Source organism: Arthrobacter sp. TJ-266 (genome assembly GCF_058269115.1).
The window spans coordinates 721,922-778,888 of sequence record NZ_JBZCNC010000001.1 but is presented as its reverse complement, the minus strand read 5'-3'; the positions used below and the strand labels follow the sequence as shown (position 1 = coordinate 778,888).

Here is a 56,967-nt window from a genome sequence, read left to right as displayed (position 1 = left end):
GCCCGCAGGACGGCGTGGCCGAGGCCCTTGGGGTCGCCCTGCCTCAGGTAGTGGATGTCCCCGAGCTCGGAGGGCCGGCGCACGGCGGCGAGCTTGTCGTGGTCGCCCTTCGCCTCGAGCGTCTGCTCGATGAACGGCACGCGATCGAAGTGGTCCTCGAGCGCTCGCTTGTTCCGTCCGGTGATCATCAGGACGTCGGACAGACCGGCGTCGACGGCCTCCTGCACCACGTACTGGATGGCGGGCTTGTCGACGACCGGGAGCATCTCCTTCGGCATCGCCTTCGTGGCTGGAAGGAAGCGGGTCCCCAGCCCGGCCGCAGGGATGACGGCCTTGGTCACGCGTGATCCTAAAGTCATGGGACCCACACTACATAACGTGCCCGCTCCGGCCCGGTGGTTGCGCACAATGGTGCGATGGAGAGTATCGCGGCGACCGTACGTGCTAAGGACAAGGCGCTGCTGCGCTCGCGGATCCGCGCTGCACGCGCCGAGATGACCGCTCATGACCGCGCACGCCAGGCGGCCGATCTCGCCCGCGAGGTGCTGGCCCTCCTCGCCGGGCTCCCGCCGTCCGACGGTTCACCGAGCGCACCGGGTGCACCGGGTGCACCGGGTGCACCGAACGCGTCCTCCACCGACCCCCGCACAGGGACGCTCGCGGCCTACCTCGGTCTCGGGACCGAACCCGACACCACTCCCCTGCTGACGGCCGCGCACCGCCTCGGGTACGACGTCGTCGTCCCCGTCTGTGAACCGGGGTACGCCCTGTCCTGGGCGGCATGGGCACCCGGCGTCCCGCTCGTGCGGTCGCCGCGGGCTCCGGTCGAGGAGCCCACCGGTCCACGCCGCCGGTTCGAGGACATCGGGGGCGTTGCCCTGATGGTGGTGCCCGCCCTGTGCGTCGATGGTTCGGGCTACCGCCTGGGCCAGGGCGGCGGGTACTACGACCGTTTCCTCGCGCAGCCGGCCGTCCGCGGTTCCGGTGTGCGGGCGATGGGGATGGTGTACCGCTCCGAGCTCCTGCCGGCGGGAGCCCTGCCGGCCGAGACCTTCGACCAGCCGCTCGACGGCGTCATCACCGCGGACGGCGCCCGGCTCCTCCCCTGAGTTCCGCCCGGCGCCTGGAGCCGAGCGGCGCCCGTGGCCCCTCCCGAGCCGGCGACCCCGTGTAGACTGGCACTCGACCCCGGAGAGTGCCAGCTCTTCGCCAGAGCCCTCCGGGAGCCACGCCGTTCGCCCAGGAGGATTCCCATGCCCACGTACGCCTACGCCTGCAAGGACTGCGGCCACGCCTTCGACATCCAGCAGTCGTTCACCGACGAGTCGCTGACGGTGTGCCCGGAGTGCGCCGGCCTGCTGCGGAAGAAGTTCAACAGCGTGGGCGTGGTCTTCAAGGGCTCCGGTTTCTACCGCAACGACTCCCGCGACTCGACGGCCACCGTCGACGCCGGGTCCTCCTCCCCGTCGTCGGACGCATCGTCCACCTCAGGAACGACGTCGGCCTCCCCGGCGTCGACGTCGTCCTCCTCGTCCTCGTCGTCCTCGTCGAAGGAATCGGCTACGGCCGCGCCGGCGTCGTCCGGTGCCTCGGGTGCCTCCAGTGCCTCCGGCAGGTCGTCGACGGGGTCCGCTGCCGCGGCTTCCTGACCTCGAGCGGAACAGGCACGTCGACCACGGTCACGGCGTCCGAAGGGGCCCGTGCCGGAGCGTGCACTCGGGCGTCCACCGGGACGGTGACGTGGGTGTGATCGGCTCGACGCTGTCCACATAGCGACTCCCCCGCGGGACGTGACCGGGCGCCGATCCTAGGGTCGAGCCATGACCCGAACCGGCACCACCCCGTCCCTCCCGCTGCGCACCCGACTCCGCCGTGCCGTGTATCGGCACAAGCGCCTCATGGCCTGCCTCTGCCTCAGCGCTGCGGCAGGCATCGCGGTCGAGGCGGGCGTGGGCGACGACGCCGCGAGCCGACCCGCGCTCGCTGCGGCACGCGACCTCGCGGTCGGCACCGTCCTGAGCGACGCGGACCTCGTGGTCGTCGACCTGCCCGAGCAGGCATCGGTCGGGAATACCCTGCTCGCCGCGGACCAGGCGGTGGGTCAGCAGCTGGCCTCGCCTCTCGCCGAGGGCAGCCTGGTCCCGGAGACCGCACTCGTCGGCGAGGCGCTCCTCACGGGCCTACCCCCGGGCACCGTCGCCGTCCCCCTGCGCCCGGATGATCCGTCGACCGTCCAGCTGCTCGCACCAGGTCAGAGCGTCGACGTCATCCTGAGCACCGGCAACGGCTATGACGTCGCCTCGGACAGCCGGGTGGTCGCACGCTCCGTCCCCGTGCTGTGGACCGCGCCGGACGGCGGCGGCGGAGCCTGGCCGGGCGAGGACGGCGACTCCGGTCTCGTGGTCGTCGCGGCCGGTTCCGAGGACGCCGCGGTCCTCGCGGGAGCGTCGAGCTCGGGCGAGGTCCACCTCGTCCTCACCTCCGGCAGCTGACCGGTGCTGGCGCGCCGCGGGTGGTGGACCAGGCAGCCCTGACAATCACTCGTCAGGGCTGCGCGTCCGGCGGCGGTCAGCCCCAGTGCGGAGGGCGCTGCTCCTCGAGCCAGGCGTCGTGGTTCTCCTCGGCGTCACCCCACGCACGCGGATCGTCCTCGCCCGCCTTCGTGGGCAGGACGGGAGTCGATCCCGGCGTCGTTCCCGTCGCGTTCTCCGCCGTGGTTCCCGACGCACCTCCCGGTGCCTCGTCCGTTTCCGGCGCCCCCCGACCCAGGGCCGAACCACGGCCCGGGTGCTGCTCGTCCTTGCGCATCCTCACCGCTTCCTTCCGTGTGGTCGGCTGGTCCGGTGTCTCCCGGGGCGGAAGTCCGATCAGTGCGGACGCGCGTTCGGCGCACCCCTCGGGATCGGTGAACACCTCGATGGTCCACAGGGGCATGTAGCGCCAGCCCATGCGCTCGAGGACCTGGGGCCGGAGCCTGCTCCGTTCGCGCACGGACATGGACCCGTACCGCTCGGTGCCGTCGGACTCGATGGCGAGCGGTGCCGGGCGCTCGTCGCGCGAGGTGGCCGCGGTGCCGTCGGCCAGGACGTCGACCGGCCGCGCCGCGACGATGTCCAGGACATCCGCGTAGTGGTCCCAGACCTCGGCGCCGCGGTGCCGCAGGCGGTCCACGAGATCGGCGACGAGCGGATCGGCGTTACCACCGGTACTGACGGACGGGTGCGCCCTCTCGCCCAGTTCGTGCTGCAGCAGTGCGAAGAAGTCGAGTGCGCCGGTGGTCATGCGCTCCGGATCGAGATCCGTCGGCTGGAAGCAGGTCAGCACGTGCTGGCGACGGCGCGCCCGCGTCATCGCCATCACGAAGTTGCGCCGACCGTCCGGTGCCGAGAGCGGGCCGAAGGAGTGCAGGGCCCGCCCGTGCGGCGTCCGGCCGTAACCGAGCGAGAAGATGATCTCGTCGCGGACCAGCCCGCCCGCACGCTCCACGGGCACCACCCTGAACGCCTCACGCCCGGGCGTGAAGAACTCGGAGGCCCACGGGAACTCCGCCAGCTGCAGCCGGATCGCCTCACCCACGCGTGCGGCATGCCGTGCGCTCGCGGTCACCACGGCGAGGGAGGAAGCGGGCCTGTGCCGGATGTGCTCGAACACGAGTTCCACCACCCGGTTGACCTCGACCGCGACGCTCTCGACGCCGTCGTGCTCGGAACTCGGCATGCCCGTCCCGTTCGGCAGGTACTCGACCTGGAGGCCACGGTGGCCACCCGTGACCTCGGACGCCTGCGGCAGGCGCGAGAGCTTGCCGTTGTAGAACGTCTCGCTCAGGTAGGTGTCGAGGTCGCGATCGACACCGCGGTACACCTGCGTGAGCCCCCGGACGGGAAGCACGTCGCGGAGGGCATCGAACGCGCTGGGCAGGGGCTCGAGCGTCGAGGCGCGATCAGCCGACTGCAGCTCGATGCTGAAGCGCGTCGGCCCGGCGAGGCGATCGTCGCCGAACACGACCGTCTGCCGCGCACGGGCGACGCAGGGCACTGCGCTCTGCAGGGACATCGACTCGCCGTCGAGCAGCACGGCGGTGTCGAAGCGGTACGCCTCGGGAACGGAGCCCCGCACGGTCAGCGGGCTGGCGGCCCAGACCGGGAGCAACGCCGCGACGAGATCGGGGTGCAGTCCGGCGAACGCCTCGAGGGTGAGGGTGTCCTCCTTGAGCCCCTGACGGAGCTTCGCTGCATCCCCGGGATGATCGGCGATGGCACGTGTCCATCGTTCCGCCAGCGACCAGCGGATGCGGCCCGGGCCCGAGGCGATGTGCGCGTTGTCGGCGAGCCGGAACTCCGCCTCGAGGGCGCGCAGGCTCGCGCCGTCGGACATGGCGAGGTAGTCGTCGCCGCTGATCATCGCTTCGAGAGCCGATTGCCACCAGGCGAGCTCGAGTTCGTGGCCCACGTGATCGGCGGGCACCTCGCGCGCGGCGAGATCGTCCAGCAGGTCACCCAGTCCCTGTTCGCGCATCTCGTCGAGCAGCAGGGTCCGCTCGGGGAGCGTCTCGAGCGTCGCGCGATCGGAGGCGAGGCCACGCAGCAGGCTCTCCAGCGCGTCGAGGTCGAGAGCCGCGAGATCCGGGCGGGCAGGAGTGGACCGCAGCAGGGACGTCAGGTCCGCGAAGCGACCCTCCATGGCCACGTAGGCGGCATGGATCTCCGCGAGGCCCGTCGGCACGGAGGGGTGGCGCTCGGTCAGCGCGTAGCGGCTCCAGGAGGTCCGCTGCTGCTGAACCTCCAGCAACGAGGAGTGGAGGTCCGCGATGTGCACGCCCGGGCGGATGTACTCCTTGGCCACGCGTCGCAGCCTCGACCGCGTCATGGAACTCATCTCGATCTCGCGCTCCTTGCGCCAGGACGCGGGCGCGGTGGCGGAGATGAGATCGGTGACGGGACGGTCGAAGATGTCGGGAGTGAACTTGTCGAGGCTGCCCCGCACGGAGACGAGGAGTTCGAGCTGCTCGCCCCACTCGCCGAACGTGCCGCCGAGGGTGATGTGCGAGTGCTCGGCCACCCGCTGGACCCTTCCGCGGAGGTCGGGGAGGTCGGTGGCGAGCCCTTCCGCGAGCGCGTGCGCGTGCTCCGTCTCCTTGCGGTTCAGGAGCTGGGCCCCGTACCAGGGGCTCTCCGTGGCGGCCCTGCTGAAGCTGCCGAGCTCTGCGGCCCGGTGCAGCCGCTCGGTGAGTTCCCTGCGGTCGGTGATCGAATCGAGCACGCTGCGCTTGAGCCGCACCGTGGTCGAGGGCGCCGGATCGAGGGCGGTCAGCCCGGCGAGGGACTGCATGGCCTGGTAGGGCGAGCACGCCCACCGGCTGCGGACGTTGTGGAGGCTGCGCACGTGCTCCATGAGCTGGTGTCGGTGCCCTGTGAGGGTCTCGTGGAGCGAGCCGAGCTGCGGCTCTACGGCCTTCTCGTTCCGCACGAGAGCGCGGATGACCGCGTCCCGGAGCTGGGCGGGGCCTGTGCTGCTGCCCAGCTGCAGCACGAGGGACCCGAGGCCGAGTCCGTCGAGGTCCTGGACGAACTCGTTCAGCGTGCCACGCCGCTCGGCGGCGACGATGACCGTTCGTCCCCCAGCAGCAGCCTGTGCGGCGAGGTTCAGGGCGGTCTGGGTCTGCCCGGTGCCCGGAGGGGTCGCGACGGCGAGGCTCACGCCGGCGGCCGCGAGGTCGAGGACCTCCTGCTGGGCCACGTCCGCATCGAGCACGAGCATCTCGCCGGCCGGGTCACGCTCGTCGGCGGTCGGGAAGTGACGGCCGTCCGCGGCGTCGGAAAGGAGCCGGGAGCCCTCAGCGTCACCCCGCGCGAAAGACATCAGGGCCGACAGGATCTCGTGGTCCGGCGTGAGCGCGGGGTCCCCCGTCACGCCTGCGAGGTCCGCGAAGGTGGAGACGAGGACGCGGTGCTCCACCGACATGCCCCGCACCCCGTCCGCGAGGATCCTCATGCGCTCGAGGACCGGGTGCGGATCCATCCGGGCCGTCCCGTAGGCGAGCCGGGCGATGCCCTCCGCATCGACGCGCAGCCCCTGCTTGTCCTGAAGGTGGCGGACGAGCGCGGGGTTCATGCGCGCCTGCTCGGTGATCTGCAGTTCGTAGTCGTCCTGCGAGGCGTGCACGGTGAGGGACACCGCGGTCAGCAGGACGGGTGCGTTCATCGTCTCGGACCGCCCGGTCTCGTCGACGGACCGCCAGGACGCGGTCCCCGCGGCGAGGTAGCCGACGTCGATCCCGCGTTCCGTGCTCAGCTCGAAGATCTTCGCCCGGAGCGCCCGGGCGGCGGCCTTCGCGGCACTGTACTGGACCGGGTCGCGGAGGAGGGTGGAGAGCCGGGTGCGTCGTCCCGCCAGGAGCTGCGCGAGGCCGGAGGGGTGTGCGTGGGTCAGGTCGATGCTCGTGCCGGCGGACGGCCGGAAGTGCAGCAGGGTATCGCCACTCGCCTGGGGTCCGAGTGCCTCGAGCCAGGGAAGGAGGAACGACTGCGCCGACGGGGTGTCCTCCGCCGGCAACTGCGGCTCCCCACCTGCCCGGTCCACCGACGATGCGGCCGATGAGGAGGTGTGCTCCTCATCCGAGCGCGGCACGGGACGGGCCCCGCGAGCGGCGGGCTTCTCGCCGGACGTGGCCGCCGACCGGTCCGATGCACTGCGCACGGAGCGGGTCGCGGAGCCTTCGCCCGCGCGCTGCCCGTCGTCGTTCCCACCCGGTCGAGCGTCCACGGACGTCCCTGCCGCATCCCGCTCGTTCTGCTCGGGCGCGGCGGCCTTCTTACCTGCGTTGTCTCGTGCTGATCTCGACCAGATTGGCATGTCTTCCAAGCTATCCGAAAAGCGTCCGGAGCCTGCGGATAGCAACGCAGCACCGGCGGAGCGGGAAGAGGCGGGTGCCGCCTCTTCCCGCTCCGTTTCCTTGTCTCTCTGAACCCGAGGTCCGGGGTGTCCCTCAGCTCCCGTGGGCGGCGGTCACTCCCACTCGATGGTTCCCGGCGGCTTGCTCGTGACGTCGAGGACCACCCGGTTGACGCCGTCCACCTCGTTGGTGATGCGGTTGGAGATGCGCGCGAGGAGATCGTACGGGAGCCGCGACCAGTCGGCGGTCATGGCGTCCTCGCTCGAGACCGGTCGGAGCACGATCGGGTGACCGTACGTCCGGCCGTCGCCCTGCACGCCGACACTGCGGACGTCGGCCAGGAGGACCACCGGCATCTGCCAGACCTCGTTGTCGAGGCCCGCCGCCGTCAGCTCGGCGCGCGCGATCGCGTCCGCCTTGCGCAGCAGGGTCAGGCGTTCCTCGGTGACGTCACCGACGATCCTGATGCCGAGGCCCGGGCCGGGGAACGGCTGGCGCCCGACGATCTCCGCGGGCAGACCCAGTTGGGCCCCGACGGCGCGCACCTCGTCCTTGAAGAGGGTGCGCAGGGGCTCGACCAGTTCGAACTGGAGATCCTCGGGCAGACCGCCGACGTTGTGGTGGCTCTTGATGTTCGCTGCCCCTTCGCCGCCGCCGGATTCGACGACGTCGGGGTACAGGGTGCCCTGCACGAGGAACCGGATGGGCTCACCCTCCGCCTCGGCCTCGCGCATGATGGCGCGCTCGGCCTCCTCGAAGGCACGGATGAACTCGCGTCCGATGATCTTGCGCTTCGTCTCGGGGTCGGAGACGCCCGCGAGCGCCTCGAGGAAGCGCTTCTGCTCGTTGGCGACGTACAGCTTCACGCCGGTGGCGGCCACGAAGTCGCGTTCCACCTGTTCGGCCTCGCCCTCGCGCAGCAGCCCGTGGTCCACGAACACGCAGGTCAGCTGGTCCCCGACGGCCCTCTGCACGAGTGCGGCGGCGACCGCGGAGTCGACGCCGCCGGAGAGGCCGCAGATCACCCGCGCGTCCCCGATCTGCTCGCGGATGCGGTCCACCTGCTCCTCGAGGATGTTCCGCGTGGTCCAGTTGGGGTCGAGGCGCGCGCCGCGGAAGAGGAAGTTCTCGATGACGGCCTGGCCGTGCTGGGAGTGCTTGACCTCGGGGTGCCACTGGACGCCGTAGAGCGCCTTCTCCTCGTTGGCGAAGGCGGCGACGGGCGCACCGGCCGTGCTGGCGAGGACATCGAAACCCTCGGGAGCGGCCTGCACGCTGTCGCCGTGGCTCATCCACGCGTTCTGGTGCTCGGGAGTGCCGGTCAGGATGGAGCGGGACGCGCCGTCGGACGTGATGTCCGTGGAGCCGTACTCCCGGAGGCCCGTCTTCGCGACCGTGCCGCCGAGGGCGTTGGCCATGGCCTGGAAGCCGTAGCAGATGCCCAGCACGGGCACTCCGGCGTCGAACAAATCGGCGTCGACCGTCGGTGCCCCTTCGGCGTACACGCTGGAGGGACCGCCGGAGAGGATGATGGCCGCCGGGTTCTTCGCCAGGATCTCCTGGGTGCTGAGCGTGTGCGGCACGATCTCCGAGTAGACGTCCGCCTCGCGGACGCGGCGTGCGATGAGCTGCGCGTACTGCGCGCCGTAATCCACGACGAGGACAGGGCGGTGGTCGGCGCCGTTCTCAGGGCCGTTCTCGGGATGCGTCACGCGTCCACAATAGTCGTCGGCTACCGGGGGCCGCACACCGCCGGACCAGCAGTGTCCACGGCTCAGAAGCGGCTCGATCGCGGCTCAGTAGCGGGGCGCGGCCTCGGGGTGGGCAGCGAGATCCTGCTCCGCCTGCCGATGGATGCGCTTCTCGACGACGAAGGAGAGCAGCGGCACCACGCCACCCAGCGCGATCAGGATGAAGCGGCTGAACGGCCAGCGCATGAACTGCCACAGCCGGAAGTCGGCGATGAGGTACACGACGTAGAGCCAGCCGTGGACGATCAGCACGGCGGTGGAGAGGTTGAACCCGCCCGCCGTCTCGGCGACGACCTCCGGCAGGAACTGCAGCGGCGCCCCTGCTCCCGCCACGATCTCCGTCCCGAAGCCGTACTTCGCGACCATCTCGACGACCACGAGCAGCAGCATGACGCCGGTGGCGTAGGCGAGCACCTTGTAGAAGCCGAGCGCGGACCTGATCTGCGCGTGCGTGCCTCCGAACCGCCGTTTCCCGGGTGCGGGGCGGCCGCTGGATGCCTTCGGGGTGAGTGCTGGCTCGGTCACGATGGGAGTCGCTTTCTGTCTCGTCCGGCGAGAGCGTCGGCGTGGGGGTCGACCTCCGGGTCGGAGAGGGTATCGGCGTGCGGGTCGGTGTGCGGGTCGGCGCGGGTGTCGGCTGAGGTCTCGGGTGCGGCGTCCGCTGAGGCCTCGGCGGCGTCGGCGGCATCCGCGGCTTCTTCGAGTGACCGCCGGTGGTCATCGGCGACGAGCCGCCACCAGAGGAAGAACGCGAATCCGGCGAAGACCACCCATTCGATGGCGTAGAAGATGTTGAGCCAGTTGATCGGGGTCTCCTGCGGCTGCGGACCGACGACGACGGGCTCCATGCCCGCCGAGAACGCGACCGCGGCTCCCCCCTCGGTGATCTCGGTGGCCACGACGAACGCGGCGTAGGAGGGCCGGTCCCACAGGTTGGACACTTCGGCGGTGGAGAGCGTCGGCACCTCGCCGTCGACCGGACGCTGGACCTCGGGGGCCTCGGGCGGCAGCAGTCGCCCGACGACGGTCGCCGTGCCGGTCCGCTCGGCGATCCCGGCGGCGTCCTCAGCCTCCGGGACCCAGCCGAGGACGACGGGGATGACCGTGCCCTCCGCAGCGGACGCCGCTGCGCCGCCCGCGGCGTCGGCGCCCTGGGCGTCGTCGGCACCCTCGACCTCGAAGGCCTGCATCACCCAGAGGCCTTCCTCGCCGTCGAGGAGCCGGTTCTGCACGAGGGTCCTGGTGCCGGGGACGAAGGAACCCTCGACGGACACCATCTGGTCGGCGGTGGTCGCGAGGAGCGGGTTGAGCGGTTCGAGGACGTCCGTCAGGGGCCTCACGTTCTCGGTGGTGCTCGGCGCGGGCGGCGGGGCTTCGCGGGAGGAGTTCAACTGCCACTGGCTGAGGAGCACGAAGACCGCGGCGATCGCCATCGCGAGGATCAGCATGAGGATCCATCGGGGCTTGAGCGCGGTCTTCAACACCACTCCACGGTACTTCGTAACGCTGTAGAACAACGAATGAAGCTGACGTGGAAGCGGCCGCCGGAACCCCGCGCGGCGGGTGCCTAAGACTGATTGGCATATCCCTACCACTACGGGGTCGCGCGGTCTACGATGGTCTCTCGTGCGCTCTTTTCCCTATGCCCCCACCGGTTCGCCGGACCTGCGCTCCCCCGTGCGCTTCCTGCTGTGGCTCGGCGGTCACCAGAAGGCCACCCTCCTGGCCGGGATCGCACTGGGGACGGTGTGGATGGCGTCGCAGGCCATGATGCCCTTCGTGATCGGTCGCGCGATCGACGACGGCGTGATCGGCAGCGACTCGGCGTCGCTGGTGGGCTGGGCCGCCGCACTCCTCGCACTCATGGTCGTTCAGGCCGTCGCCGACACCGCGACCCACAGGGCCGGCGTCAGCAACTGGATGCAGGCCGCGTTCCGGTCGGTGCAACTCGTAGGGCACAAGATCAGCACCACGGGGGACGCCCTGCCCTCGGCGCTCTCCACCGGCGAGGTGGTCTCCACCGCGGCGTCGGACGCGTTCCGGCTCGGCGAGGTGTACGAGGTGCTGACCCGCCTGGCAGGTGCTGCCGCGGCGTGGCTGGTGGTGACGGTGCTGATCTGGCGGACCTCCCCCGTCCTCGGGCTCGTCGTGCTCGTCGGCGTACCCGTGTGCTGCGCCCTGCTGCTGTTCGTGGTGCGTCCACTCCAGGCGCGGCAGCGCGAGCAGCGTGAGGCGTCGGGGAAGATGACCGCCGTCGGTGCGGACACCGTCGCCGGGCTCCGGGTGCTGCGCGGGATCGGCGGCGAGCACATCTTCGTGGACCGCTACCGGCAGAAGTCGGCGGCCACCCGAGATTCCGGCATCCGCGTGGCGCATTCGCTGGCCGACCTCGAGGCAGCCCAGGTGTTCATCGCGGGCGCCTTCAGCGTGGTGTTCACGTGGGTGGGCGCGTCACTGGTGCTCGACGGCGCCATCACGCCGGGCGAACTCGTGGCCCTGTACGGCTTCTCGATCTTCCTCATGACGCCCATCCGCGCCGCGGCGGACTCCGTGGCCCGCTTCATCCGCGCGCACGTCGGCGCCCGCAAGGTCATCGCGGTGCTGTCGGTGGACGCGAACGTGGCGGACGCCGCGGCGACACAGCCGGCACCGCCGTCGGGCTCGCCACTCGTCGACGAGCGCAGCGGCGTCATGGTGGAGCCGGGGATCCTCACCGCCGTCGTGTTGCGCGAGCCCGACGCATCGGCGGACGCCGTCATGCGCCTCGGGCGGTTCGAGGACGCCGTGCTCGAGGAGGCCACCGTCCGCTGGGGTGCCGCCGATCTCCGGCACGTGCCACTCGCCTCGATCCGCGAGCGCATCGTGGTCAGCGAGGCGGGACCGCAGCTGTTCAGCGGGCCGCTCCGCCGCCAGCTCGATCCGCACGCGCGGCACGACGACGCCGGGATCCTCGCGGCGCTCGAGGCAGCGAGCGCCCTGGACATCCTCGACGGCCTGGAGGACGGGCTCGATCACGAGGTGACGGAACGCGGCCGGAGCTTCTCGGGTGGGCAGCGTCAGCGCCTCGTGCTGGCGCGGGCCTACCTCACCGGGGCCGAGAACCTGGTGCTCGTGGAACCGACCAGCGCCGTGGACGCCCACACGGAACAGCGCATCGCCGCCCGCCTGGCAGGGGTACGACGGCGGGACGGCATGACCACCGTGGTGGTCACGGCCAGCCCCCTGGTTCTCCGCACCATGGACCGCGTGCTGTTCCTCGAGGACGGCCGTGTCACCGCCCAGGGCAGCCACAAGGACCTGATGGCCGCCAATGCCTCCTACCGGAACGTGGTGATCCGCAGTGAGTAGCACCGCGACGCTGCCCGTCGCCGAGCCCCGCGCCGTGCGCCGGGAGGCCTCGCGCCTCATCCGGCACCACCGGCGCGGGCTCGGCGGGGTGATCGGGCTGTACGTGGGGTCGGCCGTCGCCGGACTCGCCGGTCCGCTCCTGCTCGGGTACCTGATCGACGCCCTGTCCGCCGGGACGACGCCGGACGTCGTCGCGCTGGTCTCCCTCGGGATGCTGGGCTTCCTGGCCGTCCAGTCGATTCTCCGCCGCTTCGCGGTGCGCTCCGGCATGGTCTTCGGCGAGCGCGTGTTCGCCGAGCTGCGCGAGGACTTCATGGCGGGCGTCACCGCCCTGCCGCTCTCGACCGTCGAGAAGGCGGGCACCGGCGACCTCGTGGCGCGCACCACGAACGACATCGACGCCGTGTCCCACACCGTCCGCTTCGGGGTTCCCCAGGTGGTCGTCTCGGTGGTGACCATCGCCCTGACGCTTGGTGCGGCGATCATCACCTCACCGGTCCTCTCGCTCGCCCTTCTCGTGGGCCTGCCGCTGCTGTGGCCGGTGACCCGCTGGTACCTGCGCCGGAGCGCCGCTGGCTACATGCGTGAGCGCGAGACCTACGCGGTGGTCAACGGCACGATCACGGAGACCATCGAGGGTGCCCGCACGGTGGACGCCCTCGGGCTCGGCGCACTGCGCCGCGAGGATCTCGACACCGCCCTCGGCACGAGCTACCGCGCCGAGCGGTACACGCTATGGCTCCGATCGGTCCTGTTCCCCGCCGCGGACATCGCGTTCTGGCTACCCGCCGCCGCTGTGCTGCTCTGGGGCGGGTGGCTCGCAGGCCAGGGCGTGGTGACGCCGGGAGCGGTGGCCGCCGTCGCCCTCTTCGCGGTGCGCCTGATCGATCCCGTGGACCTGCTGATCATGTGGACGGACGAGATCCAGGTGGGTGCGGCGTCGCTCGCGCGGATCGTCGGGGTGAAGGACGTGGAGCCGGACCGCCTGGCGACCACCGCGGTGCCCCGCGACGACGACATCGTCCTGAGCAACGCCAGGTACGCCTACCGGCCCGGACACGACGTGCTGCACGGCGTCGACCTGACCCTCCGGCGCGGCGAGCGTCTCGCCGTCGTGGGGCCGTCCGGCGCAGGGAAGTCGACACTCGGACGGCTGATCGCGGGGATCCACCCGCCGTCGTCGGGCTCGGTCACGGTGGGCGGGGTGCCGCTGGTGGACCGTCCGCTCGACGACCTGCGGCGGGAGGTGGCCCTCGTGACGCAGGAGCACCACGTGTTCGTGGGCTCGGTGGCGGAGAACGTGCGGCTCGGCCGTGCCGACGCCGCCGAGCACGAGATCGAGGACGCACTGCACAGTGTCGGCGCGCTGGAGTGGGTGACCCAGCTGCCCGAGGGCGTGCGCACCGAAGTGGGCTCGGGAGCGCACGAGCTCACCCCGGCACAGGCGCAGGAGCTCGCGCTCGCCCGCCTGATCCTCGCCGACCCGCACACCCTGGTGCTCGACGAGGCGACCTCCCTGATCGACCCGCAGGCCGCCCGCGACCTCGAGCGGTCGCTGAACGCGGTGCTCGAGGGCAGGACGGTCGTCGCGATCGCACACCGACTCCACACCGCCCACGACGCCGACCGCGTGGCCGTCGTAGAGGGCGGCCGGATCACGGAGCTCGGCTCGCACGACGAACTGATCGTGCTCGACGGCGCCTACGCCTCGCTCTGGAACTCCTGGCGGAGCGAATAGGTGTCAAGACTCTCTTGACAGTTCATGATCTGTAAATCTAGCGTTGACACATGGAATGCCTGACGCGTCGGAAGACATCCATCGTCGCTCTCGGTGCCGCTGCGCTCCTGGCACTCGGCGTCGCAGCGCCCACGCTCCCACCACCATCGGAGCATTCCTTCGGCGACGCCGGACTCGCCGAACAGGTCGCGGCGCACCGACCGGCGGACTCGCACCGCCTCGTGGTCACCCGCGTGACCGGTGATGCGGTGACCACGGCGGGGTTCGGCGCCGACGACCGCTCCGACCTCGAGATCGGATCCATCACGAAGGCGCTGACCGGGATGCTGCTGGCCGACGCCATGGAGCGCGGCGAGGTGGACCTCGAGACCCGCCTCGGCGAACTGCTCGACCTCGGTGCGGCACCGCTGGCCGGCGTCACGCTCCGGGAACTGGCGACGCACCGCTCCGGTCTACCCGGGCTACCCGGCGGAGCGGGCTTCCTGGTCCGGTCCGCCTGGAGCAACGTCACGGGCAGCAACCCGTACGGCAGCTTCACCACGGCTCAGCTCCTCGACGCCGCCACGAACGCAGAGCTGTCCTCCCCCGGGACGTACTCCTACTCCAACTTCGGGGTGGCGCTCCTCGGGCAGGCGCTGGCCGCCCGCGCAGGGCTCCCCTACCCCGAGCTGCTCCGCAACCGCATCACGGAGCCGCTCGGGATGACGGACACGTACGTTCCCGCGACGGAGGAGAACCTCCGATCGGCGGCGCTACGGGGCCTCCGTGCCTCGGGCGACGAATCCGCTGCATGGACCATGGACGGCTTCGCCCCTGCCGGAGGCGTGCGGTCCACCGCCGCCGATCTCGCGCTCCTCGCCGCGGCGCTCCTCGACGGCTCGGCGCCCGGGAGCGGCTCGCTCGAACCGCTCGACGGCGTCGCGGACCCCGCCATGGGCCTCGCCTGGCACGTCCTCGAGGACGACGGCGGATCGACCGTCCTCTGGCACAACGGCGGGACCGGCGGCTTCTCCTCCATGCTCGCCCTCGATCCCGCGCGGGATGAGGCCGTCATCGCGCTCGGTGACGTGTCCCCCATCCGGACGGCGGCCTCCGTGGACGACCTCGCCATCGCCCTACTCGCAGGACGGGGTTCACGGTGATGGAGTTCGTGGCCACCTGGCTGATCCCCGTCGTCACTCTCCTCACAGCGGCCACCTACCTCCGTTCGGTACTCCGCCCCCCGAAGAAGCTCTCCGGCGTCGCGCTGGTCACGGCGCTCACGGCGGCGGTCGGCTGGATGGTGTTCGGCGCCGTCGTCACGGCGTTCTACGCCACCACCGTGTGGGTCTGGTACGTCCCGGCGGGACTCACCGCCGTCGGCACCGTGGTGCTGGTCGCGCGGTGGGACCGCCTCGTCGGCGCCGAGCCCGCGACCCGCGGGGACTGGTGGTCCTTCCTGATCGCCCTCGTGCCGACGGCCGGCATCCTGGCGGTGCGCCTGGCATGACCTCCGACCGCAGGAAGCAGGACGGCCCCGAGCCCGATGCCCGAAGCTCCGTGACCGCACCCGAGATCACGGGACCCTCCGTGACCGCACCCGAGGACGCCGGCCACGACGACGCACAGCCCGGGCAGGCCCTCGCCGACGTCGAAACCGGCACCGCGCGGGTCCGCGCACTGCTGGCCGTCGAGCCGTTCGGCCTCGTGGCGTCCGACGCATTGCGAGCCGCATCCGATCTCACCCACCTCAGCGACGCGCTGCTGCGCGCGACCGTCGACGCGGCGAGACGCCACGGCGCCAGTTGGGCCGACGTCGGTGCGGCGCTCGGCATCAGCCGACAGGCCGCCTTCCAGCGCTTCGGGTCGGAGGCTCCTGGCCGGACACCGGCTCCCCCTCGGGCCGTCCCGCTCGACCCGGCGGCGGAGGCCGAAGCCGTGTTCGCGGAGTGGGCCGCCCGGGACTGGTCCGCACTGCGTGCGCGGTTCACCCCGACGATGCTCGAGGCCGTGACGGAGGACGTGCTCGCGGCGGTGTGGAGCGAGGTCGACGACGCCGTCGGCGCCTACGAGCGGCCGGGGACCGCCACGGTGCGGAAGAACGGCGCTCTCAGGATCGTGGAACTGGCGCTGCACTTCGAGGACGGCGTGATGTCCGGGCGCGTCTCCTTCGACCGGTCGGGCCGGGTCGGCGGCCTCCTCGTCCTCGAGCCCACCGTCGGCGGCTAGCCGCCGCGCGCCAGGGACCGCCGGGCGCATCGAAACCATCGGCGCGTCGTCGCCGCGCCAGGACCGTGCATCGAGAGCCCTAGTGGTCGTAGAACACGAGCGAGGAGTTGATCAGCTCCGCGATGACCTCGGCGTCATGGGCCCGCCGCAGCGATTCGCGGAAGTTCTCCTTGAAGAGGCTCCGGGCGATCGTCGCGAGGACCTCGAGGTGCTCGGAGAAGGACTGCGCGGGCGTCGCCATCAGGAGCACGAGGGTGGCAGGTCCATCCACGGCACCGAAGTCGAGGCTGTGGCCGAAGCGCGTCACACCGACGGCGATGGACGTCTGATTGACGTACTCGCTGCGCGCGTGGGGAAGCCCCACGCCGCCCGGGAGCCCCGTGGCCATCTGATGTTCGCGGGAGTTGACCTGATGGAGGAAGGCCTCGAGATCCGAGATACGGCCGGCCGCGTGCAGGCGGCCTGCGAGCTGCGCCGCGGCGTCCTCCTTCGAGGTCGCCTCCATCTCGAGGATCACGAGTTCGGGCGCGGTGAGCGCTGCGTCGTGGAGGTCCGGGTGGAGATCGCTCACCGGTGTGCCTTTCGAAGAGCCGACGCCGGGAACGGCGCTGGAGGCGGTTCCCAGTCTAGCCAGCCGTGCCGGTTTCCACCGGGACGATCAGTCGACGGAGACGTACGGCGAGAGGACGACCTCCACGCGCTGGAACTCCTTGAGGTCCGAGTACCCCGTGGTCGCCATCGCACGCCGCAGCGCCCCGATGAGGTTCGACGTGCCGTCGGTGTGGTGCGAGGGGCCCCACAGGACCTCCTTCAGCGGGCCGACCGTGCCGATGTTGACCCTGTCGCCGCGAGGCAGCTCGTGGTGGTGCGCCTCCTGGCCCCAGTGCCAGCCCTGACCCGGGGCCTCCTCGGCCCGGGCGAGCGCGGACCCGAGCATGACGGCATCCGCACCCATGGCGATCGCCTTCACGATGTCACCGCTGGCGCCCATGCCGCCGTCGGCGATCACGTGCACGTACCGTCCGCCGGACTCGTCCATGTAGTCGCGGCGGGCGCCCGCCACGTCGGAGATCGCCGAGGCGAGCGGCGAATGGATGCCGAGGGCGCGGCGCGTCGTCGTCGTCGCTCCCCCACCGAAACCGACCAGCACACCCGCGGCGCCGGTGCGCATCAGGTGCAGCGCCGGGGTGTAGCCGGCGGCGCCGCCGACGATCACGGGGACGTCGAGTTCGTAGATGAACTTCTTGAGGTCGAGGGGTTCCTCGTTCTTCGACACGTGCTCGGCCGACACCGTGGTGCCGCGGATCACGAAGATGTCCACACCGGCGGCGAGCACGGTCTTGGAGAACTGCTGGGTGCGCTGCGGCGTCAGGGAACCGGCCACCGTCACGCCCGCCTCGCGGATCTCGGCGAGTCGGCTCGTGATGAGCTCGGCCTGGATGGGCGCGGCGTAGAGCTCCTGCATGCGGAGCGTCGCGGCGGGGCTGAAGTTCTCCGTGCTGAGCGCCGCGATCTCGTCGAGGACCGGCTGCGGGTCCTCGTACCGCGTCCACAGTCCCTCGAGGTTCAGGACGCCGAGGCCGCCGAGGCGGCCCATCGCGATCGCCGTGGCGGGGGACATCGCCGAGTCCATGGGCGCGGCGACGACGGGCATCTCGAACTGGTACGCGTCGATCTGCCAGGCGACCGAGACGTCGAGCGGATCACGGGTGCGGCGGGAGGGCACCACCGCCACGTCATCCAGCGAATAGGCCCTGCGTCCGCGCTTGCCTCGGCCGATCTCGATCTCGTAAGTCACTGGTCCAGATTAGCCCAGCGGGATCGGACGCCTTCCCGGCGGCCCTTCCCCTGAGCAACCGCCGGATGCATACTCAGCCATGAGCAGAGGGGGAATGGCTCTCGCCGTCGTCGTCGCCGTGGGGTCCATCACGGGGTTCGCCTACTGGTCGGGTCCGGGGCGCGCACCCTCGGGCTGCGCCCAGCCGCCCTGGCACCTGTCGAGCGCCGTCGTGGCGCAGGGCGGGTCGGTGACTGTCACCGGCGATGACGCGACGACCTGCGATCCGCGCTACGGCGGACGCGCGGACATAGTGATCACGGTGATCTCGGACGGCGGCCTGCACACGATCGCGACCGTTCAGGCGCCCATGTCCTCGCGCGGAGCGTTCGCCGCCGACATCGTCATACCCGAGGGCGCCCGACCTAGCTCCTACCAGGTCTCCGCTGTTCCGCGCCGTGTCGACATCTGCCGGGACACCAACGCCGCCTGCGCTGGCCCGCCGACCGAACCGCTCACGGTCCTCGCCGGTGAGTGACAGCCGCGCGCCCATTGCTCCCCGGGCACACCTCCCGGCACCGATCCGGCTCGCCGTCCTGAGCGATCTCCCGCATCTGGCGGGGATCGAGCGGTCAGCGGGCGAGGCGTTCCGGACGCTCGGCATGCACGCGATCGCCGACGACGAGCCGCTTCCCCTCGCGCGCCTGGAGCCGTACCAGCGGGAAGGCCGGGCATGGGTCGTCCAGACGGCCCAGGCGCTTCCCGCCGCCTACCTCCTGCTCGACGTCGTGGACGGGCACGCGCACATCGAGCAGGTGTCGGTGCACGCGCACCACGCTCGCCGCGGGCTGGGCAGGCGGCTCATCGATCAGGCGGAGGCCTGGGCCCGCCGACGCGGCCTTCCGGGCCTGACGCTCACCACGTTCCGCGACGTCGCCTGGAACGCGCCGTACTACCGCCGTCTCGGCTTCGTGGACCTGAGCCCGGCGCGGCTCGGCCGGGGTTGGCGGCGCTCCGGCGGCACGAGGCGGAAGCGGGACTCGACGGCTGGCCGCGGGTGGCGATGCGCAGGGCCGTGACGCCGGTGTCCGCTGATGACACGCCGGAGTCGACAGACGGCTCCGTTCCCGGGTCGCGGTAGAACACGAGCGCTGCGCGCCCGAGGGAACGGCCGCCGGCCCTCCATGGGGAGCCCTCCCCATGGAGGCATCGCCTGCCCGGGGATACGGTGGGACCGACGGCGCAGGTGCCCGGGACCCTCGGAAGGGCCGCGCCACGACACGAACGAGGAAGCCCATGACCAACGGCATGATCGGAGCAGACCCGACGGCCCTCCGTGCTCTCGCTCAGACCATGTCGACGTCGAGTGGCACCCTCACGACCATCGACCAGCAGATCACCACGGTGCTGGCGCGGGTCGGGTGGCAGGGCCAGGACGCCCAGCGCTTCAGGTCGCAGTGGAACACCTCGATCAGGCTGCGCCTGCAGGACAGCGCCTCCCTGCTGAGCGAACGGGCCACTGTCCTGCTCGCCGATGCCGACGAGCAGGACACGACGAGCGACGCCGGTAGCGGAAGCGCAGGCGGCGCCGGCAGCGGTGCTGGCAGCGGCGGAACGTCACAACCGACGGACGCTCCCTCGGGCGCATCGGAGGACCCGTCCCTCGTCGACCTCCTCGCCGACGTCGGCGGCGACCTCGGGGCGTGGCCACCCTTCCAGATCGGTGCACTCACCACCTCCGCGCTGGGCTTCGGTGCGGAGCGGCTGCTCTCCTCCATGCGGAACGCGGGACTGTTGACCACGACCTTCGGCCAGATGCCCGAAGTGGGCTACCTGCGCGGGACGCAGACGCTCAACGCCCTGCGCATTGCCGGCAACGCCGCGGCAGGGCTCGGCATCCTCACGGGAGCGGCTCAGGCGTACAACGGTTTCCAGGACGGCGACGGCCACGCCGTCGCCGATGGCGCCATCACGGCGATCCTCGCCGGAGGAAGCCTCGCGCCGACACCCGCCGCGCCGTTCTTCGCGGCAGCGTCCCTCGTCTGGGCGGGCGCACAGTTCCTGTCCGGCGACGTACCGGTGACCGAGCGCATCACCGACTTCGCCGGAGACGCTGTTGATACGCTCGGTGATGCCGGCGAATCGGTGGCGGGTGCCGCCGAGGATGCCTGGAACCGGGCGTTCGGATAGTCCTCGCACACCGCCGCCTCCCCCACCCGAAAGGCCTCCATGTCCGAGACCACGGTGCCACTCACCGAGCACGAGATCCTCGCGCTGCTGTCCTTCAACGACACCGATCCCAGCTCCTACACCCGCGACGTCCTCAGACTCGCGGACGTCAGGGCCGAGGACGTTCTCGTCCGCGCGGGCCTGTCGACGCTTCTGGTGCGTGATCTCGCGGTGGTCCAGGGTTCGGACCTCGTTCTCACCGGTCCCACGGAGCAGATCGCAGGGATCATGGCGACAGCGGGCGGCTGGCTGGAGATCGCTGTCACCACCGACGGCACCAGTTCCGTGCTGTTCGGTGTGCAGTCCGCCGCCGGTGCCTTCGTGATGAGCGTCGGAACGCGCGGCGTCCATCAGTTCAACCCGCTTCCCGCGGACAAGCCGATCCTCTCCTTCGCGCTCGACATCGCCACCCACTACCTCGGTGACTCCTCCGCGGACTCCCTGCTCTCGGTGCGGGCGAAACACCACGGCTTCGGTGTCACGCCCCGGACGGCAACGCTCCTCAGGAACACCGACGGAGGTGTCCGCGTGACCCTCGGGGAGGGTGCGGAACCTGAGGTGATCACTCCCGCCACGGGTGCCGAGGTCGAGGAGTTCGGCAAGGCGCTCGACCTCGATGGCCGCTAGCCGGCGCAGGGACATGTCAGCGGCACCCGTGGGAGGCGAGCGCCACCCTGTGCGTCCCCTCGAGGCCTGGCTCGACGCCGGGCCCGAGGCGACCTCCGCGTCGACGACGGTCCTGCGGCGTATGGCCTTCAATCACTCCCAACGCCGCGCCGCCGTGCTGTGCGTGTACCTCTGGGCGTGCGTCGTAGCCCTCGCCGGGCTCCTCGCGCTGACGACGGGTTCGGCGGGTGCGCTCGGCTGGGTGCTCCCCGCGGTGGCAGCGGCGCTCCTCCTCTGCGCCATCGGTCTGCAACGGCGGCACCGGGCCCATCCGGTGCCACCGCACCAGCGCCTCACCTCCTCGCGGTCACCGGCGACCGTCCGCGGAGCCGTGCTGAGTGCCGCACTCCTCGGGGTCGGACTGCTGGTCGTGACGACCATCCTGCTGGTCCGGGCCGAGACACAGCCCACCGGCGTGGTGGGCGGCTTCGTCACGGTGCTGGGACTCGTGCTGGCGATGTCCGCCCAGCTCGTCATCCCCGCGTGGCATGCAGCCCATGCGCGCGAGCTCTTCCTGGCCCACCTCGAGGGGAACGCCGCAGCGCGGTCCGAGCTCCAGCGCAGAGCCCTGGCGGACGACGGCACCGGGCCCTTCCCCTTCGGGCCGTTGTGAGGGCTCGGTCACCGGTCAGGACGGCAGAAGAGCACCTGCCCGCACCCCTGCCCTAATTCCTGCTGCCGTGATTCCTGCTCAGGCCTCCGGCAACTGGCTCTCGAACATGCGGAAGTAGCGGCCGCGGAGGGCTACGAGTTCGCGGTGCGTGCCCGACTCGACCACCCGACCGTCCTCCAGCATGTACACGACGTCAGCCTTCTCGATCGTCGCGAGGCGGTGGCTGATCGCGATGATCGTGCGTGAGCGGTCGGCGAAGAGCCGCGTGAAGATGCGGTGTTCGGCGAGGGCGTCGATGGCCGAGGTGGGTTCGTCCATGACCACGAAGGGCGCGTCGCGGTAGAAGTTGCGGGCCATGGCGAGGCGCTGCCACTGCCCGCCGGAGAGGCCGCTCCCCTTCCGTCCGCGCGGGTCCTCCATCCAGTTGCTCACGTAGTTCTCGAAGCCGCTCGGCAGCGAGGCGATGAACTCCGTGGCCTCGGCGTCGTGCGCCGCCCTGCGCACCCGCTCGTCGTCGCGCGGCGTCCGGACGTCGCCGAAGAAGATGTTGTTCTCCGCCGTCGCGAACTCGTAGCGCAGGAAGTCCTGGCTCATGACGGCGAGGTGCCGGTGCCAGTCGTCGATCCGGACGGTCCGCAGGTCCCGGCCCTCGAGCAGCACCTCCCCCTCGCCGGGCTGGTACAGACCTGCGAGCACCCGGATCAGGGTGGACTTCCCGGCGCCGTTCTCGCCGACGATCGCCACGTGGGTGCCCCGCTCGAAGGTCATCGAGATGCCCTTGAGCACCTCGGCATCGCTGCCCGAGTAGGTGAAGTGGATGTTCCGGAGTTCGACGACGGACGGCGCGGCGTCCAGTGTGCCCGTTGCCGCCGTCGAGAGCGGGAACGCCATGAACTGCTCGTAGTCCTTGAGGTTGGCAAGATCCTCGTCGATGGAGCTGAGCGACGTCACGAGGTTGTTCGCGGTGCTCAGCGCGCGGCTGACGATCTGCTGCACGTAGAGGAACTGCCCCACCGGCTGAGCCCGCGCGATGATCTGACCCACGATCCACACGAGCGCGAGCAGCTCAGCGCCGTACTGCAGCGCATCGGCGAGGAGCTGCTTCGGGATGTACCTCTTCTGGAAATCGAGCCGACGCTTCTCGTCGGCGTCCCGCAGCGTGGAGCGCAGGTCCATGAGGTACCGGACGATCCCGTACAGCCGCATCTCGGCGATGTGCTGCGGCTTCATGAGGTTGTTCTCGATCAAGCGCCGCTGACGCCGCGAGTCCACCTGCGTGTTCCAGTGCGCCATCTGCTCACGGGACAGCCGGAACTGCAGGTAGACGCTCGGGATGATGGCCAGCAGCACGATCAGCGCGATCCACCAGCTGACGAGCAGCAGCGCCCCGATCGCGAGGACCACCGAGGTGAGCTGCGTGAAGATCGCGGCGATGCGGTCGAGCACGCGGGCGTAGGAGTCGGAGAAGCGGCGCGCGCGGTCGTAGAGATCCACCGTCTCCTTGTCGTCGTAGCGCCAGAACTCGAGGGCGAGGAATCTCTCGTACATCTGGTCGCCCACGATCGCCCCGACCCGGAAGCTCAGGACCTGCTGGATGTAGCGGTCCACGCTGGTGAACGCTCCCCAGAGCAGCCCGAGGACGGCCGTGACGACCACGTAGACGATGGCCTGCCGGCCGGCGTCGGCCTCACCCGCATAGGCCGCGGCGAGCGCCGTCGTCGTGAGTGAGGCGAAGTAGGTGGTGACCAGCGGCAGGACCGCCGAGATGAGCGAGCCCGCCACCTTCATGGCGACGGCGCCGGGCGAGGCCTTCGCGCTCACCTTCAGCACCTGCCCGACGGCGCGGGCGTACGGACCGAGGCGGAGCCGGCGTCGCGCCGCCGCCTCGGGCTGGGGCAGCTGGCTCATGAGACGCCCGCCGTCCGACGACGGCGGGCTCCCGAGGGGCGTGCGTTACTTGGAGCCGTAGTTGGGTGCCTCGACCGTCATCTGGATGTCGTGCGGGTGGGATTCCTTCAGGCCGGCGGCGGTGATCCGCACGAACTTGCCCTTGGCCTTGAGCTCGGCGACGGTGCGGGCCCCCGTGTAGAACATTGTCTGCCGCAGTCCACCGACGAGCTGGTAGGCCACCGACGCGAGCGGGCCGCGGTAGGCCACACGCCCCTCGATGCCCTCGGGGATCAGCTTGTCGTCCCCGACGACGTCGGCCTGGAAGTAGCGGTCCTTCGAGTACGAGGTGTTCCTGCCGCGCGTCTGCATGGCCCCGAGGGACCCCATGCCGCGGTAGGTCTTGAACTGCTTGCCGTTCACGAAGATCAGCTCGCCCGGCGCCTCGGCGGATCCCGCGAGGAGAGAGCCGAGCATCACGGTGTCCGCGCCCGCCACGATCGCCTTGCCGATGTCGCCCGAGTACTGCAAGCCACCGTCGGCGATGACCGGCACGCCCGCGGGGATGGCTGCCTTGGCCGATTCGTAGATGGCCGTGATCTGCGGGACGCCCACCCCGGCCACCACGCGGGTGGTGCAGATGGAGCCCGGGCCCACGCCCACCTTGATGCCGTCCGCTCCGGCGTCGATCAGCGCCTGCGCGCCCTCACGCGTGGCGGCCTGCCCGCCGATGATGTCGACGTGCGCCAGCGACTTCTCGGCCTTGAGGCGGGCGATCATCTCGAGCACGCCGGCGCTGTGGCCGTTCGCGGTGTCCACGAAGAGGGCGTCCACGCCGGCGTCGACGAGCGCCATGGCGCGCTCCCAGCCGTCCCCGAAGAAGCCGATGGCCGCACCGACGCGGAGGCGTCCGTCGTCGTCCTTCGTGGACAGCGGATACTGCTCGGCCTTCGTGAAGTCCTTGACGGTGATGAGACCGCGGAGTACGCCGTCGTCGTCGACGAGCGGCAGCTTCTCGATCTTGTTCGTGGCGAGGAGGTTGATGGCGTCGTCGCCACTGATCCCCACGCGGCCCGTGACGAGGGGCATCTTGGTCATGACGTCGCTGACGCGCGTGGTCGGGAAGTCCCGCTCGAGGACGAAGCGCGTGTCGCGGTTGGTGATGATGCCCAGCAGGTGACCGGTCTCGTTGACCACCGGCAGGCCCGAGACACGGTAGTGACCGCACAGCTCGTCGAGTTCCAGCAGCGTGGCATCGGGGCCGATGGTCAGCGGGTTCGTGATCATGCCCGACTCGCTGCGCTTGACGCGGTCCACCTGGCCCGCCTGGTCCTCGATGGACAGGTTCCGGTGGATGACGCCGAGTCCGCCCTGGCGGGCCATCGCGATGGCCATGCGCGCTTCCGTGACGGTGTCCATCGCGGAGGAGAGCAACGGTGTCCGCACGGTGATGCGCTTGGAGATGCGCGACGACGTGTCCGCCTCGGAGGGGATGACGTCGGTGTGACCCGGGAGCAGGAGCACGTCGTCATAGGTCAGGCCGATGAATCCGAAGGGATCGTGGGTGTCGTTCTGGCCGGACTGCTGGCTCATTGCTGCGCCTCTCTCGGGGTTGCCGCGGGGGGAGAAGGGCCAACGGCAAGGGTGCGCCGGCCGGCTCTGCCAGTCTAGAACGGAAGCAGGAGGGGCCCTATTCCGGTGACAGCGCTCACGTACGGCGCCCCGCACCGGCCCTTCCGGACCCGTTTCGAGGACCGACACCCCCGGTTCGCGCGCGACGACGTACCCTAGGAGGACTATGTCCCCGGATTCTCGGGGGCCACCCGAACCACCCATTGATGGAGATTGCCGGGCTACCCGGCCTCGACGCGCAGCGTCTGACGGCCCCGCCCCGCCCACCTCACGACCGAGAGATACCTGATCTGTGAATAAAAGACCTGCCGTCCTGAAAGCACCACGCGAGCTCGCCACGGGAGCCATGCGCATCGTCGCTCTCGGCGGGATCGGTGAGATCGGCAGAAACATGACGGTCTTCGAGTTCGACGGGAAACTGCTGATCGTGGACTGCGGCGTCCTGTTCCCCGAGGAGCACCAGCCGGGCATCAACGTCATCCTGCCGGACTTCTCCTACATCCGGGACCGGCTCGACGACGTCGTCGCCGTGGTCCTCACGCACGGCCACGAGGACCACATCGGCGGTGTCCCGTACCTGCTCAAGGAGCGCGCGGACATCCCCCTGGTGGGATCCCGGCTCACGCTCGCCTTCATCGAGGCGAAGCTCAAGGAGCACCGCATCACGCCGAAGACCATCCAGGTCAAGGAGGGTGACCGCCGCACCATGGGCGGGTTCGACCTCGAATTCGTCGCGGTCAACCACTCCATCCCGGACAGCCTCGCCGTCGCCATCCGCACCGCGGCCGGCATGGTGCTCCACACCGGCGACTTCAAGATGGACCAGTTCCCCCTGGACCGCCGCATCACCGACCTCGCGGGCTTCGCGCGCCTCGGCGCAGAGGGCGTGGACCTGTTCCTGACGGACTCCACGAACGCCGACGTCCCGGGCTTCACCACGTCCGAGAAGGATCTCGCCCCCGCGATCGACGCCGTGTTCCGCACGGCCCCGCGCCGCATCATCGTGTCGAGCTTCGCAAGCCACATCCACCGGATCCAGCAGATCATCGACACCGCGCACCAGCACCGCCGCAAGGTGGCGTTCGTGGGCCGCTCGATGGTCCGCAACATGACCATCGCGGCGGACCTCGGGTACCTGAACATCCCGCAGGGCCTGCTCGTGGACTTCAAGAAGCTCGAGCGCAGCGACGACCACAAGGTGGTCCTCATCTGCACCGGTTCGCAGGGTGAGCCGATGGCCGCACTCTCCCGCATGGCCAACAAGGACCACGCGATCCGCATCAGCGAGGGTGACACCGTGCTGCTCGCGAGCTCGCTCATCCCGGGCAACGAGAACGCCATCTACGGCATCATCAACGCGCTCACCGAGATCGGCGCCAACGTGGTCCACAAGGGCAACGCGAAGGTGCACGTCTCCGGGCACGCGAGTGCCGGCGAACTCGCCTACTGCTACAACATCGTGAAGCCGCGCAACGTCATGCCCGTGCACGGCGAGTGGCGCCACCTGCGGGCCAACTCGGAGATCGCCGTCGCCACCGGCGTCGATCCCCGCAACGTGGTCATCGCGCAGGACGGCGTGACCGTGGACCTCGCGCGGGGCCGAGCGACGATCTCCGGCAAGGTCGAGGCGGGCCTCGTGTTCGTCGACGGCGACAGCGTGGGTGGCATCACCGAGGAGGACCTCGTGGAGCGCCGCCGCCTGGCCGAGGAGGGTGTGGTCACGGTCCTCGCGATCATCGATCCCGAGAACGGCGAGATCGTCGAGACCCCCGAGTTCTTCATCAAGGGCTTCTCCTGCTCGGACGAGGACCTCGACAAGGCCGGCGCGGCGGTCGAGAAGGCTCTCCGTGACGCCGCCTCGAACCGCCAGGGCGGGCGCCGTCAGGATCCCGAGGACATCATCGAGCGGGCCACGGCCAACTGGATGCGCCGCTACTTCAACCGGCAGCCGGTGGTGTCGGCGATCGTCGTCGACGCCTGATCCCTCAGCACATCCGACGCAGCCCCGGTTCCCCCGTCAGGTGGGAGCCGGGGCTTCGTCGTTGTCAGGGCCTGGAATCCGTCCGGGCCGGTAGGGCGCCTAGGCCTGCCGACCGTTTGCCTGCCCGCCTGCCCGCCTGCTGGCCTGCTGGCCTGCTGATGACCTTGGCTGCGCTGCCACGACCGTATCTCGCCCCTTCCTCCCACTTCGCGTGGCGATCAAGTGGGGATGCGCACTCATTCCCACAGCACGACGGCGTCGAATGGGAGGAAGCCAGCGGTGCGAGCAGACCATCCCACAGATGGAGCGTCCACCGTGGGCATGTGCGCACATTCCCACAATGCAGGAGCTCGATCTGGGATGGTCCGCTGCCCGTCACGAGAGCTGGGATGGTCCGCTGCCCGTCACGGGAGCCGGGGCTTCGTCCTTGTGGTGAGCTCGCAGGGCGTCCGGCCGTGGGCTTTTGACTGCTCGCGGCGTCGCTGCTGCTTCCTCCCATTCCACGACGCGCTCGAGTGGGAATGCGCACTCATTCCCGATGCACGACGGCGTCGAATGGGAGGAAGCCAGCGGTGCGAGCGGACCATCCCACAGATGGAGCGTCCACCGTGGGCATGTGCGCACATGCCCACCGTGCGAGGGTCCAACCTGGGATGGTCCGCTGCCTGTCAGGAGAGAGCAGGGGCTTCGTCGTTGTGGTCAGCCTTCAGGGCGTCCGGCACGCGGGTTTTCTCCGGCGTCGCTACCGGTTCCTCCCACTTCACGCGGCGATCGACTGGGAATGCGCACTCATTCCCAGTGCACGACGGCGCCGGATGGGACAAAGCCCCAGAGGCTAGAGGACCCTCGGCGCAGGGCCGAGCAACACGAAACACAGGCCCCACACGCAGCAGCACCCCGGCTCCGAGGGACCGGGGTGCTGCTGATGCTGCAGGCGGTGCTGCAGTCAGCGGAATGCCGACCGCGAGGGTGTCCTAGTGCGAGTGGCCGTGGCCCTCTTCGCCCTCGGACTCCGCGGGCTTCTCGACCACGAGGGTCTCCGTGGTGAGCACCAGGGCCGCGATGGAGGCGGCGTTCCGCAGAGCGGAGCGCGTGACCTTCACCGGGTCGATGATGCCGGCGTCCACGAGGTTCTCGTACTCGCCGGTGGCGGCGTTGAAACCGTGGCCCACCTCGAGCTCCGAGACCTTGGCGACGACGACGTAGCCCTCGTGTCCGGCGTTCTCGGCGATCCAGCGCAGGGGCTGGGCGAGGGCGCGGCGCACGAGACCGATGGCCGTGGCGGCGTCACCCTCCAGTGCGAGGACGTCGGGGTCGGTGTCGAGCGCCTTGCCGGCGTGGACCAGCGCGGAACCACCACCGGCGACGATGCCCTCCTCGAGAGCCGCACGCGTGGAGGACACGGCGTCCTCGATGCGGTGCTTCTTCTCCTTGAGCTCCACCTCGGTCGCGGCGCCGACCTTGATGACGCCGATACCGCCGGCGAGCTTCGCGAGGCGCTCCTGGAGCTTCTCGCGGTCCCAATCGGAATCGGTGCGCTCCACCTCGGCGCGGATCTGCGCCACGCGGTCGGCGACGTCGGACTCGCTGCCCGTGCCATCCACGATGGTGGTGGCGTCCTTGGTGACGGTGATCCGACGAGCAGAGCCGAGGACCTCGAGGCCCACCTGGTCCAGCTTCAGACCGAGGTCGGGCGAGACGACCTGCGCACCCGTGAGGGTCGCGATGTCCTGCATCATGGCCTTACGGCGGTCACCGAAGCCGGGTGCCTTGACGGCGACGACGTTCAGGGTGCCGCGGATCTTGTTGACGACGAGCGTGGAGAGCGCCTCGCCCTCGATGTCCTCGGCGATGATGAACAGCGGCTTGCCGGCCTGGAGGGCCTTCTCCAGCAAGGGGAGGAACTCGGCGAGCGAGGAGATCTTGCCGGAGTTGATGAGGATGAGCGCGTCCTCGAGGACGGCTTCCTGGCGCTCGGCGTCGGTCACGAAGTACGGCGAGAGGTAACCCTTGTCGAACTGCATGCCCTCGGTGAGGACGAGCTCCGTCACGGTCGAGGAGGACTCCTCGATGGTGATGACGCCGTCCTTGCCGACCTTCTCGAAGGCCTCGGCGAGGAGGTCCCCGACCTCGGTGCTCTGGGCGGAGATGGAGGCGACGTTGGCGGTCTGCTGACCGACGACCTCGCGGGCGTTCTCGAGCAGGCGCTTGGCGACGGCCTCGACCGACACCTCGATGCCGTGTTTGAGCTGTCCCGGGGCTGCTCCGGCGGCCACGTTGCGGAGGCCTTCCTTCACGAGGGCCTGCGCGAGGACGGTCGCGGTGGTGGTGCCGTCACCGGCGACGTCGTTGGTCTTGGTGGCGACCTCCTTGGCGAGCTGTGCGCCGAGGTTCTCGTACGGGTCGTCCAGCTCGATCTCACGGGCGATCGTGACGCCGTCGTTCGTGATGGTGGGAGCGCCCCACTTCTTGTCCAGCACGACGTTGCGTCCGCGGGGGCCCAGCGTCACCTTGACGGTGTTCGCGAGCTTGTCCACGCCGGCCTCGAGGGCACGGCGGGCGGCGTCGTTGAATTCCAACTGCTTTGCCATTGTTGATTCCTTTCAGGCTTGTGCAGCGAGAAAAACCCCGGCCATTGCGGGCCGGGGCTCTTCCTGGGGGGTGCTACTTGACGACGACTGCGAGGACGTCGCGGGCGGAGAGCACCAGGTACTCCTGGCCGCCGTGCTTGACCTCGGTTCCGCCGTACTTCGAGTAGATGACGATGTCGCCCTCGGCGACGTCGACGGGGACGCGGTTGCCGTTGTCGTCGACACGACCCGGTCCGACTGCCACGACCTCGCCCTCCTGGGGCTTCTCCTTAGCGGTGTCCGGGATGACGAGACCGGAAGCAGTGGTCTGCTCGGCTTCGAGGGGACGGACCACAATGCGGTCCTCAAGGGGCTTGATAGAGACCGACACTCGGGCTCTCCTTTGCGTTCGATACCAGTGGAATGGGGCCGTCGGGAGGTGCGCATACCGTCGTCGCGGTGCCGGTGGACGCTTCCCTCGGGATTAGCACCCGCTGGGAGCGAGTGCCAACTCCGACTGTATGCAAGGGCTGGCACTCGGTCAAGGCGAGTGCCAATCGAGTTCGGGGAGGACAGCAGGGAACAGGCCTGGAACGCCCTCGCTCCTCTAGGCTGGCCGGATGGCCACGGACAACATCGCAGACATCCTGACGTCCGAGGGCTGGGAGCTGCTCAACTCCCTCGGCCCCTACACCGAGGCCGACAGCCTGCGCCTCACCGAGCAGCTCCGGAAGGCCGGGCACTCCCCCGAATTGGTGGCCGCCGCCCTGACGCAATCGAGACTCCGAGCGAAGGCCGCCGCGAAGTTCGGCCCCTTCGCGGACCACATGGTCTTCACCACCGCGGGGCTCGAGCAGGCCACGCGGCTCTCCGTGGCCGCGCGCCACGCGCAGCGCTTCGTCGACGCGGGCCTCGTGAAGGTCGCGGACCTGGGCTGCGGGCTCGGCGCGGACAGCATGGCGCTCGCCACGCTGGAGCGCGAGGTGACCGCCGTCGAGCTCGACGAGACCACGGCCGCCGCGGCGACCATGAACCTGCTCCCCTTCCCGAATGCGCGCGTGGTCAACGCGGACGCCTCCTTCGTGGACACCGAGGGGTACGACGGCGTGTGGCTCGATCCCGCGCGCCGGACCACCACGACGTCGGGGACCTCCCGCCTGTTCGACCCCGAGGCGTTCTCCCCGCCGCTCTCCTTCGTGCAGGAGCTCGCGGACGGCGGTAAGCCCGTGGGCGTGAAGATGGGACCCGGCATGCCGCACGCCGCCATTCCCGCGCACTGCGAGGCGCAGTGGGTCTCCGTGGACGGCGACGTCACCGAGGTGTCCCTCTGGTTCAATGCCCTCCGCCGTGAGGGAATCCGCCGCGCCGCGCTGGTGCTCGGTCCGCGGGGGGCCGCTGAGATGGTCTCGGGAGCGGGGTTCGGACAGGGCCCGACGGCGCCCGTGGGCGCGGTGGGCGGGTATCTGTACGAGCCCGACGGCGCCGTGATCCGGGCCGAACTCGTGGCGGACCTCGCCGAGCGGCTCGGCGGCCACCTGCTGGACCCGATGATCGCGTACATCTGTGCTCCCGATCTCGCCGACACCCCCTTCGCCCGCGCCTACCGCGTCCTCGAGGTACGCCCCTACAACGTGAAGGCGTTGAAGAGCTGGGTGCGCGCGGAGGGCATCGGCGTGCTCGACATCAAGAAGCGCGGCCTCTCCGTCACGCCCGAGGAGGTCAGGAAACTCCTGCTGACCGGCTCGGGGAAGGGCCGGAAGAAGGCCACCCTCGTGCTGACGCGCATCGGTGAGGAGCGCGTGGCGATCGTCGTCGAGCCGGTTCCGGCTCTTTGACCGGCCTGACGCGCGGCATCCCACACTTCCCGTGCCGCCGCAAGGACGATGACGCGGACCGCACCGCCGTCCCCTGTTCCTAGGCTTGGGACGTACCCGGAACAGGCGGAGAGGACGACCATGACGGACGGCATCACGGACGGCACGACGAACGGTACCGAGGACTCCACCGCGGTGCGGCACGGGGTCCTCTTCGATGTGGACGGCACGCTCGTCGACTCGAACTACCAGCACACCCTCGCGTGGTGGCTCTCCTTCCGCCGCCTGGGTCACGACGTGCCGATGGCCGAGATCCACCGCGCCATCGGCATGGGCGGGGACAAGCTCGTGGCCCACGTGCTCGGCGAGGACCGCGACGCGTCCCAGGACGACGAGCTCGACACGGCGCACTCCGCGATCTTCTCCAGCCACTGGCCGGGCCTGCGTGCGTTCGACGGCGCCGCCGACCTCCTCCACCGCTGCGCCTCGGACGGACTCACCGTGGTGCTGGCTTCCTCGGCCTCGGGACGCGAGCTGGGCGTCCTCCGCGGGATCATCGGAGCCGATGACGCCATCACGGCCGCCACGAGTTCCTCGGACGCCGAGAACAGCAAGCCCTCCCCGGACATCCTGCGCGCCGCGCTCGACGCCGGTGGGCTCGAGGCCGCGAACGCCGTGTTCGTCGGCGACTCGATCTGGGACGTCGAGGCGGCGTCCGAACTCTCCATCCCCACGATCGGGCTGGCCTCGGGCGGAACGAGCGAGGCCGAACTCCGCGACGCCGGGGCCGTCGAGGTGCACAAGGACATCCGGGCCCTGCTGGCGGCCTACGACGACGGCGCGCTCCGCCGACTCACGGCGTCCGACGTGGGGGCCTGACGCGCGGGGGCGGGACCGCCCGCTCAGTCCTCGCTGTCGAGGATCCGGACCTTCGAGCTGAGGAGATCGATCTCGGGCCGCTCGGCGACGTACCTCTCCACGCGGTCGAGCACGTCCACCGCGTGCTGCCGGTCGCCGCTGACCACCCCGACCCCCACGGCCGCCCGACGGTGCAGGTCCTGGTGGCCCACCTCGGCCACGGAGGCGTCGAAGGAGCGGCGCACGTCCGCGACGAGCGGCCGCACCACGGACCGTTTGGCCTTGAGGGAGTGCACGTCGCCCAGGAGGATGTCGAACTCGATGAACCCGATCCACATGGTGATGATCCTTCCCTCGAGACCCGGGAGTACTGGGCGGTGCTTGGGGGCTAGGCGGAGTCCCGCCACACGACAGTGGTCTCCAGCACCTGCACCGGGCTCGGCAGGCCGCGGATCTGCGCCAGGACCAGCTCGGCGGCCGTGCTGCCCAGGAGGTCGGCGGGCTGCCTGACCGTCGAGAGCTGCGGGCGTGTCCGGAGCGCCCAGCTGCTGTCGTCGAACCCGACGATCCCGACGTCGTCCGGCACCTTGCGGCCCGATTCCTGCAGGGCGGTCATGGCCCCCGCGGCGACGGCGTCCGAGGCGGCGAAGACGCCGTCGAGCTCGGGGCTGCGGCGCAGGAGCTCCTGCATCCCCTCCAGGCCGGCCGCATACGTGTAGAGCGGGTACTCCACGACGAGTTCGGGGTCGAAGTGCTCGCCGAGGGCCTCGCGGAAGCCCCGGAAGCGGTCCTGCCCGGAGTCGCGGTCCATGGCGCAGGCGATCATCGCGATGCGGCGGCGGCCGGTCTCGACGAGGCGCTGTGTGATGGCCCGCGCCGCCGCCGTGTTGTCGATCGCGACGTAGGGAAGGTCCGGCGTCCCGGGTGGATGACCCACGAAGGCCGCAGGGACACCGATGTCCCTCACGGCGGACGCGATCGGGTCCGAGGCACGGGCGGAGACGATCACGGCGCCGTCCACGAGCCCTCCGCGCAGGTAGTCCGCCACGCGGCGACTGTCCCTGTCCGAATCGATGATGAGTGAGACGAGCTGGTAGTCCGCCTTCGAGAGCACCTCGTTGGCGCCGAGGAGGATGGACCCGATGTTGGGGTCCTCGAACAGGAGTGAATGGGGCTCGTGGATGATCAGCGCGATGGCCCGTGATTCCTGCGTGACGAGGTTCCGGGCTGCGGTGTTGCGCACGTAGCCCACGCGAGCGATCGCCTCCTCGACGGCGACTCGCGCTTCGTCGGACACGTACCGTTCGCCGTTGACCACGCGCGAAACGGTGCCCCGCGAGAGCCCTGCCTCGGTGGCCACGTCGTTGATGGTGGCCCGACGCTGACGGGTTCGGATCGAGGCCATACGTGTAGCGTAGCCGAGCCCCTGTGCGTCCCACCTGCGACGATGCCGCGCGGGAAAATCGACACCAGCCAACACCGTGGAACAGGCGTACTGTGGGAAACGGTTGTCTAGAAGAAGGCGGCTCTCGCAGGTTCCTCTCTTCGTCACCTCGCCGCACGGCCGGTGCACAGCAGTCGAGCCTCATCCCCGAACGGGGCCCGCTCCATGACCACGCAGGAAGCCCTTCTTCCCTCCCCTCCCGTACGACGCACCCGCATGCGTCCTGCCGCTCTCCCGTCCGCCGGTTCCACCCCGGCCTCCCGCGCGCCGTCGATCCCACCGGCTCGCCGCTCCTGGCTCCCGCGCGTCACCCGTCTTCTCGCCTGAACCACCCCTGAACCTCGCCGAACCATCCCCGGCAGGCACGACGCCGTCGCTCCCCCTCCGCCTCTCGCGGCGACAGCGCCGCCGATCCGCCCCGTAGCCGGTTCCCGCTCTGCAAAGGACTCCCGCCATGACGCAGCACCTCTCCACCTTCCTGCTCGACTGCACCACCGCCACCTCCGATGGATCGCTCACCACCCTCGACGAGTTCGAGGGCCTCTACGTGTACTGGTGCTCCCTCCACGACGAGGAGCCGCTCGAGACGCAGCTGGTCCTCGCGGCCCTGGAGCAGGACGACATCGCGTCGGTGACGCGCGACGGGATCGACTACGTGGAGGGGCTGCTGCTGACCGGCCCGGTGCTCAGGGAGTTCATCGTGTCCTGCGAGTTCACCGGAGCATGGGGCTCCGCCGACCTGCTGGAGCTCGACGTGCCCGCCCGGGCGTCCGTCGCGGGCTGACCGCACTGGTTGATCGTGCCGCCGGTCCTCGGATGGGACGCCACGAGGGTGCCCTGGTACCTGCGAGCGCCTGCTGGGAGTAGAAAGGCCTCATGGCCCGAACGCCCTCGCCCAGCACCCCCGCGATCCTCGCCCTCACCGCAGCGGGCGTCTCGTTCACGGCGCGGCCGTACGACCACCGTGAGGGCGTGTCCACGTACGGACTGGAAGCCGCGGCCGCTCTCGGCGTCGACCCGGATCGGGTGTTCAAGACGCTCATGACCACGGTTGACGGCGGGCTCGTCACCGCCGTGGTCCCCGTCTCCGGCAGCCTGGATCTCAAGGCACTCGCGCAGGCCCTCGGCGGCCGGAAGGCGCTCATGGCCGATCCCGCCCTCGCCCAACGGCGCACGGGGTACGTGCTCGGTGGCATCTCGCCGGTCGGGCAACGCCACCCCTCCCCCGTGGTGGTCGACGACACCGCCCTCACGCACGCGAGCATCTTCGTCTCCGGCGGACGGCGTGGGCTCGACCTCGAACTCGCGCCCGGCGATCTCATCACGGTGACTGCAGCACGCACCGCGCCGATCGCCGGTCCGTAGCGCCGTCCCCCCGACGGCGCCGCGACCCGCAGTACGGTGGGCTGGTGATCATCCTCGGCGACGTCCCTCCCCCGCTCGACGACGCGCTCGCCCTGTACCGGGCCGTGGGCTGGGCCGCGTACACGCGGGACCCCGCGCGCCTCGAGAGGAGCATCGCCGGCTCGCACCTCGTCCTCACGGCCCGGGACGACGACGGCGGGGAGCTCCTCGGTCTCGCCAGGACCGTCTCCGACGGCGAGTCGATCTGCTACCTGCAGGACACCCTCGTCGCTCCGACGGCGCAGCGACGCGGGATCGGGCGCGCCCTCGTGCAGGAGGTGAAGGAACGGTATCGCCACTGCATGTTCCTCGCCCTGACCACCGACGCCGCAGGGACGCCGGACGCTGCGGCCTCCCACCCGTTCTACCGGTCCCTCGGCTTCAGCGAGCACGGCGACCTCCGGCTGGCGGCCTTCGGGCTCCGGCCGTGAGCAGCCCCGAGCCCGTCCCGCTGCCACCCTGGCCGGTCGAGGCGCCCCGGTACGGCACCGTGGTGCTGCGGCAGTTCGGCGAGCAGGACATCGCGATGGTGCGGGAGCTGTCCACGGACCCGTACGTGCCGCTCGTCGGAACCCTGCAGGCCCACTGCGACGACGACGGTGCGCGGGCGTACATCGAGCGCCAGCACGCACGCCACGCTGACGGCACGGGCTTCTCCTTCGCCGTCCACGACCGGGACTCGGACCGCGGTCTCGGGATGATCGGCCTGTGGCTCCGCGACCGCGCGCACGGGCGAGCCCAGGCGGGCTACGCCGTCGTGCCCTCCGCGCGGGGCCGGTCCGTGGGCACGGAGGCGCTCCGCGCGCTCGTCCCGTTCGCCTGGAGCTTCCCGGCCCTGCACCGACTGGAGGTGCACATCGAGCCGTGGAACATCGCGTCCGTGACGGTCGCCACGAGGGCGGGCTTCGCCTACGAAGGGCTCCTCCGCAGCTATATGGAGCTGGGCGGCTCGCGGCGTGATCTGGCCTCCTACGCCCTGGTCCGCGAGACCTCGGCACCGCCGGCCGGCTGACGGGGCGGGAACACGCCGGCGAACAGGAACAGATCCTGACGAGCGGTGAACGCCACGCCACCTCGCCGCGTATACCCCTGCCGAGTCGTCCGATATCCGGAGACCGGCAATCCTCAGGAGAACACCATGAAGAAGACCTTGAAGCTGGGCGTCGCAGCGATCGCCGTGACCTCCGTGATGGCCGTGGCGCCCATCGCCACCACCGTCCTGACCGCTGCCCCTGCCGTGGCCGACAGCGGATCGCAGGGCAAGGACAAGCTGCGCGTCGTCGGGCTCGCCGACGCCGGCACCACGCTGGTGCAGTTCGACACCACGAAGGCCGGCAAGGTCAAGGGCGGTGTCGCGGTGAGCGGCCTGACCGGCGGCGACACCCGCCTCATCGGCATCGACTACCGCGTGCAGGACGGCAACCTCTACGGCGTCGGCAACAACGCCGCGAGCGCCGGCGTCTACGTGATCGACGCCGACACCGGCGTCGCCACGCAGGTGACGAGGCTCACGCTGGCACTCAACGGCACCACGTTCGGCGTGGACTTCAACCCCGCCGCGAACGCCCTGCGCGTCGTCAGCGACACCGGCCAGAACCTGCGCCAGCCCTTCGCCACCGCCGGTGCAGCCACCGTGTCCGACGGCGCGCTCAGCTACGCGGCACCTGCTGTCGCCGCGGGCATCAACGGAGCGGCCTACACGAACAACGACCTCGACCCCGCCACGGGCACCACGCTGTTCGATCTCGACGCAGCCCTCGACCAGGTGGCCCTCCAGTCGCCCGCCAACGCCGGATCGCTCGTCGCCACGGGCAAGTTCGGCGTGGACGCCGCAGGCGACACCGGCTTCGACATCTATTCGACCCTCCAGAACGGCAGCACGGTCGATTCCGTCGGCTTCGCAGTCATCAACGGGTCGCTCTACTCGGTGGACCTGCTCAACGGCAAGGTCACCCCGCTCGGCACCATCGGCGCGTCGGTCACCGACCTCGCGCTCCCGCTGACCCAGCGCTGATCCTTCCCTGATCGGGTCGCCCGACCAGGAATCCGCACGCCGACCGGCCGGCGCTCCCTCGGGGGCGTCGGCCGGTGTCGTTCCGCCCGGGGCGTCGGCCTCGTCCCACTGCGCGAGCCGGAAGGCAGGCATCGTTCCGCTCGGGCCCGGCCTCGTCCCACTGCACGACCCGCAGCAGTGGGAATGCTCCATTCCTCCCACTGCTCGTGCTCATGTAGTGGGAGGAAGCCCTCGCGGACGGGCCGCCGGCTACGCGGTGATCGGCACCGCGCCGCCCGAGACGGTGATCCCGCCCGCCGCGGGAATACCGACGGAGATCACCGACGGCCTGCCGACGTCGGCCCCCTGATGCACCGTGATGATCGCGGGCGGCATCACCTCGCCCCGATGCCTGAGGTAAGCACCCAGCGATGCTGCCGCCGAGCCCGTCGCCGGGTCCTCGCGGACGCCACCGGGTGGGAACGGGTTGCGCGCGTCGAACAGGTCGGCGCCGAGGCGGTGGACGACAGCCACGGTGGCGCCCCATCCGTTGTCAGCCATCAGGGACCTGAGCGCGTCGTAATGGTAGTCCAGCGCACGGAGCACGCCGTTCCCGCGCACCGGGACGATCGGGTGGACGTTCCCGGCGAACGCGAGCATCACCGGGAGCTCCGGCGCGAGGTCCGCCTCATCCAGCCGCAGGTGCTGCAGCAGCAGCGTGCGGGCAGCGGGCTCGATGGGCCTGACCCACGGCTCGACGGTCACGAGCGACGCGATCAGCCGGCCGCCGTCGTCCTGCCGCGTGGTCACGTCGATGTCGCCGACCGGCGTGGACAAGAGCAGCGGCCCGGCGCCGTCCTGCTCGGCGAGTGCGACGGCGGTGGCGATGGTCGCGTGCCCGCAGAACGGGATCTCGGCCTCCGGGGCGAAGTACCGGACGGTCGCGCTCCCGGGTGACCGGGCGGAGACGAAGGCACTCTCGGCGTACCCGAGATCGGCGGCGATGAGCTGCATGGCGGGGGCGTCGAGCGCATCGGCGTCCAGCACCACACCCGCCGGGTTGCCGCCGGCGGGGGAATCGGTGAACGCGGCGTAGCGGAGGATCTGCATGTCGGGTCGGTCCGCCGGTCAGTCGGCGGTGACGCTCGGGTCACCCACGGGCGTGTCGGTGCGGCGGTTGATGAGCCAGGTGACGAGCCAGAGGGCCACGCCGATGGCCATGAGGCCGCCCGCGATCTGGTACTGCACGACGTCGCGCCCCACCCACGGACCGGCGAGGAAGGCGCAGAGGAGCGCTGCGATGAGCGGCAGCGGACCGGGCGAGGTGAAGAAGACCTTGCGGTGGGGGTCCCGCTTGCGCCGCAGGACGAGGCACGCGACATTGACCACCGTGAAGACGCAGAGGAGCAGGAAGGCCGTGGTGCCCGAGAGGTTGGCCACGATGTTGCTGTCCGGATCGCTGGTCACGAAGAGGATCAGGCCGAGCGCCAGCACCGTGGAGAAGAGGATGCCGGCCCAGGGCGTGCAGCGCACGGGCAACACCTTGCCGAGCGCGCGGGGCAGCACGTCCTGGCGGACCATCCCGTAGATGAGCCGGCTCGCCATGAGCATGTTGATCAGGGCGGTGTTCGCCACGGCGAAGACGGCGAGGAACGGGAAGACGCGGTCGATCGGGAAGTCCGGCGAGCCCGCCCGCACCACCTCGAGCAACGCTGCACCCTCCGATTCACGGATGCCCTCGAGCTCCGTGGGGCTGAGCACGGTGACCACGGAGACGGCCACGAGCATGTAGAAGATCACGGCGATCCCGAGCCCGGTGAGCATGGTGCGGGGGAAGATCCGCTCTGGTTCGCGGGTCTCCTCGACCATGTTCACGGAGTCCTCGAAGCCCACCATGGCGAAGAAGGCGATGGACGTGGCCGCCGTGACGGCGAGGAAGAGCCCCTTGTCCTGGGAGTCGGTGAACACGAAGATCTCGCCGAGGTTGCCGCGGCCCTGAGCCATCACGAAGAACCCGACGCCGATCACGATGCAGAGGGCGGCCACCTCGATCAGGGTGAGCACCACGTTGAACTTGACGCTCTCCCCCACGCCCCGGAGGTTGATGAGCGCGAGCAGCAGCATGAAGCCGAGCGCTACGGCGGTGATGACGCCCTGGCCGGGCATGTCCAGCCACCCGTTGACCTCGAGGCCGCCGAAGAAGTTCTGCGCCAGCACGTTGGCGGACGTCGCGGCGCTGGTGATGCCCGAGCAGACGACGGCGAACGCCACCAGGAACGTGACGAAGTGGATGCCGAAGGCCTTGTGCGCGTACAGCGCCGCACCGGCGGCCTGCGGGTACTGCGTCACGAGTTCGAGGTAGGAGAACGCGGTCATGGTGGCGACGACGAACGCGAGCAGGAACGGCAGCCAGACGATGCCACCGACGGTTCCGGCCATGGTGCCGGTCACCGCGTAGACGCCGGCGCCGAGGATGTCCCCCACGATGAACAGCAGGAGCAGCTTCGGCCCGAGGACCCGTTTGAGCTCGGGCTGTGCGGTCTCGGTCGTGGACTCGGGGACGTGCCCTGCAGAGGTGCTCATGTTCGACCTTCCGTCGGCTGTGCACCTCACTGTGGTGCCTGTCCGCGCGGCGTGCAAGGGATTCCTTCGCGGACGTCTTCTCCTGCCCACCCCCGGCGCAACTCCCCCGCGGCGGGACGCGTTCCCGCGGTCCGGAGTGATTGCGTCCGTGTCCCTGCCCGGCCGATGATTTTCCCGGCGGCACTGCGTCCAACAGGTACAAGGGGCCCGGACGGGCCCCGTCAGCACCGCCACGAACAGGAGCACGCTCATGCCCACGAATGTCTTCATCAACCTGCCGGTTCGCGATCTCGCCGCCTCGAAGGAGTTCTACACGAGTTTAGGCTGGACGCTTGACCCCGCCTTCTCGAACGACGACGCCGGTGCCGTCACCATCAGTGACACGATCCACGTGATGATCCTGACCCACCAGCACTGGTCGCAGTTCACGGACAAGCCGGTCGCGGACACCGCCGCCACGTCCGCGACGATCAACGCCATCAGCGTGGACACCTCGGACGAGGTCGACGCCGTGGTGGACCACGCTGTCGCAGCCGGTGCCGTGGAGGGCAAGCGCCAGGACCTCGGCTTCATGCGCTCACGGGCATTCGCCGACCCCGACGGCCACGCGTGGGAGATCATGTGGATGGACCCGATCGCGCAGACGGGCGACTGGGAGGCCGTGCAGGCGAAATACGGCGAGCAGCAGCCGGCCTGATGACCGACGACCGCACCGGCCGACCGCTGGACGCCGTCTTCGAGGTCGCCATCCGGAAGGACGGCGCCTTCCCCACCTACCTCGAACTGCCGGGCTCCGACGAGCTCCTCGGCACGCGCCGCGCTGCGAAGATCGCCGGGACCATCGACGGCCACGCCTTCGCGGCCACCCTGATGCCGTCCGGCACGGGCCCGCACTGGCTCCCGCTGCGGGCCGCGATCTGCCGGGACATCGGGAAGTCCGAGTCCGGCGAGGAGGTCGTCGTCCACCTGCAGCAGCGCTTCAGCTGACCAGCCACCCGGGAGGCGTCCTCGGACATCTCCCGGGCGGTCGACGGGGATTGACGGCGCCCGGTGAACCGGGGCTTTGACAGGTAAGTGTGACCGTAGTTACTCTGGGAGCGTTCACAGATTCTCGATGGAGAGCCAAGCCACCCCTATGTGGGAGCGTTCACAGGACGCGCGGTTCTCCTCGGCCCTGCCGGAGGATCGCATCGCCGCATGAGGAGCCGAGTTTGGTACGCGCAACCACCGTCGCAGGACTGTCCGGGAACGGGCAGCTCGTGTACGGGTGTGACTACAACCCCGAGCAGTGGGACGCGTCCGTCTGGCTCGAGGACGTCCGCCTGATGAAGGACGCCGGGGTGAACCTCGTGGCCGTCAACATCTTCGGCTGGGCCGAACTGGAACCCGAGCAGGGCGTCTTCCGGTTCGAGACCCTCGACGCCGTCATGGACCTCCTCGCCGAGCACGGGATCGGCGTCAACCTCGGCACCGGGACCTCCTCCACACCGGCCTGGCTGACCAGCGCGCACCCCGAGGTGCTTCCCCGCGCAGCGGACGGGACCGCCCGATGGCCCGGCGGCCGCCAGGCCTTCTGCCCCAGCTCGCCGATCTACCGCGAGCGCGCCCTCGCCCTGGTGGAGCAGGTCGCCACCCGCTACGGCGCCCACGCGGCGCTGCGCCTCTGGCACGTCTCCAACGAACTCGGCTGCCACAACTCGCTGTGCTACTGCGACGTCTCGGCGGAGGCCTTCCGCAGGTGGCTCCGCACCCGCTACACCTCGTTGGACGCCCTCAACGACGCCTGGGGCACGGCCTTCTGGAGCCAGCGCTACTCCGCCTGGGAGCAGATCCTGCCGCCGCGACTCACGCTCTCCGCCACGAACCCCACGCAGACGCTCGACTTCAACCGGTTCAGCTCCGACGAACTCCTGGCGCACTACCGGGCCGAGGAGAGCGTGCTCCGCCGGAACAGCGCCGCTCCGGTCACCACGAACTTCATGGTCGCCGCGCACATCCGCAACCAGGACTACTGGGCCTGGGCACCGGAGATGGACGTCATCGCGAACGACCACTACCTCGACCACCGCCTGGACACACCTCTCGCCGAGCTCGCCTTCGCGGCCGACACCACCCGCGGGCTCGCCCAGGGCGCGCCGTGGCTGCTCATGGAGCACTCCACCGGCGCGGTGAACTGGCAGCCCCGCAACATCGCCAAGGGCCCGGGCGAGATGCTCCGCAACTCCCTCACGCACCTCGCCCGCGGCGCCGACGGCCTCTGCTTCTTCCAGTGGCGCGCGTCCCTGCAGGGCAGCGAGAAGTTCCACTCCGCGATGCTCCCCCACGCGGGGACCGACTCGCGGATCTGGCGCGACGTCGTCGAGCTCGGTTCCTCGCTCACGAAGCTCGCCGAGATCGCCGGGACCACCGTGCAGGCGGAGGTCGCGCTCGTCTTCAGCTGGGAGGCGTGGTGGGCGCACGACCAGGAATCGCACCCCTCGGGCGACGTCCGCTACATCGAGCAGGTGCACGCGGCCTACACCGCCCTGTGGCAGGCCGGGCTCACGGTCGACGTCGTGGCACCCGGTGCCGACCTCTCCGCCTACAAGCTCGCGGTGATCCCCAACCTGTACCTGGTGCGGGACGAGCACGCGGACGTCGTCGAGCGCTTCGTCCGGGGTGGCGGCACCGCGTTCATCACGTTCTTCAGCGGGATCGTCGACGAGAACGAGAGGGTACGCCCCGGCGGCTACCCCGGCGCGTTCCGCGACCTGCTCGGGATCCGCTCGGAGGAATTCTTCCCCCTGGACCCTACGCACCCGCTCCCCCTCGACAACGGGTCGCTCGGCTCCCTGTGGTCCGAGGCCATCCGCCTCACCACTGCCGAGGTGATGCTGAGCTTCGCCGGCGGGCACCTCACCGGGCAGCCCGCCGTCACCCGGCACCGTACGGGTGCCGGTGAGGCCTGGTACGCCGGCACCGTGCTCGACGCCGGCGTGCTCAAGGACCTCCTGCTCCGCGCCGCGGTCACCGCGGGCGTGCAGCTGTCCGAGGAGCAGGCCGGGCTCGAGACCGTCAGGCGCCGGGGCGAGCTCCACGACTACGTGTTCCTGATCAACCACTCCTCCGAGGACCGCAAGTACCGCATCAGCGGGCTGGAGCTGCTGACCACCGAAGCCGTGGCCGACGTCGCCGTCGTCCCCGCGGGCGCGGTCCGCGTCATCCGCACCGATCGTGCCTCCCGAGGCACGCGGACCACCGACGGCTCACCCACCAGTCGAAAGGACTAGAGGACATGTCAGCCCTCAGCACCCCGGCCGCAGCGGCACAGGCGCCGCCGGCCACCCGGAAGAACCGGTCGTCGGGAGCGCAACGCCGCGCCGTCGCCCTCTTCATCGCCCCGTTCGCCGTCCTCTTCCTCGCGTTCTACGCGGTGCCGATCGTCTACGCGATCGTGCAGTCGCTGCTCACGGTGGAGCGCGAGGGCACGTTCGGCCCGCCGCGGCAGGTATTCGGTGGCCTGGTGCAGTACCAGCAGGTGTTCCAGAACACCGCGTTCTGGGAGTCCGTGGGGCGCGTGCTGCTCTTCGGCGCGGTGCAGGTGCCGGTGATGCTCGGCCTCGCCCTGCTGTTCGCGCTCCTCCTCGACTCCCCGCTGCTGAAGGGCAAGAAGTTCTTCCGGCTCGCGTTCTTCGCCCCGTACGCCGTGCCCGGCGTCATCGCGGCGATCATGTGGGGGTTCCTCTACTCGCCCTCGCTCTCCCCCTTCGGCGCCGTGACCTCGAACATCGACTTCCTGTCCGGGAACCTCGTGCTGTGGGCCATCGCGAACATCGTGACCTGGGTGTACGTCGGCTACAACATGCTGATCATCTACTCCTCCCTCCTCGCCATCCCCACCGAGATCTACGAGGCGGCACGGCTCGACGGCGCCAGCAACCTCCAGATCGCCTGGCGCATCAAGATCCCCCTCGTGATCCCGGCGATCATCCTCACGGCGGTCTTCTCGATCATCGGGACCCTGCAACTGCTGGCCGAGCCGCAGACCCTGCGCAGCTTCAGCTCCGCGATCAACAGCACGTTCACCCCGAACCTCGCCGTCTACACCACGGCCTCCGTACCGAACTACAACCTCGCCGCGGCGTTCTCGGTGGTCCTGGCGCTGGCGACGTTCATCCTCTCCTTCGTCTTCCTGAAGTCCACCCAGCGGAAGGTCACCCAGTGACGGCAGCCCCAGCCACCGCCCCCAAGCGCCAGCGCGGCGGGAGCACGACGGCGCACAACGCATCCCCGAGCCCCCGCGGTCCGCGCCAGAGCATCATGTCGCGGAGTGCGGCGATGCTCATCATGGGCGTCTTCACGCTCTACTTCCTCACCCCGATCTGGTGGCTCCTCACCACGTCCACGAAGACCGGCGGCGAGATCACCTCCACCGCGCCGCTCTGGTTCACCCCGAACGCGGTGGGCACGTTCTTCGACAACCTCGGCCGCCTCTTCTCCTACGGCGACGGACTCTTCGGGCGTTGGCTCCTGAACTCCGCGCTCTACGCGGGCGTCGGAGCGCTGATCGGCACCGTCATCGCCGCCATGTGCGGGTACGCGCTGGCCAAGTACGAGTTCCGCGGGCGTGAGGCGATCTTCAACATCGTGCTCAGCGGCGTGCTCGTCCCCGCGACCGCCCTGGCCCTCCCCCTGTTCCTGATCTTCAGCCAGGTGGAGCTCACCAACACCATGTGGGCCGTGTTCCTGCCGAGCCTCGTGAGCCCGTTCGGCGTGTACCTCGCCAGGATCTACGCCGCGGCGAGTGTGCCCGGCGAACTGCTCGAGGCCGCGCGTCTCGACGGCTCGGGCGAGATCCGTACGTTCTTCACGGTGTCCACGCGCCTCATGGCCCCGGCGCTCGTGACGATCTTCCTCTTCCAGTTCGTGGCCATCTGGAACAACTTCTTCCTGCCGCTGATCATGCTGCGGGACCAGGCCCTGTTCCCCGTGACCCTCGGCCTCTACGCCTGGAACAGCCAGATCAGCCAGATCCCCGAACTGCGCTCCCTCGTGATCGTGGGCGCTCTCGTCTCGATCCTCCCGCTGATCCTCGCGTTCCTCGCACTCCAGCGGTTCTGGAGCAGCGGCCTCGGAGCCGGCGGCGTCAAGTAACCCGTTCCGCGGGTTCCCCCACACCATCACCCCAGGTCCCGGAGCGTCCGCTCCGGGACCGCATCACTCGATCGACGATAGGAAAGACAATGCGCGCGCATTACGGAAAAGTCACCGCGGCCTTTGCCATGATCTCTGCGCTGACTCTCTCCGGCTGCTCAGCCGGCGGAGACAGCTCAGGAATAGCAGGAGGAGCCGAAGCAGCACCCTGCGAGGCGTCGGAAGGACCCGTCACCCTCGAATTCACCACGTGGGTCCCGGGCATGGACAAGGTCGTCGAGCTCTGGAACGCCGAGAACCCCGACATCCAGGTCAACGTGCAGACCGGCCCCAACGGAAACTCCGGCACGTACCAGAACTTCTTCAACCAGATCCAGGCGGGCAACGCCCCGGACCTCGGCCAGATCGAGTACGACGCCCTCCCGAACTTCCGCGTGCAGGACGGCCTGGAGAACATCGCCGGCTGCGAGGGCGTGGCCGACGCCCAGGACCAGTTCGTGGACTGGACCTGGGGCCAGGTGACCTTCGGCGAGGAGGGCTCCGTCTACGCTGTGCCGCAGGACAGCGGCCCCATGGCCATGTACTACCGCGCCGACCTCTTCGAGGCCGCCGGCATCGAGGTGCCCACCACGTGGGAGGAATACGCCGCCGCCGCCGAGCAGATCAAGGCGCAGGGCTCCTACATCACCAACTTCCCGAAGTCCGACGTCAACTGGTTCGCCGGCATGGTCTGGCAGAACGGCGGCCAGTGGTTCGCGAACGACGGCGAGAACTGGAACGTCAACCTCACCAGCCCCGAGTCCGAGGAGGTCGCCACCTACTGGCAGGACCTCCTGTCCCAGGATCTCGTCTCCACCCTGCCGTCCTTCTCGGACGAGTGGAACGCCTCCTTCAACGAGGGCCAGCAGTGGACCTGGGTGTCCGCCGTCTGGGGTGCGACGACGCTCTCGACCGGCGCACCGGACACGGCCGGCAAGTGGGCCGTGGCCCCGATGCCGCAGTGGGAGGACGGCGGCGAGACCGCCGGTAACTGGGGCGGCTCGTCCACCGCAGTACTGAAGGGTTCGGAGCACCCGGCCGAGGCAGCGAAGTTCGCGCTCTGGCTGAACACCGACCCCGAGGCCCTCGCGCTCGCCAATGAGCTCGGCGGCCTGTACCCGGCGGCGAAGTCGGCCACCGAGCTCGAGGCCTTCGCGGGCGGCGTGGAGTACTACGGCGGACAGCAGATCTACGACGTCTTCGCCGAGGCCTCCGCGAACGTGAACCCCGACTTCACCTGGGGACCCACCATGACGCAGACCTACACCGACGTCTCCGACGGTTTCGGTGCGGCGATCGGCGGCTCCGGCACGCTGAACGACGCCCTCGCCTCCGGTCAGCAGAAGACGATCGACTCCCTGAAGTCGCAGTCCATCCCCGTCTCCGAGTAAGCACTACCCTCGCCGTGGCGCCGCGTCCCTCCAGGGGCGCGGCGCTTCGTCGTTCCCAGCAGATCCTGGCTGGAAGTCACCTCGGAATCCGGCGCCATGGGCGAGTCCGCCGACCTCCGCGATGGTGGTCTGGGGCAGCGGCCCGACGAGGCGGGCCGCTGCCACCGGTCTCAGGACGTGTAGTACCCGGCCTCGAGGTCGTCGAGCAGCGTCGGGCCAGTCGGCTCCCAGGCGACGAGGCGCCGGGTTCTGGCGTTGGAGGCGGGCTGGTCGCCGCCGATCAGGGCACCGAACATGCCGAGTTGCTCCGGGTCGACGGCCGAGGCTGTCAGGCCGGTCTTCCTCGCGATGACGTCGGCGACGTCGCGCATGGCCACCCCCTCCTCGCCGACGGCGTGCAGCACGGCCCCGGCGGGCGCCGTCTCCAGCGCAATGCGGAAGAGCCGGCCGGCGTCGCTGATGTGCACCGCGGGCCATCGGTTCGATCCGTCCCCGACGTAGGCGGCGGTTCCCAGCTGACGGTCGAGCCCGACCAGCATCGCGATGAGCCCGTTGTGGTCCCCCTCTCCATGGACGGTGCGCGGCATCCGCACGAGACCGGAGCGGATGCCGCGCTCCGCCAACACCAGTACGGCCCTCGCCGTGCGGGAGCGCGCGCCGGCCGGTCCCGTGGGATCGAGCTCGTCCTCCTCGGTGGCGAGTTGCCCGAGGCTCGTCGGAGTGCCGGAAGCCGCGAAGAAGGCTTTCCCCGTACCGTCCAACGCCGATCCGATTCGCTCGAGGAGGCGTACCTCGTTGTCGACGGCCGCGTCGAACGCGGTGAAGTCCAGGGTGAAGGCGAGATGCGCGGTGGCGTCCGCGTCCGCCACCTCCGCGACCAACAGGTCGTGATCGCTCATGTCGCCCATGACTGGCGTGACGCCGACACGACGCACCTTCTCGGCCGAGGCCTCCGATCGGACGAGCCCGCGGACCTCGTGTCCTGCCGCAACGAGTTCGGCGGTGAGGGCTGTTCCGATCCACCCGGATGCTCCGGTGACGAATACGCGCATGTGATCGCTCCTGTCCATGACGGCCACCGCGCTCTGCGATGACCTGACCGAGCCCCTCTAGTGATGTGACTCAGGCACATGACACTACACCTGATGTTACTGAGTAACATCACTCATCGCCGCACCTTCCGCGACTTGCTCGTTCGTGGCCGAGTGCCCGCCTGCAGGGGGCGAAGCCCGATCCCATCACTAGACTCGAGGTATGGCTCGATGGGAACCGGACACACGTGGGAGGCTGCTGCACGCCGCGGTGGAGCTCTTCACCGAGCACGGGTATGACTCCACGACCGCGGCGCAGATCGCTGATCGCGCCAACGTGACCCGCACGACACTGTTCCGCCACTTCGCCGACAAGCGGGAGATTCTCTTCCAAGGTCAGGAGGAGTTGGTCACCCTTGCCGTGGAGGGCGTGGAGGCGGCATCACCGGGCAGCACACCGTTCGAGGTCCTTGCAGCAGGCATCCTGCCCCTCTGCGCGGTCCACACCGAAGACAGGCGACAGGTCCGTCAGCAGCTTGCTGCCATCATCCCGGCGAGCCCCGAGCTGCAGGAACGAGCAGCGTCCAAGCGATCCGCGATCACGGATGCGCTCCATGTCGCCGTCACTGCACGACTCGGCGATGCGCGTCAGGCAGGTGTACTCGCGGATGCCGGGATCCGCGCATACTACGACGGCTACGCCGCCTGGATCGACTCCGCCGAACAGGATCTACTGATCGATCGCGTCGGCGCCGAGCTCGCGGCTGTCGAGTCCGCCCTCGTTCGCCTGGCCGTCTCGGCACTGGCCGCGTCGGACACCTGACCGCGGCCGCCGTCGCCAGCCTGAGTCGACACGACCGACTTCAGGGACCTGCAGCCCCCACGGCAGGGCTCCAACCCCTGTGGTTGGCGGAAGTGACCCCTTCTACTCCCTCGTGAGGTGCAGGGCGGCGAGCACGACGTCGTCGATCACGGAGACGAAGAAGTCCCGGTGTGCGGGCTGACGGCCGGCATGCAGATGATGGGTACTCATCGCCGGAATGACATCGGCCAGGAGGGGGATGTGCGCGACGAACTTCGCGGGGATCTCGCCCCTGTCCGCCGCCCGGTACAAGATGCGCCGATACACCTCGACGTACGGTTCCGTGACCTCGGTTCGGACGACACCCGCGAGCTTCTCCGAGCTCCGCGTGGCCGAGGTGAGACCCGCGAAGATCGCCATGCGCCGGTCCGGACCGCCGAGCCAGGAGGAATCGACGACCGCGAGCAGATCCGCTCGAAGGAATCCCAGATCCGGTAGCCCATCGATCTCAGGGGGTCGTCCGACGGAGCGGATCGCGGCCAGGACGAGCTCTTCCTTCGTCGCCCATCTCCGGTACAGCGTTGTCTTGGCCTTACCGGTGAGGACCGCCACCTCATCCAGGGTGACCTTCTCATAGCCCTTCGCGGCGAGAAGGTCCAGCGTGCTCGCCAGTATCAGCCCATCACGTGAGTGGTCGGACGGGCGGCCCGTCCGCTGACGTCGCGTGGCCGCCCTGCCGGCAACGGGGGCTACGTCGGGGGTCTTCACCTCCACGACGATACTCCGGGCGTCACTACTTACGCTACCGCGGAGTATCGTAAGTAGTGAGCACAACCTACGCTCAGAGCCAAGGAGCAGCAGTGGACATCAAGGACTCAGTCATCATCGTCACCGGCGCATCGTCGGGAATCGGCGCCGCGACCGCACGGGCCGCAGCACGGGCCGGAGCACGGCTGGTGCTGGCTGCTCGGCGCGAGGATCGGATCAACGAGCTGGCCGACGAGCTCGGAGGAACGATTGCCGTGCGTTGCGACGTCACTGATCAGGGACAGGTTGATCTGCTCCTGCAGAGGGCTCTCGACGAGTTCGGGCGGATCGACGTCCTCGTCAACAACGCGGGTCAGGGTTTACAGGCACTGACCGAGCAGATCGGGCTCGACGATTTTCGTTCCGTGCTCGAACTCAACCTCTTAGCGCCCCTGGCGATGATGCAGGCGGTGCTCCCGACCATGCGTCGCCAAGAGGCCGGCAGGATCGTCAACATCAGTTCCGGGACGACGTTCGCAGACGTGCCAGGAACGGGTGCATACGTCGCGTCCAAGATCGCACTCGAACGGCTGTCTGCGATAGCCCGCACCGAACTCGACGGCACAGGCATCACCGTGTCGACGATGATCCCGTCCGCCACCAGCACCGAATTTCTCACCTCGATCCGGGCAGGCCGCGCTGACGCCGAGGCGATGACGGCAGGAGCAACATTCGACACACCGGAGCAGGTTGCCGACGCGATCCTGCAGCTGATCAGAAGCGGTGCACCCCGAATGGACTTGGTACCCGCTGCTTACGGCGGATCCCGCTAAGAAAGCAAACCGCTTGAGGGCGTGCCAGACGCCCTGCGGTCAGGCGTGGGACGGCTCGTCGCTGAGCTCGATAATGCGGTCGAGGGCCTCCTGGTGTCCCAGCAGACCCGGGAGACCTCCCGTATGCCAGAAGACCGTCCGGTGCCCGCGTCGGATCTCCCCGTGGGCGACGGCGCGAACGAGGCCCGCCATGGCCCTCGCCGTGTACGTCGGGTCGAGAACCAAGCCCTCGGTGCGCGCAGCAAGCTGCAGGGCATGCAGGACCTCGTCCGTGACGGATCCGTAGCCGGGACCCAGCAGGGTCCGGTCGATCTGGATGGCCGTCGTCTCCTGTGGTCGGGCAGCGAGCTCGGACGCCATCCGGGCGACGGCGGACGCCGGGTCGGCCATGGCGCCCGTGTCGACGCCGAGTACACGGTCCGCACCGAGGGCGACGACGAGGCCCGCCATCGTGCCCCCGGAACCGACGGCCACGACCACGCGCTCCACCGAGGGGTCCTGCCGGAGGAGCTCGGTGCCGGCGTCCCGGTAGCCGGTTGCTCCCAGAGCGTTGGAACCGCCGAACGGGATGACCGCTGGAGCGCGGCCCTCGTCTGCCAGCGCTGACGCGACGTCCGCTGCGCGTGCTGCGAGCTCCTCGTCCGTCACATCACCACACCAGTGGACGGTGGCTCCGAGCAGCGCGTCCAGGGCGATGTTGCCCCTGGGCTCCGGGCTTCCGGTCAGGACCAGCACCACGTCGATGCCGAGTTTCGCACCGGCGGCAGCAGTGAGCCGGGCGTGGTTGCTCTGAGCAGCACCTGTGGTGACGAGGACGTCCGCACCCTGCGCGAGGGCCGTGCCGGCAGTCCACTCGAGCTTGCGCACCTTGTTCCCGCCCCCGCCCAACCCGGAGAGGTCGTCATGCTTGATCCAGAGGTCGCCGGGGTCCAGGCCGAGAGCCGAGGCGAGCCGTGGTGCCGGCTCGAGGGGCGTCGGCCACGAGCCGAGATGCGCCCTGACGGGCAGTACTTCCCTCTGGTGCGTCGTACCGGGCATGTCGTCCTCTCCTTCCGCTCCCCCTTCACGCGAGTGAGGGTGTCCGGGCGCATCGGAAGCGCCTCGAAGCCATTATCACCACGTGCAGGCTCGACGTGACAGCCGCCCTACGGAACTGCACGGACGCCCGAACGGCCTCGCTGAGACCCGTCGTGCGGACCTCCGGCGCCGGGGGTGCAGGGCTGGCACCACCGACCCTGCCCTAGGCTGGACGGATGAGTTCCACACCCCTGCCCGAGGACCGCATCCGCGCAGCGGTGCAGTCGGCCCGGCTCGGAAGCACGACCGACGCCGACTGGCAGTCCTTCGAGGCACGCTTCGACACCGAGTTCCCCCGATTGCAAGCGCTCTTCCACCGCATCTACGGGCCGGAGGCGGACGTCGAACTGCTCGACGTGGTGCGTGACGCCGCAGTCTCCTGGCAGCAGCGGCCCGAGGACCTCAAAACGATCGACGCCGCCCGCGCCATGGCTCCCGACTGGTTCCAGTCCAACAGGATGCTCGGCGGGGTCTGCTACGTGGACCTCTACGCCGGTGACCTCGCCGGACTCCGCGCGCGCATCCCCTCCTTCCGCGAGCTGGGGCTCACCTACCTGCACCTGATGCCCCTGTTCCGCGCTCCCGAGGAGAACTCCGACGGCGGGTATGCCGTCTCCAGTTACCGTGACGTTAACCCGGAGCTCGGGACCATGCAGGAGCTCGCGGACCTCGCGCGGGAGCTGCGTAGCGAGGGCATAGCCCTCGTGGTGGATTTCATCTTCAACCACACGTCCAACGAGCACGAGTGGGCGCAGAAGGCGATCGCCGATGATCCGGCATACCGTGACTTCTACTGGATCTACCCGGACCGCGAGATGCCCGACGCCTACGAGCAGACCGTCCGGGAGATCTTCCCCGACGACCACCCCGGCTCCTTCGTGCAGCTCGATGACGGCCGGTGGATCTGGGCTACGTTCTACTCCTTCCAGTGGGACCTCAACTACCGGAACCCGCGGGTGTTCCGCGCCATGGCCGGGGAGATGCTGTACCTCGCGAACCAGGGCGTGGACATCGTGCGCATGGACGCCGTCGCCTTCATCTGGAAGCAGCTCGGCACGGCCTGCGAATCCCTGCCCGAGGCCCACCTGCTCCTGCAGGCGTTCAACGCCGTGTGCCGGCTGGCCGCGCCATCGCTGCTGTTCAAGTCGGAGGCGATCGTCCACCCGGACGAGGTGATCCAGTACATCGGTCCGGGCGAGTGCCAGCTGAGCTACAACCCGCTCCAGATGGCGCTGATCTGGAATTCACTCGCCACGCGCGAGGTGGGGCTGCTCGCGCAGGCCCTCGAGCGGCGGCACCAGATCCCCGAGGGCACGGCCTGGGTCAACTACGTGCGTAGCCACGACGACATCGGCTGGACCTTCTCCGACGAGGACGCCGCCGAACTCGGCATCGACGGGCACGGGCACCGCCGCTTCCTCAACGCGTTCTACGTGAACCGCTTCCCGGACAGCTTCGCGCGCGGCGTCCCCTTCCAGGACAACCCGCGCACCGGTGACTGCCGCATCTCGGGCACGACGGCGTCGCTCGCCGGGCTGGAGGCGGGCGATCCGGCCGCGGTGGCGCGCATCCTCCTCGCCCACTCGATCATCCTCAGCACTGGTGGCATCCCGCTGCTGTACCTCGGGGACGAGGTGGGACAGCTCAACGACTACTCCTACCTCGAGGACCCTGCGAAGGCCGAGGACAGCCGCTGGGTGGGCCGCCCGGCCCGGCCCGCGGACCGCTACGCGTCCCGGCACGACCCCGCGACGGACGCGGGCGCCATCTTCACGAACCTCTCGCACCTCATCGAGGTACGACGCCGGACGCCGGAGTTCACGGGCGTCCGGCTGGTGCCGTTCCACACGAACAACCCGCACGTGCTCGGCTACCAGCGCCCCGGGACGCTCGACGGCGAACCGTCCACCGTGGTGGTCCTCGCGAACGTCGCGGACACCTCGCAGCGCGTGACGCCCGAGACCCTCTCGGGCCTCCCGCACACGGCACGGGAACTCGTCCGCGACGAGACCGTATTCCTCGGCGCGGGCCTGCAGCTCGAGCCGCACGGCATCCGGTGGCTGCGGGTCTGACGGACGCTCGCCTGGATCCGGACGGGAACCGGCACCCTGAACGGATCGGCCCTGTGGACGGGGACCGGAACCCTGAACGGAACCGGCAACCGACCGCCGTCAGGCCTGGCTGCGCGAGAACTCCCCCGCCGCCCGCACCTGCTCCGGCGTGGGCCGCACACCGGTGTAGAGGACGAACTGCTCCTCCGCCTGCAGCGCCACCACCTCGGCGCCCGTGATCACGGGCTTCCCGGCGCTGCGCGCGGCGAGGATCAGCGGCGTCTCGGACGGTGAGGCGACGACGTCGAACACCACCTGCGCCGCCGCGATGGCGGGTGCGGGGAACGCGACCACGTCGGCGTCGTCACCGATCATGCCGAGCGGCGTGACGTTGAGGAGGAGATCGGCGGTGGTGGTGCCGACGTCGTCCTGCCAGGCGAACCCGTAGAGGTCCGCGAGCGCGCGGCCCGTGCGCTCGTTGCGCGCCACGATCGTCACGCGGGTGAAGCCGGAATCACGAAGGGCCGCTGCGACGGCCTTGGCCATGCCGCCCGAACCGCGCACGAGGACCGAGTGGGTCGTGGGGACGCGGTGCTCGCGCAGAAGCCGCTCGATCGCGAGGTAGTCGGTGTTGAAAGCGGTGAGCACGCCGTCGTCGTTCACGATGGTGTTGACGGAATCGATGGCCTTCGCCGACGGATCGAGGTGGTCCACGAGCGCGATGACGTCCTCCTTGAAGGGCATCGACACGGCGCAGCCGCGGATGCCGAGCCCGCGGAGGCCCGCGATGGCGGAGGGCAGGTCCGTGGTGGTGAACGCCTTGTAGATGTAGTTCAGCCCCAACTCCTCGTAGAGGTAGTTGTGGAAGCGCGTGCCGATGTTGCTCGGGCGCGCGGCGAGGGAGATGCAGAGGGTCATGTCCTTGTTGAGAATCGGCACGCGCCCATCATTCCAGCAAGACGACGCACGGGCGGGGACCGGCGGGCCAGCACCTTACGATGGGGACGCGCCTCGCGTCCGTGGAGGCCGTGCCGTCGGATCCCCAGGAGCAGCCAGTGACCATCGACTTCGCGCAGTCAGCCCAGTCGACCCTCGGCGTCGAGTGGGAACTGGCGCTCGTGGACCGGTACAACGGCGAGCTGGTGTCCGTGGCGGACCAGGTGCTGCGCGGCGTGAGCGCCAACCACCCCGAACTGCAGGACGACGACGAGCACCCGCACATCAAGCAGGAGCTGCTCCTCAACACGGTGGAGCTCGTGACGGGCATCTGCACCACCGTGGAGGAGGCGAAGGCGGACCTCTCGCGTTCGCTCGCGGCGGTCCGCGAGGTCACCGATCCCATGGGCGTGGAGCTGTTCTGTGCGGGCTCACACCCGTTCAGCGCGCCCCGCTCGCAGCAGGTCACGGACCGGGAGCGGTACGCGAAGCTCATCGACCGGACGCAGTGGTGGGGCCGGCAGATGGTGATCTACGGCGTGCACGTGCACGTGGGCCTCGACCACCGCGATAAGGCGCTGCCCGTGGTGGACGGACTGACGAACTACTTCCCGCACTTCCAGGCGCTCTCGGCGTCGTCGCCGTTCTGGGGCGGTGAGGACACCGGGTACGCCTCGCAGCGCGCACTGATGTTCCAGCAACTGCCCACCGCGGGGCTCCCCTTCCACTTCGATGACTGGGCCGGCTACGAGTCCTACGTCCAGGACATGTTCACCACCGGGGTGATCGACTCCGTCAGCGAGATCCGGTGGGACATCCGGCCCGTGGGCAACCTCGGGACGGTGGAGATGCGGGTGTGCGACGGGTTGTCCACGCTGCAGGACGTCGGCGCGGTCGCCGCGCTCACCCAGTGCCTCGTCCACGAGTTCTCGACGGCGCTCGACGCCGGCCACACCATCCCCACCATGCAGCCCTGGCACGTCCAGGAGAACAAATGGCGCGCCGCCCGGTACGGGCTCGACGCGATCATCATCCTTGACGCCGCCGGCACCGAGCGCCTCGTGACCGATCACCTACTGGACGTGCTCGACCGGCTCGAGCCGATCGCCCGGACCCTCGGCTGCAGCGCGGAACTCGCCGACGTCGAGGGGATCCTGCAGCGCGGTGCCGGCTACCAGCGGCAACGGCGCATCGCCGAGGAGAACGACGGCGATCTACGAGCAGTCGTGCTCGACATGGTGCAGCAGCTGCGCGCCTAGCGGTCCGGATCGGAGCCGGCGGGAGCCGGTCCAGGAGCACGACGTCAGCTCAGCAGGCTCGCGTCCCTGACTCGACCTTGATCAGACGTCGATCCGCCGTCGATCGAACCTCGGTCAGCGGGAGCCGCCCGTGAAGCGGTCGTCCCCGGCCGGGGAGTCCGCCGAACCCTCGAGGCCGAGGTTGCCGGCGAGGGTCTGGACGGCGGGACCGGCGTCGGGCACGGCCTGGTTCGCGATGAGGTCCACTTCGTCGGCGGCGGTGAGACCGCCCTCCTGGCTCTGGGCGACGTCCGTCGGATCGATGCCCTCGGTGCTGCCGAGGTCCTTCAGGTGATGGTTCTCCGTGGGTTGGTCCATGGATCGAGCGTAGGTGCCTTCCGCCGGCCGCGCGGGTCGGGGCGGGCTACGAGGCCACCTTGCGTGGGAGCCGGTCCGGAGCCAGCGGAATGCACCGTTCCCCCTCGGGACGGCGGTTGCTCATGCCCAGCCCGTGAGGTCGAGCAGCCGTTCGGCAACCGCCGCCGGGTCGAGGTGGTCCGTGTCCACGCGATGCACGGAGGCCGGCGCATCGGCATCGAGCCGGACCTGCATCGCCCTGCCGCGAGCTTCCGACGTCGGGTCCGGAGTGCCGTGGTTCCTCGCGCTGAGGCGGGCCCGGACAGGGTCATCGCTGCCGCGCAGCAACACGGCGGTCACCAGCGGATCGTCGCCCATCGCCGTAACCAGCTCGGGGAGCGTGAGGACGGCCGCCGTGTTCGTGTAGATGAGCCTCCTGTAGCCCAGCGACCGGTACCCGGCCCACATGAACGCCAGGTTCCGTTCCGTGAGCGCCGCGCTGGGGTGCGCCAGGTGCGGCGCCGGATGCGCGAGATCGAGGTAGTCACCCTCGATCACCGCGTGGTCGACGTCGCGCTCGATCAGGAGCTCGTGCAGCGTCAGTGCGGCGGTGGACTTGCCAACGCCCGACCGGCCGCCGAGGAAAAGCACGTGGGACCGCATCGGGCCACTGTACTCACGCACGAGGGAGACGGGCCCGGGCCATGGCACCGACGCCGGCGTTTCGCGGCCGGTACGCCGCCGTGATCCGGCTGCACCTGCATCAGCCCCCGGACGCAGGGAGGGGAACGGCCGTAGCCGTTCCCCTCCCTGCGAGCAGTGACTCAGCCCAGCTGCGCGCGCCGCTTCGCCACGAGATCCCGGACGGACGGGAACAACGGGTGGTCGGCGTCGAGCCCGGTGATCGACGTCGTCGCCCTGTCCGGGTCCTGCGACCGGATGATGTCCGCCAGCTCGGCGACCTCGGGATCCTCCGGGGAGGAGAAGGCGAGCGCCGCCTGCATGACCCTGAGCAGTGCCTCGGGGTGGGTGCCCCGTTCCGCCAGCTCCGCAGCGGGACTGATGAAGCGCTCGTTGCGGCCGAGCTTCCGCAGGGGCGCGCGCCCCACCCGGGTCACGGTGTCGGGCAGGTGCTCGTTCGCGAAGCGACGCAGGATCTTCTGCACGTAGGCCTCCTGCTCCGCCTCGTCGAAACCGTGCTTGGCGACCAGCAGCTGCTTCGTCTCCTCGAGCACGGCCCGCACGCCGTCCGCGATGACCGGGTCCGCCATCGCGTCGGCGATCTTCTCCACCCCTGCTGCGTGACCGAGGTAGGCAGCCGCCGCATGACCGGTGTTGACGGTGAACAGCTTGCGCTCGATGTAGGGCGCGAGGTCGTCCACGTAGGTGGCACCCGGGATCTCCGGCGCCCGGCCCGCGAAGGCCGTGCGGTCGATGACCCATTCGAAGAACGTCTCCACCGTGACGTCGAGGCCCTGGCCCTCGGCCTGGTTCGGCACGATCCGGTCCACAGCGGTGTTGGCGAACACCGCCTTCGACGCGAGATCGCCCCCCTCGTACACCCGCTCGATCTCGGCGCGCAGGGTGTCCGTGGCGTTGATCGCGTTCTCACAGGCCATGACCTGCAGCGGCGCCAGACCGTCCGCACGCCCGGCGATGCCGCGCGCGAGTACCGGCGCGAGGAACTTTAGGACGTTGGGACCCACGGCGGTGGTGACGACGTCGGCCGTGGTGATCTCGGCGACGACGTCCTCCTCCTGTGACCTCGAATTGAGGGCGCGGTAGGTGTCGACGGTCTTGACCGCCGGCTCCTCACCGACTTCGTGGACCTGGTAGCTCGGCGTGGAGACCAGCTGGTCGATCAAGGCGCCGGCGACGTCGGCGAAGACCACTTCGTACCCGGCTTCGTGGAGCAGGAGCCCCACGAAGCCGCGGCCGATGTTG

General features: G+C 69.9%; 53 protein-coding genes (2 of these 53 only partly in view). 31 read left to right on the top strand and 22 right to left on the bottom strand.

Features of this window, described 5'->3' with window-relative positions:
• On the bottom strand, positions 1-359 hold the 5' portion of the coding sequence (galU, locus tag AC4D12_RS03985; protein WP_490948600.1) for a UTP--glucose-1-phosphate uridylyltransferase GalU. 544 nt of this gene lie to the left of the window's left edge; 359 of the gene's 903 nt are visible here — the first part of the coding sequence; the start codon lies at positions 357-359; its stop codon lies beyond the left edge, outside the window.
• A 57-nt stretch (positions 360-416) separates the two neighbouring features.
• Between galU and AC4D12_RS03980 the strand changes: the two genes are divergently transcribed.
• The 3 genes from AC4D12_RS03980 to AC4D12_RS03970 all read left to right on the top strand — a co-directional run bounded on the left by AC4D12_RS03980 (position 417) and on the right by AC4D12_RS03970 (position 2,492).
• Positions 417-1,109 (top strand): 5-formyltetrahydrofolate cyclo-ligase, encoded by a 693-nt coding sequence (locus AC4D12_RS03980; RefSeq protein ID WP_490948598.1) that lies wholly within the window; start codon positions 417-419, stop codon positions 1,107-1,109.
• Positions 1,110-1,253: 144 nt separating this feature from the next.
• Entirely contained in the window at positions 1,254-1,649 is a 396-nt protein-coding gene (locus AC4D12_RS03975) for an FmdB family zinc ribbon protein (protein ID WP_490948596.1), read from the top strand.
• Positions 1,650-1,820: 171 nt separating this feature from the next.
• Complete coding sequence (locus AC4D12_RS03970; RefSeq protein WP_490948594.1) at positions 1,821-2,492, top strand: RcpC/CpaB family pilus assembly protein; 672 nt, start codon at positions 1,821-1,823, stop codon at positions 2,490-2,492.
• A gap of 76 nt (positions 2,493-2,568) precedes the next feature.
• Here AC4D12_RS03970 and AC4D12_RS03965 read toward each other — a convergent pair whose 3' ends face one another.
• The 4 genes from AC4D12_RS03965 to AC4D12_RS03950 form a co-directional block, all read right to left on the bottom strand.
• Complete coding sequence (locus AC4D12_RS03965) at positions 2,569-6,852, bottom strand: DUF4011 domain-containing protein (protein ID WP_490948592.1); 4,284 nt, start codon at positions 6,850-6,852, stop codon at positions 2,569-2,571.
• A gap of 153 nt (positions 6,853-7,005) precedes the next feature.
• Positions 7,006-8,604: a glutamine-hydrolyzing GMP synthase gene (guaA, locus tag AC4D12_RS03960; protein ID WP_490948590.1), complete on the bottom strand. Its 1,599-nt coding sequence runs from the start codon at positions 8,602-8,604 to the stop codon at positions 7,006-7,008.
• 84 nt (positions 8,605-8,688) lie between these two features.
• Positions 8,689-9,171 (bottom strand): DUF3817 domain-containing protein, encoded by a 483-nt coding sequence (locus AC4D12_RS03955; protein WP_490948775.1) that lies wholly within the window; start codon positions 9,169-9,171, stop codon positions 8,689-8,691.
• Positions 9,165-10,160, bottom strand: coding sequence for an SURF1 family protein (locus AC4D12_RS03950; RefSeq protein ID WP_490948588.1), 996 nt, complete (start codon positions 10,158-10,160; stop codon positions 9,165-9,167). The genes AC4D12_RS03955 and AC4D12_RS03950 overlap by 7 nt, the downstream gene beginning before the upstream one ends.
• Positions 10,161-10,269: 109 nt before the next feature.
• On the opposite strand from AC4D12_RS03950, the gene AC4D12_RS03945 reads away from it, so the two are divergent.
• Genes AC4D12_RS03945 through AC4D12_RS03925 form a run of 5 tightly spaced genes read left to right on the top strand, consistent with a single transcriptional unit; the run spans position 10,270 to position 15,937 of the window.
• Positions 10,270-11,991, top strand: a complete 1,722-nt coding sequence (locus AC4D12_RS03945) for an ABC transporter transmembrane domain-containing protein (protein WP_490948586.1) — start codon at positions 10,270-10,272, stop codon at positions 11,989-11,991.
• Positions 11,984-13,729 (top strand): ABC transporter ATP-binding protein, encoded by a 1,746-nt coding sequence (locus AC4D12_RS03940; RefSeq protein ID WP_490948584.1) that lies wholly within the window; start codon positions 11,984-11,986, stop codon positions 13,727-13,729. The genes AC4D12_RS03945 and AC4D12_RS03940 overlap by 8 nt, the downstream gene beginning before the upstream one ends.
• A 50-nt stretch (positions 13,730-13,779) precedes the next feature.
• Positions 13,780-14,871 (top strand): serine hydrolase domain-containing protein, encoded by a 1,092-nt coding sequence (locus AC4D12_RS03935; RefSeq protein ID WP_490948582.1) that lies wholly within the window; start codon positions 13,780-13,782, stop codon positions 14,869-14,871.
• Positions 14,868-15,218, top strand: a complete 351-nt coding sequence (locus tag AC4D12_RS03930; RefSeq protein ID WP_490948580.1) for a hypothetical protein — start codon at positions 14,868-14,870, stop codon at positions 15,216-15,218. The genes AC4D12_RS03935 and AC4D12_RS03930 overlap by 4 nt, the downstream gene beginning before the upstream one ends.
• Positions 15,215-15,937, top strand: a complete 723-nt coding sequence (locus tag AC4D12_RS03925; RefSeq protein WP_490948578.1) for a DUF3887 domain-containing protein — start codon at positions 15,215-15,217, stop codon at positions 15,935-15,937. The genes AC4D12_RS03930 and AC4D12_RS03925 overlap by 4 nt, the downstream gene beginning before the upstream one ends.
• 79 nt (positions 15,938-16,016) lie before the next feature.
• Here AC4D12_RS03925 and AC4D12_RS03920 read toward each other — a convergent pair whose 3' ends face one another.
• Both AC4D12_RS03920 and AC4D12_RS03915 read right to left on the bottom strand, forming a co-directional pair.
• The gene (locus AC4D12_RS03920; protein WP_490948576.1) at positions 16,017-16,508 is read right to left on the bottom strand and encodes a PTS sugar transporter subunit IIA; all 492 of its coding nucleotides are present in this window, start codon (positions 16,506-16,508) and stop codon (positions 16,017-16,019) included.
• Between the two features lie 87 nt (positions 16,509-16,595).
• Complete coding sequence (locus AC4D12_RS03915; protein ID WP_490948574.1) at positions 16,596-17,735, bottom strand: GuaB3 family IMP dehydrogenase-related protein; 1,140 nt, start codon at positions 17,733-17,735, stop codon at positions 16,596-16,598.
• Between the two features lie 79 nt (positions 17,736-17,814).
• Between AC4D12_RS03915 and AC4D12_RS03910 the strand changes: the two genes are divergently transcribed.
• The 5 genes from AC4D12_RS03910 to AC4D12_RS03890 all read left to right on the top strand — a co-directional run bounded on the left by AC4D12_RS03910 (position 17,815) and on the right by AC4D12_RS03890 (position 21,222).
• Positions 17,815-18,252, top strand: coding sequence for a hypothetical protein (locus tag AC4D12_RS03910; protein ID WP_490948572.1), 438 nt, complete (start codon positions 17,815-17,817; stop codon positions 18,250-18,252).
• A complete protein-coding gene (locus tag AC4D12_RS03905) occupies positions 18,245-18,793 on the top strand; it encodes a GNAT family N-acetyltransferase (protein WP_490948570.1) in 549 nt (182 codons plus the stop codon). Before AC4D12_RS03910 ends, AC4D12_RS03905 begins: the two co-directional genes overlap by 8 nt.
• A 217-nt stretch (positions 18,794-19,010) precedes the next feature.
• Positions 19,011-19,904: a WXG100 family type VII secretion target gene (locus AC4D12_RS03900; protein WP_490948568.1), complete on the top strand. Its 894-nt coding sequence runs from the start codon at positions 19,011-19,013 to the stop codon at positions 19,902-19,904.
• Between the two features lie 39 nt (positions 19,905-19,943).
• Positions 19,944-20,570 (top strand): hypothetical protein, encoded by a 627-nt coding sequence (locus AC4D12_RS03895; RefSeq protein ID WP_490948566.1) that lies wholly within the window; start codon positions 19,944-19,946, stop codon positions 20,568-20,570.
• 13 nt (positions 20,571-20,583) lie between these two features.
• Entirely contained in the window at positions 20,584-21,222 is a 639-nt protein-coding gene (locus tag AC4D12_RS03890; protein ID WP_490948564.1) for a hypothetical protein, read from the top strand.
• A 78-nt stretch (positions 21,223-21,300) separates the two neighbouring features.
• Here AC4D12_RS03890 and AC4D12_RS03885 read toward each other — a convergent pair whose 3' ends face one another.
• Positions 21,301-23,130, bottom strand: a complete 1,830-nt coding sequence (locus AC4D12_RS03885; RefSeq protein WP_490948562.1) for an ABC transporter ATP-binding protein — start codon at positions 23,128-23,130, stop codon at positions 21,301-21,303.
• A gap of 45 nt (positions 23,131-23,175) precedes the next feature.
• Positions 23,176-24,702, bottom strand: coding sequence for an IMP dehydrogenase (gene guaB, locus AC4D12_RS03880; RefSeq protein WP_490948560.1), 1,527 nt, complete (start codon positions 24,700-24,702; stop codon positions 23,176-23,178).
• Between the two features lie 385 nt (positions 24,703-25,087).
• On the opposite strand from guaB, the gene AC4D12_RS03875 reads away from it, so the two are divergent.
• Positions 25,088-26,722 (top strand): ribonuclease J, encoded by a 1,635-nt coding sequence (locus tag AC4D12_RS03875; RefSeq protein ID WP_490948774.1) that lies wholly within the window; start codon positions 25,088-25,090, stop codon positions 26,720-26,722.
• Positions 26,723-27,696: 974 nt separating this feature from the next.
• Here the strand turns inward: AC4D12_RS03875 and groL are convergent.
• Positions 27,697-29,313, bottom strand: a complete 1,617-nt coding sequence (groL, locus tag AC4D12_RS03870; protein WP_490948558.1) for a chaperonin GroEL — start codon at positions 29,311-29,313, stop codon at positions 27,697-27,699.
• 73 nt (positions 29,314-29,386) lie between these two features.
• Positions 29,387-29,683: a co-chaperone GroES gene (gene groES / locus AC4D12_RS03865; RefSeq protein ID WP_055768411.1), complete on the bottom strand. Its 297-nt coding sequence runs from the start codon at positions 29,681-29,683 to the stop codon at positions 29,387-29,389.
• Between the two features lie 229 nt (positions 29,684-29,912).
• On the opposite strand from groES, the gene AC4D12_RS03860 reads away from it, so the two are divergent.
• Both AC4D12_RS03860 and AC4D12_RS03855 read left to right on the top strand, forming a co-directional pair.
• Positions 29,913-31,127, top strand: a complete 1,215-nt coding sequence (locus AC4D12_RS03860) for a class I SAM-dependent methyltransferase (RefSeq protein WP_490948555.1) — start codon at positions 29,913-29,915, stop codon at positions 31,125-31,127.
• Positions 31,128-31,247: 120 nt separating this feature from the next.
• On the top strand, positions 31,248-31,985 hold the full coding sequence (locus AC4D12_RS03855; protein ID WP_490948553.1) for an HAD family hydrolase: 738 nt from the start codon (positions 31,248-31,250) through the stop codon (positions 31,983-31,985).
• A 23-nt stretch (positions 31,986-32,008) separates the two neighbouring features.
• On the opposite strand, the gene AC4D12_RS03850 is transcribed toward AC4D12_RS03855, so the two are convergent.
• Positions 32,009-32,302 (bottom strand): DUF503 domain-containing protein, encoded by a 294-nt coding sequence (locus tag AC4D12_RS03850; RefSeq protein ID WP_490948551.1) that lies wholly within the window; start codon positions 32,300-32,302, stop codon positions 32,009-32,011.
• Positions 32,303-32,352: 50 nt separating this feature from the next.
• Positions 32,353-33,369 (bottom strand): LacI family DNA-binding transcriptional regulator, encoded by a 1,017-nt coding sequence (locus tag AC4D12_RS03845; RefSeq protein ID WP_490948549.1) that lies wholly within the window; start codon positions 33,367-33,369, stop codon positions 32,353-32,355.
• Positions 33,370-33,862: 493 nt separating this feature from the next.
• Between AC4D12_RS03845 and AC4D12_RS03840 the strand changes: the two genes are divergently transcribed.
• The 5 genes from AC4D12_RS03840 (at position 33,863) to AC4D12_RS03820 (ending at position 36,826) form a co-directional block, all read left to right on the top strand.
• On the top strand, positions 33,863-34,192 hold the full coding sequence (locus tag AC4D12_RS03840) for a hypothetical protein (protein WP_490948547.1): 330 nt from the start codon (positions 33,863-33,865) through the stop codon (positions 34,190-34,192).
• A gap of 92 nt (positions 34,193-34,284) precedes the next feature.
• A complete protein-coding gene (gene ybaK / locus AC4D12_RS03835) occupies positions 34,285-34,773 on the top strand; it encodes a Cys-tRNA(Pro) deacylase (protein ID WP_490948545.1) in 489 nt (162 codons plus the stop codon).
• Positions 34,774-34,817: 44 nt separating this feature from the next.
• Entirely contained in the window at positions 34,818-35,243 is a 426-nt protein-coding gene (locus tag AC4D12_RS03830; RefSeq protein ID WP_490948543.1) for a GNAT family N-acetyltransferase, read from the top strand.
• Positions 35,240-35,824: a GNAT family N-acetyltransferase gene (locus AC4D12_RS03825; protein WP_490948541.1), complete on the top strand. Its 585-nt coding sequence runs from the start codon at positions 35,240-35,242 to the stop codon at positions 35,822-35,824. Before AC4D12_RS03830 ends, AC4D12_RS03825 begins: the two co-directional genes overlap by 4 nt.
• 126 nt (positions 35,825-35,950) lie before the next feature.
• Positions 35,951-36,826 (top strand): DUF4394 domain-containing protein, encoded by an 876-nt coding sequence (locus AC4D12_RS03820; protein WP_490948539.1) that lies wholly within the window; start codon positions 35,951-35,953, stop codon positions 36,824-36,826.
• 249 nt (positions 36,827-37,075) lie between these two features.
• On the opposite strand, the gene AC4D12_RS03815 is transcribed toward AC4D12_RS03820, so the two are convergent.
• A complete protein-coding gene (locus tag AC4D12_RS03815; protein WP_490948538.1) occupies positions 37,076-37,915 on the bottom strand; it encodes a PhzF family phenazine biosynthesis protein in 840 nt (279 codons plus the stop codon).
• 18 nt (positions 37,916-37,933) lie between these two features.
• Positions 37,934-39,388 (bottom strand): APC family permease, encoded by a 1,455-nt coding sequence (locus tag AC4D12_RS03810; protein ID WP_490948536.1) that lies wholly within the window; start codon positions 39,386-39,388, stop codon positions 37,934-37,936.
• A 250-nt stretch (positions 39,389-39,638) separates the two neighbouring features.
• On the opposite strand from AC4D12_RS03810, the gene AC4D12_RS03805 reads away from it, so the two are divergent.
• The 6 genes from AC4D12_RS03805 (at position 39,639) to AC4D12_RS03780 (ending at position 45,951) form a co-directional block, all read left to right on the top strand.
• The gene (locus AC4D12_RS03805) at positions 39,639-40,085 is read left to right on the top strand and encodes a VOC family protein (RefSeq protein ID WP_490948534.1); all 447 of its coding nucleotides are present in this window, start codon (positions 39,639-39,641) and stop codon (positions 40,083-40,085) included.
• Positions 40,085-40,375: a DUF1905 domain-containing protein gene (locus AC4D12_RS03800; RefSeq protein ID WP_490948532.1), complete on the top strand. Its 291-nt coding sequence runs from the start codon at positions 40,085-40,087 to the stop codon at positions 40,373-40,375. Before AC4D12_RS03805 ends, AC4D12_RS03800 begins: the two co-directional genes overlap by 1 nt.
• Before the next feature lie 224 nt (positions 40,376-40,599).
• Entirely contained in the window at positions 40,600-42,657 is a 2,058-nt protein-coding gene (locus tag AC4D12_RS03795) for a beta-galactosidase (protein WP_490948530.1), read from the top strand.
• Between the two features lie 5 nt (positions 42,658-42,662).
• A complete protein-coding gene (locus AC4D12_RS03790; protein ID WP_490948528.1) occupies positions 42,663-43,592 on the top strand; it encodes a carbohydrate ABC transporter permease in 930 nt (309 codons plus the stop codon).
• A 95-nt stretch (positions 43,593-43,687) separates the two neighbouring features.
• A complete protein-coding gene (locus tag AC4D12_RS03785) occupies positions 43,688-44,521 on the top strand; it encodes a carbohydrate ABC transporter permease (protein WP_490948773.1) in 834 nt (277 codons plus the stop codon).
• A gap of 89 nt (positions 44,522-44,610) precedes the next feature.
• Complete coding sequence (locus tag AC4D12_RS03780) at positions 44,611-45,951, top strand: ABC transporter substrate-binding protein (RefSeq protein WP_490948526.1); 1,341 nt, start codon at positions 44,611-44,613, stop codon at positions 45,949-45,951.
• Between the two features lie 170 nt (positions 45,952-46,121).
• Here AC4D12_RS03780 and AC4D12_RS03775 read toward each other — a convergent pair whose 3' ends face one another.
• Positions 46,122-47,003 carry an NAD-dependent epimerase/dehydratase family protein gene (locus tag AC4D12_RS03775; protein WP_490948524.1) on the bottom strand — a complete coding sequence of 294 codons (882 nt, stop codon included), beginning with the start codon at positions 47,001-47,003 and terminating at the stop codon, positions 46,122-46,124.
• Positions 47,004-47,205: 202 nt separating this feature from the next.
• On the opposite strand from AC4D12_RS03775, the gene AC4D12_RS03770 reads away from it, so the two are divergent.
• Positions 47,206-47,805, top strand: a complete 600-nt coding sequence (locus AC4D12_RS03770; protein ID WP_490948522.1) for a TetR/AcrR family transcriptional regulator — start codon at positions 47,206-47,208, stop codon at positions 47,803-47,805.
• A gap of 102 nt (positions 47,806-47,907) precedes the next feature.
• Here AC4D12_RS03770 and AC4D12_RS03765 read toward each other — a convergent pair whose 3' ends face one another.
• Entirely contained in the window at positions 47,908-48,552 is a 645-nt protein-coding gene (locus tag AC4D12_RS03765) for a TetR/AcrR family transcriptional regulator (RefSeq protein ID WP_490948520.1), read from the bottom strand.
• A gap of 92 nt (positions 48,553-48,644) precedes the next feature.
• Here AC4D12_RS03765 and AC4D12_RS03760 point away from each other — a divergent pair, with 92 nt between their 5' ends.
• Positions 48,645-49,364 (top strand): SDR family NAD(P)-dependent oxidoreductase, encoded by a 720-nt coding sequence (locus AC4D12_RS03760; RefSeq protein ID WP_490948518.1) that lies wholly within the window; start codon positions 48,645-48,647, stop codon positions 49,362-49,364.
• A gap of 39 nt (positions 49,365-49,403) precedes the next feature.
• On the opposite strand, the gene AC4D12_RS03755 is transcribed toward AC4D12_RS03760, so the two are convergent.
• Positions 49,404-50,402 (bottom strand): D-cysteine desulfhydrase family protein, encoded by a 999-nt coding sequence (locus AC4D12_RS03755; RefSeq protein WP_490948516.1) that lies wholly within the window; start codon positions 50,400-50,402, stop codon positions 49,404-49,406.
• Between the two features lie 215 nt (positions 50,403-50,617).
• Here AC4D12_RS03755 and AC4D12_RS03750 point away from each other — a divergent pair, with 215 nt between their 5' ends.
• On the top strand, positions 50,618-52,513 hold the full coding sequence (locus tag AC4D12_RS03750; protein ID WP_490948514.1) for an alpha-amylase family protein: 1,896 nt from the start codon (positions 50,618-50,620) through the stop codon (positions 52,511-52,513).
• A 99-nt stretch (positions 52,514-52,612) separates the two neighbouring features.
• Here AC4D12_RS03750 and AC4D12_RS03745 read toward each other — a convergent pair whose 3' ends face one another.
• Complete coding sequence (locus AC4D12_RS03745) at positions 52,613-53,431, bottom strand: shikimate 5-dehydrogenase (RefSeq protein ID WP_490948512.1); 819 nt, start codon at positions 53,429-53,431, stop codon at positions 52,613-52,615.
• A 116-nt stretch (positions 53,432-53,547) separates the two neighbouring features.
• On the opposite strand from AC4D12_RS03745, the gene AC4D12_RS03740 reads away from it, so the two are divergent.
• Positions 53,548-54,687, top strand: coding sequence for a glutamate--cysteine ligase (locus AC4D12_RS03740; RefSeq protein WP_490948772.1), 1,140 nt, complete (start codon positions 53,548-53,550; stop codon positions 54,685-54,687).
• A gap of 114 nt (positions 54,688-54,801) precedes the next feature.
• Here the strand turns inward: AC4D12_RS03740 and AC4D12_RS03735 are convergent, their stop codons facing one another.
• The 3 genes from AC4D12_RS03735 to AC4D12_RS03725 form a co-directional block, all read right to left on the bottom strand.
• Positions 54,802-55,044, bottom strand: coding sequence for a hypothetical protein (locus AC4D12_RS03735; protein WP_490948510.1), 243 nt, complete (start codon positions 55,042-55,044; stop codon positions 54,802-54,804).
• A gap of 120 nt (positions 55,045-55,164) precedes the next feature.
• Positions 55,165-55,686: an ATPase gene (locus AC4D12_RS03730; RefSeq protein WP_490948508.1), complete on the bottom strand. Its 522-nt coding sequence runs from the start codon at positions 55,684-55,686 to the stop codon at positions 55,165-55,167.
• A gap of 161 nt (positions 55,687-55,847) precedes the next feature.
• Positions 55,848-56,967: the 3' portion of a mannitol-1-phosphate 5-dehydrogenase gene (locus AC4D12_RS03725; protein ID WP_490948506.1), read on the bottom strand. The gene runs 26 nt beyond the window's last position; 1,120 of the gene's 1,146 nt are visible here — the last part of the coding sequence; its start codon lies beyond the right edge, outside the window; it ends in the stop codon at positions 55,848-55,850.

Excerpts from the sequence above, each read along its gene's own strand:
- AC4D12_RS03780 (WP_490948526.1), top strand. The coding sequence starts at position 44,611 with ATGCGCGCGCATTACGGAAAAGTCACCGCGGCCTTTGCCATGATCTCT.
- AC4D12_RS03970 (WP_490948594.1), top strand. The coding sequence starts at position 1,821 with ATGACCCGAACCGGCACCACCCCGTCCCTCCCGCTGCGCACCCGACTC.
- AC4D12_RS03810 (WP_490948536.1), bottom strand. The coding sequence starts at position 39,388 with ATGAGCACCTCTGCAGGGCACGTCCCCGAGTCCACGACCGAGACCGCA.
- AC4D12_RS03890 (WP_490948564.1), top strand. The coding sequence starts at position 20,584 with ATGTCAGCGGCACCCGTGGGAGGCGAGCGCCACCCTGTGCGTCCCCTC.
- AC4D12_RS03840 (WP_490948547.1), top strand. The coding sequence starts at position 33,863 with ATGACGCAGCACCTCTCCACCTTCCTGCTCGACTGCACCACCGCCACC.
- AC4D12_RS03805 (WP_490948534.1), top strand. The coding sequence starts at position 39,639 with ATGCCCACGAATGTCTTCATCAACCTGCCGGTTCGCGATCTCGCCGCC.
- AC4D12_RS03980 (WP_490948598.1), top strand. The coding sequence starts at position 417 with ATGGAGAGTATCGCGGCGACCGTACGTGCTAAGGACAAGGCGCTGCTG.
- ybaK (WP_490948545.1), top strand. The coding sequence starts at position 34,285 with ATGGCCCGAACGCCCTCGCCCAGCACCCCCGCGATCCTCGCCCTCACC.
- AC4D12_RS03730 (WP_490948508.1), bottom strand. The coding sequence starts at position 55,686 with ATGCGGTCCCACGTGCTTTTCCTCGGCGGCCGGTCGGGCGTTGGCAAG.
- guaB (WP_490948560.1), bottom strand. The coding sequence starts at position 24,702 with ATGAGCCAGCAGTCCGGCCAGAACGACACCCACGATCCCTTCGGATTC.
- AC4D12_RS03750 (WP_490948514.1), top strand. The coding sequence starts at position 50,618 with ATGAGTTCCACACCCCTGCCCGAGGACCGCATCCGCGCAGCGGTGCAG.
- groL (WP_490948558.1), bottom strand. The coding sequence starts at position 29,313 with ATGGCAAAGCAGTTGGAATTCAACGACGCCGCCCGCCGTGCCCTCGAG.
- AC4D12_RS03755 (WP_490948516.1), bottom strand. The coding sequence starts at position 50,402 with ATGCCCGGTACGACGCACCAGAGGGAAGTACTGCCCGTCAGGGCGCAT.
- AC4D12_RS03965 (WP_490948592.1), bottom strand. The coding sequence starts at position 6,852 with ATGCCAATCTGGTCGAGATCAGCACGAGACAACGCAGGTAAGAAGGCC.
- AC4D12_RS03820 (WP_490948539.1), top strand. The coding sequence starts at position 35,951 with ATGAAGAAGACCTTGAAGCTGGGCGTCGCAGCGATCGCCGTGACCTCC.
- AC4D12_RS03925 (WP_490948578.1), top strand. The coding sequence starts at position 15,215 with ATGACCTCCGACCGCAGGAAGCAGGACGGCCCCGAGCCCGATGCCCGA.
- AC4D12_RS03815 (WP_490948538.1), bottom strand. The coding sequence starts at position 37,915 with ATGCAGATCCTCCGCTACGCCGCGTTCACCGATTCCCCCGCCGGCGGC.
- AC4D12_RS03845 (WP_490948549.1), bottom strand. The coding sequence starts at position 33,369 with ATGGCCTCGATCCGAACCCGTCAGCGTCGGGCCACCATCAACGACGTG.
- AC4D12_RS03785 (WP_490948773.1), top strand. The coding sequence starts at position 43,688 with ATGTCGCGGAGTGCGGCGATGCTCATCATGGGCGTCTTCACGCTCTAC.
- AC4D12_RS03770 (WP_490948522.1), top strand. The coding sequence starts at position 47,206 with ATGGCTCGATGGGAACCGGACACACGTGGGAGGCTGCTGCACGCCGCG.
- AC4D12_RS03775 (WP_490948524.1), bottom strand. The coding sequence starts at position 47,003 with ATGCGCGTATTCGTCACCGGAGCATCCGGGTGGATCGGAACAGCCCTC.
- AC4D12_RS03935 (WP_490948582.1), top strand. The coding sequence starts at position 13,780 with ATGGAATGCCTGACGCGTCGGAAGACATCCATCGTCGCTCTCGGTGCC.
- AC4D12_RS03975 (WP_490948596.1), top strand. The coding sequence starts at position 1,254 with ATGCCCACGTACGCCTACGCCTGCAAGGACTGCGGCCACGCCTTCGAC.
- AC4D12_RS03800 (WP_490948532.1), top strand. The coding sequence starts at position 40,085 with ATGACCGACGACCGCACCGGCCGACCGCTGGACGCCGTCTTCGAGGTC.
- AC4D12_RS03910 (WP_490948572.1), top strand. The coding sequence starts at position 17,815 with ATGAGCAGAGGGGGAATGGCTCTCGCCGTCGTCGTCGCCGTGGGGTCC.
- AC4D12_RS03855 (WP_490948553.1), top strand. The coding sequence starts at position 31,248 with ATGACGGACGGCATCACGGACGGCACGACGAACGGTACCGAGGACTCC.
- AC4D12_RS03895 (WP_490948566.1), top strand. The coding sequence starts at position 19,944 with ATGTCCGAGACCACGGTGCCACTCACCGAGCACGAGATCCTCGCGCTG.
- AC4D12_RS03735 (WP_490948510.1), bottom strand. The coding sequence starts at position 55,044 with ATGGACCAACCCACGGAGAACCATCACCTGAAGGACCTCGGCAGCACC.
- AC4D12_RS03875 (WP_490948774.1), top strand. The coding sequence starts at position 25,088 with ATGCGCATCGTCGCTCTCGGCGGGATCGGTGAGATCGGCAGAAACATG.
- AC4D12_RS03885 (WP_490948562.1), bottom strand. The coding sequence starts at position 23,130 with ATGAGCCAGCTGCCCCAGCCCGAGGCGGCGGCGCGACGCCGGCTCCGC.
- AC4D12_RS03900 (WP_490948568.1), top strand. The coding sequence starts at position 19,011 with ATGACCAACGGCATGATCGGAGCAGACCCGACGGCCCTCCGTGCTCTC.
- AC4D12_RS03790 (WP_490948528.1), top strand. The coding sequence starts at position 42,663 with ATGTCAGCCCTCAGCACCCCGGCCGCAGCGGCACAGGCGCCGCCGGCC.
- AC4D12_RS03860 (WP_490948555.1), top strand. The coding sequence starts at position 29,913 with ATGGCCACGGACAACATCGCAGACATCCTGACGTCCGAGGGCTGGGAG.
- AC4D12_RS03850 (WP_490948551.1), bottom strand. The coding sequence starts at position 32,302 with ATGTGGATCGGGTTCATCGAGTTCGACATCCTCCTGGGCGACGTGCAC.